At 59.8% G+C, this 41,501-nt stretch carries 31 protein-coding genes and 2 pseudogenes; 12 read left to right on the top strand and 21 right to left on the bottom strand.

The genetic code is table 11. The features are described 5' to 3' along the window. Window positions 1–307: 307 nt before the first annotated feature. Window positions 308–712: pseudogene (locus QCE73_RS27890) on the top strand (integrase core domain-containing protein); the annotation flags it as partial. A gap of 571 nt (window positions 713–1,283) precedes the next feature. Further along, window positions 1,284–1,808: an NADAR family protein gene (locus QCE73_RS27885; protein ID WP_309884495.1), complete on the top strand. Its 525-nt coding sequence runs from the start codon at window positions 1,284–1,286 to the stop codon at window positions 1,806–1,808. On the opposite strand, the gene QCE73_RS27880 is transcribed toward QCE73_RS27885, so the two are convergent. The 6 genes from QCE73_RS27880 to QCE73_RS27855 all read right to left on the bottom strand — a co-directional run bounded on the left by QCE73_RS27880 (window position 1,782) and on the right by QCE73_RS27855 (window position 11,709). Continuing rightward, complete coding sequence (locus QCE73_RS27880) at window positions 1,782–2,882, bottom strand: PfkB family carbohydrate kinase (RefSeq protein ID WP_309884494.1); 1,101 nt, start codon at window positions 2,880–2,882, stop codon at window positions 1,782–1,784. The genes QCE73_RS27885 and QCE73_RS27880 overlap by 27 nt on opposite strands. Further along, window positions 2,857–3,963, bottom strand: a complete 1,107-nt coding sequence (locus QCE73_RS27875; protein ID WP_309884493.1) for a hypothetical protein — start codon at window positions 3,961–3,963, stop codon at window positions 2,857–2,859. Before QCE73_RS27875 ends, QCE73_RS27880 begins: the two co-directional genes overlap by 26 nt. Beyond that, a complete protein-coding gene (locus QCE73_RS27870; protein ID WP_309884492.1) occupies window positions 3,960–5,855 on the bottom strand; it encodes a hypothetical protein in 1,896 nt (631 codons plus the stop codon). The genes QCE73_RS27875 and QCE73_RS27870 overlap by 4 nt, the downstream gene beginning before the upstream one ends. Beyond that, window positions 5,848–6,957, bottom strand: a complete 1,110-nt coding sequence (locus tag QCE73_RS27865) for a hypothetical protein (protein ID WP_309884491.1) — start codon at window positions 6,955–6,957, stop codon at window positions 5,848–5,850. The genes QCE73_RS27870 and QCE73_RS27865 overlap by 8 nt, the downstream gene beginning before the upstream one ends. After that, entirely contained in the window at window positions 6,954–8,897 is a 1,944-nt protein-coding gene (locus tag QCE73_RS27860; protein ID WP_309884490.1) for a hypothetical protein, read from the bottom strand. The genes QCE73_RS27865 and QCE73_RS27860 overlap by 4 nt, the downstream gene beginning before the upstream one ends. A 220-nt stretch (window positions 8,898–9,117) precedes the next feature. Continuing rightward, window positions 9,118–11,709, bottom strand: a complete 2,592-nt coding sequence (locus tag QCE73_RS27855) for a DEAD/DEAH box helicase (RefSeq protein WP_309884489.1) — start codon at window positions 11,707–11,709, stop codon at window positions 9,118–9,120. Window positions 11,710–12,198: 489 nt separating this feature from the next. Between QCE73_RS27855 and QCE73_RS27850 the strand changes: the two genes are divergently transcribed. Further along, window positions 12,199–12,882 (top strand): hypothetical protein, encoded by a 684-nt coding sequence (locus QCE73_RS27850; protein WP_309884488.1) that lies wholly within the window; start codon window positions 12,199–12,201, stop codon window positions 12,880–12,882. Between the two features lie 173 nt (window positions 12,883–13,055). Here QCE73_RS27850 and QCE73_RS27845 read toward each other — a convergent pair whose 3' ends face one another. Both QCE73_RS27845 and QCE73_RS27840 read right to left on the bottom strand, forming a co-directional pair. Next, window positions 13,056–13,661: a hypothetical protein gene (locus QCE73_RS27845; RefSeq protein ID WP_309884487.1), complete on the bottom strand. Its 606-nt coding sequence runs from the start codon at window positions 13,659–13,661 to the stop codon at window positions 13,056–13,058. 117 nt (window positions 13,662–13,778) lie between these two features. Further along, window positions 13,779–14,948: a tyrosine-type recombinase/integrase gene (locus QCE73_RS27840; RefSeq protein ID WP_309884486.1), complete on the bottom strand. Its 1,170-nt coding sequence runs from the start codon at window positions 14,946–14,948 to the stop codon at window positions 13,779–13,781. 176 nt (window positions 14,949–15,124) lie between these two features. Between QCE73_RS27840 and QCE73_RS27835 the strand changes: the two genes are divergently transcribed. Then, a complete protein-coding gene (locus QCE73_RS27835) occupies window positions 15,125–16,078 on the top strand; it encodes a DNA-binding protein (RefSeq protein WP_309884485.1) in 954 nt (317 codons plus the stop codon). Between the two features lie 600 nt (window positions 16,079–16,678). Here the strand turns inward: QCE73_RS27835 and QCE73_RS27830 are convergent. Beyond that, on the bottom strand, window positions 16,679–17,311 hold the full coding sequence (locus tag QCE73_RS27830; RefSeq protein WP_309885270.1) for an AbiEi antitoxin N-terminal domain-containing protein: 633 nt from the start codon (window positions 17,309–17,311) through the stop codon (window positions 16,679–16,681). 78 nt (window positions 17,312–17,389) lie between these two features. After that, on the bottom strand, window positions 17,390–17,830 hold the full coding sequence (locus QCE73_RS27825; protein WP_309884484.1) for a hypothetical protein: 441 nt from the start codon (window positions 17,828–17,830) through the stop codon (window positions 17,390–17,392). A gap of 126 nt (window positions 17,831–17,956) precedes the next feature. On the opposite strand from QCE73_RS27825, the gene QCE73_RS27820 reads away from it, so the two are divergent. Then, window positions 17,957–18,352: a helix-turn-helix domain-containing protein gene (locus tag QCE73_RS27820; RefSeq protein ID WP_309884483.1), complete on the top strand. Its 396-nt coding sequence runs from the start codon at window positions 17,957–17,959 to the stop codon at window positions 18,350–18,352. A 37-nt stretch (window positions 18,353–18,389) separates the two neighbouring features. Here the strand turns inward: QCE73_RS27820 and QCE73_RS27815 are convergent. Further along, window positions 18,390–18,785: pseudogene (locus QCE73_RS27815) on the bottom strand (transposase); the annotation flags it as partial. A gap of 899 nt (window positions 18,786–19,684) precedes the next feature. On the opposite strand from QCE73_RS27815, the gene QCE73_RS27810 reads away from it, so the two are divergent. From QCE73_RS27810 to QCE73_RS27800, 3 genes are all read left to right on the top strand, one after another. Continuing rightward, window positions 19,685–20,272 (top strand): hypothetical protein, encoded by a 588-nt coding sequence (locus QCE73_RS27810; protein WP_309884482.1) that lies wholly within the window; start codon window positions 19,685–19,687, stop codon window positions 20,270–20,272. Next, the gene (locus QCE73_RS27805; protein ID WP_309884481.1) at window positions 20,272–22,563 is read left to right on the top strand and encodes a hypothetical protein; all 2,292 of its coding nucleotides are present in this window, start codon (window positions 20,272–20,274) and stop codon (window positions 22,561–22,563) included. The genes QCE73_RS27810 and QCE73_RS27805 overlap by 1 nt, the downstream gene beginning before the upstream one ends. 465 nt (window positions 22,564–23,028) lie before the next feature. Next, complete coding sequence (locus tag QCE73_RS27800; protein WP_309884480.1) at window positions 23,029–24,612, top strand: AAA family ATPase; 1,584 nt, start codon at window positions 23,029–23,031, stop codon at window positions 24,610–24,612. A gap of 49 nt (window positions 24,613–24,661) precedes the next feature. On the opposite strand, the gene QCE73_RS27795 is transcribed toward QCE73_RS27800, so the two are convergent. After that, window positions 24,662–26,362, bottom strand: a complete 1,701-nt coding sequence (locus QCE73_RS27795; protein ID WP_309884479.1) for a TniQ family protein — start codon at window positions 26,360–26,362, stop codon at window positions 24,662–24,664. A gap of 292 nt (window positions 26,363–26,654) precedes the next feature. On the opposite strand from QCE73_RS27795, the gene QCE73_RS27790 reads away from it, so the two are divergent. Together QCE73_RS27790 and QCE73_RS27785 are read left to right on the top strand one after the other, a co-directional pair. Further along, a complete protein-coding gene (locus tag QCE73_RS27790) occupies window positions 26,655–27,059 on the top strand; it encodes a DUF6232 family protein (RefSeq protein ID WP_309884478.1) in 405 nt (134 codons plus the stop codon). Between the two features lie 110 nt (window positions 27,060–27,169). After that, window positions 27,170–27,490 carry a hypothetical protein gene (locus QCE73_RS27785; protein WP_309884477.1) on the top strand — a complete coding sequence of 107 codons (321 nt, stop codon included), beginning with the start codon at window positions 27,170–27,172 and terminating at the stop codon, window positions 27,488–27,490. 8 nt (window positions 27,491–27,498) lie between these two features. On the opposite strand, the gene QCE73_RS27780 is transcribed toward QCE73_RS27785, so the two are convergent. The 5 genes from QCE73_RS27780 to phnS form a co-directional block, all read right to left on the bottom strand. After that, window positions 27,499–29,952 carry a glycogen/starch/alpha-glucan phosphorylase gene (locus QCE73_RS27780; RefSeq protein WP_035501602.1) on the bottom strand — a complete coding sequence of 818 codons (2,454 nt, stop codon included), beginning with the start codon at window positions 29,950–29,952 and terminating at the stop codon, window positions 27,499–27,501. 253 nt (window positions 29,953–30,205) lie between these two features. Then, window positions 30,206–31,018: a 2-aminoethylphosphonate ABC transport system, membrane component PhnV gene (phnV, locus tag QCE73_RS27775; protein WP_309884476.1), complete on the bottom strand. Its 813-nt coding sequence runs from the start codon at window positions 31,016–31,018 to the stop codon at window positions 30,206–30,208. 1 nt (window position 31,019) lies between these two features. After that, entirely contained in the window at window positions 31,020–31,949 is a 930-nt protein-coding gene (phnU, locus tag QCE73_RS27770) for a 2-aminoethylphosphonate ABC transporter permease subunit (protein ID WP_238217354.1), read from the bottom strand. Next, complete coding sequence (phnT, locus tag QCE73_RS27765; protein ID WP_309884475.1) at window positions 31,927–32,988, bottom strand: 2-aminoethylphosphonate ABC transport system ATP-binding subunit PhnT; 1,062 nt, start codon at window positions 32,986–32,988, stop codon at window positions 31,927–31,929. Before phnT ends, phnU begins: the two co-directional genes overlap by 23 nt. Window position 32,989: 1 nt before the next feature. Then, window positions 32,990–34,063: a 2-aminoethylphosphonate ABC transporter substrate-binding protein gene (gene phnS, locus QCE73_RS27760; RefSeq protein WP_035501408.1), complete on the bottom strand. Its 1,074-nt coding sequence runs from the start codon at window positions 34,061–34,063 to the stop codon at window positions 32,990–32,992. An 827-nt stretch (window positions 34,064–34,890) separates the two neighbouring features. Here phnS and QCE73_RS27755 point away from each other — a divergent pair. Beyond that, a complete protein-coding gene (locus QCE73_RS27755) occupies window positions 34,891–35,076 on the top strand; it encodes a hypothetical protein (protein ID WP_309884474.1) in 186 nt (61 codons plus the stop codon). Between the two features lie 90 nt (window positions 35,077–35,166). Then, window positions 35,167–36,051 carry a DMT family transporter gene (locus QCE73_RS27750; RefSeq protein ID WP_309884473.1) on the top strand — a complete coding sequence of 295 codons (885 nt, stop codon included), beginning with the start codon at window positions 35,167–35,169 and terminating at the stop codon, window positions 36,049–36,051. Window positions 36,052–36,066: 15 nt separating this feature from the next. On the opposite strand, the gene QCE73_RS27745 is transcribed toward QCE73_RS27750, so the two are convergent. The 4 genes from QCE73_RS27745 to katE all read right to left on the bottom strand — a co-directional run bounded on the left by QCE73_RS27745 (window position 36,067) and on the right by katE (window position 40,814). Continuing rightward, entirely contained in the window at window positions 36,067–37,236 is a 1,170-nt protein-coding gene (locus QCE73_RS27745; RefSeq protein ID WP_309885269.1) for a hypothetical protein, read from the bottom strand. Between the two features lie 182 nt (window positions 37,237–37,418). Then, window positions 37,419–37,685: an RNA-binding protein gene (locus QCE73_RS27740; RefSeq protein ID WP_309884472.1), complete on the bottom strand. Its 267-nt coding sequence runs from the start codon at window positions 37,683–37,685 to the stop codon at window positions 37,419–37,421. Between the two features lie 240 nt (window positions 37,686–37,925). Then, window positions 37,926–38,459, bottom strand: coding sequence for a hypothetical protein (locus tag QCE73_RS27735; RefSeq protein WP_051626833.1), 534 nt, complete (start codon window positions 38,457–38,459; stop codon window positions 37,926–37,928). 228 nt (window positions 38,460–38,687) lie between these two features. Further along, window positions 38,688–40,814 carry a catalase HPII gene (katE, locus tag QCE73_RS27730; protein WP_309884471.1) on the bottom strand — a complete coding sequence of 709 codons (2,127 nt, stop codon included), beginning with the start codon at window positions 40,812–40,814 and terminating at the stop codon, window positions 38,688–38,690. Between the last annotated feature and the right edge of the window lie 687 nt (window positions 40,815–41,501).

Here is a 41,501-nt window from a genome sequence, read left to right as displayed (position 1 = left end):
AACAAGGATTCTTGATCCCCGTTCGAGCCCCGAAACAGGCGCCTTTCTCTGGCGCCATTACGCCGAAAACACCCGGCTCCTTTACGGCGAAAGGCAACAGCTGCTGAGCCAGACCGGCGACTGATACTCCGGGACGAAGTGCTGCCTCAATTAAGGCGCGTTTACTTTTTTCGTCATAACGACGACGGCCATCGCTGCTGCGACGCACTACTGCCAACTCTGAGTCCATGCCAGTCATAGGTGTCCACCTCAAGATAGGTGGACACCTATGGTCCTCGCTACTGTCGCTCACTGCCAGACGTCGAAGATGGACCGCTTACGGTCAATTCGCTCTGCACGCGTGATCGAAGTGCTGTCACAGCTGATCAGCCTGCATGGTGCGCCGCGCTACTTGCGCTCGGACAACGGGCCGGAATTCGTTTCGCACGCCATCCTGAAATGGGCGGCACAGAACGGCATCGATATGGCACTGAGCGATCCCGGCAAGCCATGGCAGAACGGCGCCGATGAGAGCTTCAACGGCAAGTTCCGGGACGAATGTCTGAGCCTGGAATGGTTTCGGACGCGGGTCGAAGCCAAGGTCGTAATCGAGCAATGGCGGCGCCACTACAATGCTATCCGACCGCATTCGAGCTTGGCCTACCTGACACCCAACGAATTCAAGAAGCAGCACTGTTCAACTGAAGCAACCGAGGCCGTTCTTCAAGATTGAAACGGTCCGGAGAAATCAGGCAGGTCAGATGGGCGCCAATGGTGCCGACTCTCCTAGATTGGCAACTTGGCGCTCGATCTGTCGCGAATCGACAGATTTCATTGGGTTCTAAGGCATTCAAACGCAATCAGCTCCCAGCGAAACCGAGCAAGGAGGAATTCACGGATGAAGTGAAGACGGTAGAGACGCGTTGCCGGAGCCAGTCCCTTTACATCTCCCGGAGCTACGCGTTGAAGCGCTGACTTTCGTTACCACGAACTTCGCCACCACGACGGTCCGACTTTTGCCGGTCGCACTTATCGTGCTCGACTGAAAGCTCGCCCACGCTCCCCTTGCGCCCCCCAATCCGAGGTCGCACAGCCTTACGGATGACCGACAATGCCTACGGTCAAAGACCTTTTGACCAACGATTTAACGGTGGTCCGAGAATGGTCACGCGGCGCAGGGTTGATACAATACGCGCTTCCTCCGGTCGTTCGAAAGCGGCGGTGCTGCCCCCTCCATATTTGGCCAGCGATGTGACACCGGCAGGGACATCGCATAATCCTAGCCACGAGCGAAAATTGACCTTATGCAAGAGATAGAGTTCTACCGCGCTAGCGAAAAGCCATACGGCGTTTTCAGCAACTTATACAAGCGCGCTATTATTTTTGAAGATGTCGAGTATCCCACCTCAGAGCATGCCTATCAGGCAGGAAAGGCCAGGAAGGATAACGTGCGTGCCTGGCTCATGGCGGCGCCCTCACCTTCATTGTTGGCTATGGCAGCACACGGCCTGTATGTTTGGGACGTCCACCCAGACTGGTCCAAAACCAAGTTCGATCGAATGAAGCGTGTTCTTCACGCAAAGTTCTCGCAGCATCTCGACCTTCAAGAGATCCTGCTGTCGACTGGCGATGCACGACTGGTCGAGGCTGCGACGGTTGACAATGCTGTGAACCGACTATGGGGGGAGGTCAAAGGCGTCGGCAAGAATATGCTCGGGACGCTCCTGATGGAAGTCCGTGAAGAGATCCGGGCGTCCCTGACATTACCCGCAGCGCCAAAAAACAAAGCCTCCCGCAAAAAATCAGACAGCAAGAGGCTCGCAGCATAGTCTCGCGGAATTCTTTTGGAACGGTTCCGACTTGGTACCGTGCCTGCTTGCAACACCGAGGCGCAACGGCGAATCGAAGCAACTGTACCAGTCCCTGTTGTCGAATATCTCCTCCCGCCCCGCCTCCATAATGGTAGCGAGCTGCTCAAGTCCCGACCTCGCTCCTTTTTGCGCCAGTCCCCGAGCGCCAGCGTGCATGCAGTTGAGCGCTGCGAGAGCCTGTCCAAACCGCAAAGCCTTGCAGACGGCGCTTTCAGCGAGCTTCGCAGATGCGCCAGACCGGTTCAAAGAATAGAGGAGACCAGCCGTACACCAGTCTCCTGCTCCGGCTGTGTCCACTACGTGGGGAACATTGAAGGCCGGCAAGGTCCGCCATTGCCCGTCGTGATTGGCCTTGGTGCGGAATCTCAGTCCCTTGGAACCCAATGTCTGAATGACGACATCGACGCTGCCGCAATCGAAGACGCGAAGTTCGTCGATCCGCTCATCTGCATATTTCAAGATGTGAGAGGCGTCAATCGCCCGTTGAAAGGTCTTGGCGTTGACATTGATCACCGAGGGTTCGAAGACAACGAGCGCTCCCCGTTTGCGATAGTTTTCTGCGAGATTCAGCGACCAATCAGTTATCCGGTCGAAGTAGAAGACATCCGATTGCTCGACCAACGCCAGCACGTTATGGCAGTAGCTTTCGTCTGCTTCTGTCGCGGCGAAACCTCGCTTCAGGCCACAAAACGGGCATGTAAAGCTGAACCTGTGTGTGTGCTGTTCGTCGCCCGGCCACTGATAGACTACGGGCGTCCGGGCGTGCCGTTCGAGGCTGATGAACCGCGTGTCAGCACGCAGGCCCTCAAACTCATGACGGATCCTCGCGCCCGCCACATCCTCGCCCAGTTTCGCAACCGGAACGCTCGACCAGCCAAAAAAGGCGAGAATTGCGAGTACATTGCCGGCCGATCCACCCAGCTCGGCCCGCGAACCGGCGTTTTGATCATCGAGCAAGACATCCAAGGCCAACAGGCCTGTGCCCACGACACGTGCGCGGATCGAGTCAGGCGTGGTCTTTGGGGGTTTCATATGGGACTCCAGCAAGCCAGACGTGCCATAAATGGTCGGGCAGATTAACATTCAGCCCGTCAGGTGGTGTTGACTCAGTAGTATACCCGATCGTCTCCACATACAGCATCGGCAGATCCAGTTCGATCGCTGCGAGCAGCATTCCCAGGCTACCCATGCGCCATCCGTTTGGCGAAAGGATGGTCGTCGCTAACTGGTCGGCTGCCCGGAACACCTCCTTCCGGCTAGCTTCCATCCTGGCGATTGAGTGGAAGACGTCCATGGGATCCGACTCGTGCGCATAGATGACATTGAGATGACTGCTTTCCCAGTCACCCAGGAACAGCGCCTCAAACTCAAAGAGCAGATCGTCACCCCGGCGCGGCCGAAGTGAAGGGAACGGCACGATCGGGCAAACTTCGGCGATCGGCGAACTCGCCGACAGTTGCTGAAACATTGTGTTCATCTGCGGCCGCGAATTCTCGGCCAACTGGGGGATCCAGAGTTTCAAAGTATCTGCTGAAACGTCAAGCCCCATCGTTCCCTGAAAGCCGTGCATCCACTCGGCGCGATCATTGGCCTCCGAATGCAGTTTAATGACGGGTTGATGGCTCATTGCCATCAACACATGCACATTTGCGTTTGGTCCGGCGCTACGTTCGATGGCCTGCTTCACAAGCGGGAAGCAGATGCCACGTGACATCCCGCTTGCGTCGATAACGATGTCTGTATATCCGGTTGAATACCATTGGTTCGCTACACGGGCGGCACCTCGTCCTCCAATGGTTGCACCGTCGTCTGCGACAATATTTACGTCCGTGAATTCGAGCTGCCCGGAGGGTATGTGAGCTTCAAGATACGACCTATGTCGCGCTCCCACTTCATTGAGGGTTCTCGAGCTGTCGCGACGTCTTTCGACGATAAACCGGAAGTCGATGTTCGCAAACTTGGCCAGGTGGGTGGCGAAGTAGAGGCTGCTGGTATCAATACCCACGGTTCCGATATACAGAACGCGTTGAGCCGACTTCAGGTGCCCCTCCAAAAAGGAAAGCACGTCGTCGTCCCGCTGTGAGTAACAGGTAGTCGTTGAAAAACGGTTCATTCGCCGATACTCGCAATCAGGTCGGAGAGATGTCCTTCGCAGAATCCGCCGCGGCCAAACGTCAATCCGCCCTTCAGTATCGGGAGGCCACCAAGCTGGAAAAGACACCACGTCTTGCGCTTACATTCGTAATTCTCTGTCAGTGAAATCGCGTTGTACGCGAGCGCGTAGTGCAAAACCTGGATCAGGCGACCGCCCTCCTTTTGAAACCGGTCCATCTCGGACTGCGGTATGCCAAATGCGTTCGCCCCATCGTCGAGCGGAGCGTTAGCCTCGAGTGTGCGTTCCTTGCAGCGCGTTGAGATGAAGGCAATCAACCGTCGTACCGCATCGCTATGCGGAAAATTCCATCGTTCGATCGAAGCGGTAGCCTGCTGAATGAGGACGTCGTTCTGGATCTTCGCATCCAGCTTTGGTTCGCGTCCACGCAGGATCTTCGTTTCAACATTGTCAACAAGCGAACCCGCAAGCTGGATAAATTGTTCAATATTTTCGCCACTCGCATCGACCAGTCGATCAAAACCAAAGTAATACGGTTTACCGTAGTCATGAAACAGCCGAAGATTGGCACCTGATATCAGTGCCGCGTTGACTGTGCGAGGCGTCACTTCCTCTTGCTCGTCTGCTTCGGCAGCGAACAGCTCGGTTTGGGGTGTGCGTCGAGACTCCCGGTTGATCAAGATCCGAAGCAGCGCCTGACGGGTATCTTCCGAAAGTTCGGGAGGAATCCACGACCTGATGGTGTCGATTCGCGTCGAACCAAAACCGCTTTCCTCGATCACTGCACGCACGTTCCTGGCAAGATGCTTCGAGTCCGTCGAGGACAGCGGCGCTTCTTTACCTGACAGACAATCCTCCAGTCGAATCGAGTGTCGGCGTAAGCTCGGCATCTGCTCAATGTACCGTTTCGAGATGTCCCTGACGGTAGTCTTGAAAGCGCGCCTTTCGGCGGGTCCCTTTTGCATCAGCTTGAGAATCCAGTCACGGTCCAGCTTGCTGCCCGCTGCGACCGTTGTGTGTTCTTCCGACTCCGAAGCCAGCGCGTGACGAAATACGTCTGGATTGATTGCGTCGACCCTTGTAACGAGCCACCGCGCGACCTTCAGTTCACGTCCCCTTAGCCATTGCTCGACATCCGCAAACTGATCCGGATGAAGCTCGTGCGCGTCGTCGACAATGCATAGGGGCTTTAGCGTGATCTCGCCACCTTCCACGCCGGCGACGGAAGGAAGGCGTATTGCCTCAATAATTGAGAAGGGTTCGTACGCACTTTGTGGTCCGACCTCGAGCAACTGATCCTCTGACGGGGCGACGAGCGCGGTGACGATCCTGAAGATGCGTTCCTCGACCGAACGGGCGTAGTTGCGAAAGGCGATAGTGTCGTCAGTGTGGATCAGCCGCGACTGGACCTCGAACTGCTCGCGCGCAACGACGCGTATTTTCGCCAGGTCAACACCCACGCCCTCGGCCTTGCGAAGCCACCCGAGAACGGCTCTTGCCTGAATCAAGGATCGGAGTAAGGCCGATCTGACTTTTGCAGAATACGGTAGTTCCCAGATGTCTCGCATGTCCGGCGTCGTGGCGAGCCGGAACGCGAGCACCCGGGGCCGCAGATCATCAATTACAAGGGATTCGGTTAACGCGCGCGTTACGTCCTTGTGATCGGTGCTCGGCAACGACCGCAAGAGGGACACTACCGTATCGAACTCGATCAGCCGCGCAATGGTCGTCTTGCCGCTTCCTGGCGTGCCGACAATGATGGCAAGCCGATCGAAGTAGGATGCCGCGTTACTTTCAAAAAACCGTCTTAGTGGTTCAGGGCTCAGAATTGATAGCAGCGCGCCCGGCGCATCGAAGTACTCTGTTGCGCGCTTTTTGAAGGGATTATCCATGGTCGGCGTGCCGCTTTTTTCGTGCAAACAGGGGGGTCATCCGGTGAGTCGGAGGCTTATGTCTAGAACCTGACGTGGCCCATAGAATCGCAACCGAATTGTTCGGCGTATTGTGATAGAGAACAACCGGCAGCCCACACTGTCGGTAGCCGTACCAAACGTCTGCTCCAAGGTGCTTGTCCTGGATTGACGGGTCATAATAGTCTTTGAGCAGCAGAACCAGGTCAGCCGCGCTGTCGTCGCTCACTACGATTTGCTCACTCAGCACCGCTGAAAAGGTTAGCGCGAAGCGAAACGTATCCACGGCCGCGCGGTATTGCTGCACGGATGCGGTCGCGAGGCCGGTGGCACGGCTGGATGCAAGATAGTGATGCACGTGTATGCAGCAATCGGCCGTGAGAAAGTTTCCAATACGGTCAGCATTTTGACCACAGAATGTTGGAATCTTCCCCTTCCACGGACCATTGTCATCTTTTCGAATCAACGTCGCGCCGGATGCCGTGAAGTCATCTATCAGGCAGACTCGCTCGAAAAGTGCATCCTCCGCAGCGAAGCCGTTCGCGTCAAGACGTTCCCGCAACGCTTCTTTTAGCTTTTGCCACTTTTCATTTGAAATCTCGCTGGCTGCCACCACCTGTTCGGTCGAAACCACGCCCTCGTTGTCTCGGCGGAACACGTCGATCTTCGCGCCATCACTGAGCGCGACATACAGCGTGCGGATTCCCATGATCGCAAGTCGCTTCTCTGCGTCTCGGTCACCCCAGGTTTTATAGATGGGAACGGCAAGACTCTCTGCCAGTTCATTGCGCATTGCCCGTTGAATTGCAGGCATCGACAAGGCCACGAGATGATGCATCTCACTCTGGCTCACGAAAACAAGATGCTTTCTGACGAAGGCATACGCCGCCGCCCGATCGGCCGGACGGAACTGACCAATCCAGGAGATCAGATTTACGTAAAAGCGTGAGCCGGGACTGTAACCTTGGTAGTGGTCATACTTCGCGGTCACCATCAGCCGCAGCCAGGCAAATTCCTCGGTCGCACGCGTTTCATCCCAGTCCATCAGGTCGGCGAGCAGTCGCATTGCAAGATGTGCCTTCACTGAACCTGTTCTCCCCCGGTCATGGATGCGGTGACATGCGCGATGAAGTCGCGGCTGAAGACAACGGCATCGCCGTCCATCTCCAGCGACTGTAGGTAAAATCGCGTGCCAGCAACGCCGGTAAGTCCGACTGGAAGAAAATTCCAGCAACTTCCCTTCGCAATCGATACGCTGTCGACACTAAGGCCAAGGCCGGTCGCCAGAAGCTCAAAGTCGTTGCCGTCAATGTCTCCCGAATCGCCGATTCGAAGTATCGTGCGTTCGCTGTCGCAGCCAATCATTTGTGCGACCGCCGAGACGACTCGTTCTTTGCCCGCCCGCTCGGTAATAATATCGATGGAATGCCCTGAAAAGACCACGCGCCAGCCACTATGGTTCTGGTTGGCAAGCCACTGCCTGGCATACGCGGCGACACGTGCTTTCGAAGAATGGTCGGCTAACCGCAAACTCATCTGGTCACCGCAGATTCTCGGTGATGCGCCCAGTGTATCGATCACGCCGGTCTGGGTGAGCCATTCCCCGAGTGCGAGCAGACGCGGGTCCGGCGCCAACTGAGGCGGTGCCGGTGCGTCGAGTCCTTGGATGATTCCCCCGCTGTAACAGCCGATGATGACGCGACTCCACAATGACTGATCCAGCTTCGCGCGCAGGTCATCATAAAGGGAATCACCGCGTCCCGTTGCGAAGCCAATCAGAACGCCGGCTCGCACGAGACGCTCGATCTCCGCGATCAAACTCGAATCGAGTCCATCGAACCGCATGTCCGTATTGCAGAAGGTTCCGTCGAAATCGCACACGAGCGCTCGGAAACGTGCTCCCCGAAGCCGGCGGCAGAACTCCAGCCCCGCCTGACTAAAAGCATGTTCGCGTTCCGGTGTTGTCACGGCTTCAGGAACCTTTCGCGCGATCGCAGGCGAGGGGCGCGAAGTGACGGGAATATGTTCGCCGAGATCTAGCGCATGTAACAGGCGTCCGAATTCCGGTACATGGGGACGTCCCGGGTCAACGCCCTGTTCGGCCGACAAAATATCTGTGATGAGCATCGCGTCGATGACGCTGACGATTTCTGCTACGACAGGATCTCCAGGCAACTCGATACGGATGACCGGCACGTCCGGGGGGAAAGTAGCAATAGTCGCTTGCGCGAGTCCCGCATCGCGGTCAGATGCCAAAGCCAGAAAGCAGGGAGCCGTTGTCGTGCGAGTGAGCTGCAGGTGACGTCCATGCGCGAATTGCCGGTAGTCGATGGTCTGGGAAGCACCCATTGCCGATTCCGCTAGCTTGGACTCGATATCAGTTGCTCCGATGGCGCCGTCACGGCCGTACAGCACGCACAGCTGCCGCCCTTCCGAAGTCGCTCTCGCCAGCCCTTGATCGGCAATCTGACGCCGGCGCCGAGTGACCCATCGATGGTCGAGTGCCCCGAAATACGAAGGTAACCCGGTCACGTCATAGGCGCGCGCCAGCAGGATCAACGTGGCAAGCAGCGAATTCGTCGCAAGGTAACCATCCTTGCCCCAGGACGGCTCGAAGCTTGCAACAGTCGCACCGGCGTCGCGAAGTCGTAGTGCGAGCGGGCCGTCCGGTGACAGCGTCACAGCGAAACCCGTCGCTTCGATCTCAAGCATGTGCTGCGCGGCCGCCAGCACGTCCCTGTTCTTGCCTTCTGCAGAAATCAGCGCAAACGCGCACGCGTCGGGCCTCACGTCATGCGCGAGCATCCCCACCGGCGTGATCGGGCGGGACACCTTCCTGAACTTGCGCTCGTGCAGCAGTGCCAGAAATGCTGCTGCGGTTGATGAGCCACCTGACCCGACAGATAGCAGGCTACGCCCTGAATGCGAGGCGACGATCCGGCGAAGCAGGTCGATGTCCTGCTCCAGTGCCCACCGAACTGCAGTAGGCAGAAATTCTATTTCCGCTGCAAATTCCTTACCCATCCCCACCGGCCCTCAGCTATTTGTTGTCCATTCCATGCGGCATGTTTGATGCCCCGGACCGCCGCTTAGAGCGTGATTATCACTGAAGTATCGACTTCGCGTCCTTCGCATGCCACTCGCCTCAAAACACAGTTCCAACGCAGCGTTACCCATGATTCCCGCGAGTCGTAAATGCCTTTCTTCGTCTGACGGGCGTATTAACATCGGCGACTCGGTTCTGTTATACGGCTTGCATCCGGCTGAGCAGTTTGCTTTCCGACAGGCGGCTAACGATCGACGCGAAGTCAAACCCCCGCTCGCGTAGCGTGTGGGCGGCCCGCGCCTGCCAGTCGAGGTCGCCTTCATCGAAGAACGTCTCGCGCAGTTCTCGTACCGTAGCGATTGCAGCAGCGGCCCACGCGACAAAATCGTCGTACTCCCAGTACAGCAGTTCGCCGGCGTGCGGGGTAGCCGCATTTCGAATCTTGCGGGCGGGCGTGACGACCGTTGGAAAATAGCTGCAACCGACGGATTGCTCGACGTGTTGCTTCATCCAGTTCGGGTGAGATGCCGCCTGCCGCGTCTTTTTCACATCCAGCTCGGCGGTTGCATCTGTGTCAACGTAGTCTTCGAACACGATGCATCCGTTCCCGGAAATCCACCATGGATCAGGGGACCCCTCTTCTTCCCGTTTGCCCGCGACGAAGCCAAGAAATGAGCCCAACTGCTCCTGGGCACGTTCGAAGGTTTCGGGCCGTTGCAGGCCAGACAGGATCTCCTGCTCCAGCCTTGCAAAATCACGCTCATGAATCGTCCCAAGCCTGGCCAATTGCGCTGACAGACGCTCCACCTGACGCAGCGGCTCATAGAGATCGTTCGCGTCCCGTGCGGCAGCTTCGATATGCTGACTGCGCGCGAAGTCGGCAAGCCAACTGAGGTCTGGTGCGCACTTGTACGCTTCTGCGTAATGTTGCCGGGCTTTTGCCGTCATGGCACCGCTGCCTTTCTGCGCAGCCAGATAGGCAGCTGATCCCGCGAGGTAATTCCAGAGCGCGCGATAACCCTTGAGCAGAGGATGAACAAGACGTGCCAGCACAGCTTCGGCCGCCGCCGCGGCGCCCTGGTAGTCTTGACGCCACATTAACGTCTGGTACTGAATTTCATCACCGACTGCGCCGGCAAGATCCGACTGGGCAGGCAGTGCCTCCTGGACCAGCCGGGCGCGATCGTCAACGATCTGGCGATTGGCATCTTCCCATTCGGGACCGTTCTTCAAGAAGATGTCAATGTTCTCAAGCAGGTTAGCAATGTCCGTGTGCGTCGACTGATTGACGCCGAACGCGATTTCCGCCTGAAGCTCAGGATGCAGATAGCGCCGCCGGTTGATGTCGGCCAGATACTCCGGCAACGCATCGCCCGTGACGACGACGGCCGAATAGTCCTCCAGTGATCGGGTACACCGTCCGATCGCCTGGATTACCCGGGTTTGCACACGTTCGTTATACAGGACGTTTGCGCCCATTCTGGACATCAGGAAGCGCTCTTGCGAATTCACCGCCTTTGGCAGCCCATCGATCAGGAGCAGACGGCATTCATCGCCGGGAAAATCGACCCCATCATAGCGGTTTGCGACAATCGCGACTGCCTTTTCGGAACGCGCAAATGCCGTCTTGGACTGTTCAATGTCGCGAGCTCGAAACACGGGAAATTTGAGCGTTTCATCGATTTTCTTTTCGACCGCGTCGGCCGCGCCGTCCGAGGGAACGAGCACGACGCTGCGACCCGCACGCCGCATCACGTCCTGACGGAATTGTGCGTTTTGTTCGTCCGTGAGAGACAGGCTCGGGAAGACAAAAAACCGCCGCCCGACGCCTTGTCGGTCCCATCCTTCGGGCGCACGGACGCGAACGATCCTGTTGCGGCCGGTCAGCCGTTCGAGGTCGCCGCCTGCGCCGAGCGTTGCGGACATGAAGATCCGCTGCTTTGCCGCAGCGAATGGTCGGTGCGAATACGTCGGCGGCAAAAGCGGACGAATCAGTATGTCCTGCGACGAAACATAGAGGTGGCAGGCGAGCAGATGCCCGCGCAACAACGACCATGGATAGGCGAGTTCCGTGCCGTCCGTGTGTACGTCGAGTACTTCGGTGAGCTGATCCGCGATCTGCGAGAGCACGGGCGTCGGAATCTTGTCAACCCAGGTGCGATCCACCACGTCTTCCCAGACGCCTCGCAGCCGGGTCAGGTCGGTAGTGGAGAGATGCGGTTCAAGTATGCCGGAAATCGCCTGATGCAGCGGTGCCTGCGCCTCATCCAGCCGCGAAATCTTGATCGTCCAATGGCCGGCGATATAGTTCTCGCTGACATGGGCGTCATCGACAAGGATGATGTCCGCGTTATTGAAGAACGTATTCGTGTTGAACATGCCCGCATAGGTGGTGACTGCCATGCGCGACGCTTGCTGGTAGTCGGTCTTGTCGCGCGGCTCGTACTGGGCCTGTCTGCCAACAAAGGTCGCGACTGATAAACCGTATTTTTCGTTCGCTTCCGCGGCGACCTGGTGCACGAGTTGTCGAGTCGGACACAGGTAGACGACCCGCTCCCTGAATTTCCGGCGTCGCCATTCACCGACGAGCAACCCGACAAGCGTCTTGCCACTCCCGGTTGGAAGTTGCAAGGCCACATCCGGCGCGTCAATCGCTTGTGCAGCGTACTGGCGCATGATCTCCGCCTGATGTTGCAGCACATCAGGAAGTCTACGGCGCGTGAGGTCGCGGAAAAGCTTTTCGGGACTGTCTGCTACGGTTGTGTCTGCCGGTGGTGTTTTGAATGCCATGTGCGGGTTCCAGTGATTGCGGACGGACTTGCCGTTACCGACCGGGAAGCGTTGCTTCGCCAGGCTCGCGGGGAGTCAGATGGTGCAAGTCAAGCCATTGTTCATTGCGAGCGCCAGTGGCCCTATATCGCGCGACCCCGTGAGTCTTCGGCGGGACCCGATACCATAGCCGGAACGTCGAACGGCAGCAACATCATGCGGAACGCCTCGCGGCTCACGCGACCGGCAAGATGAGCACATGGCCTTATGCCTGGATAAACGAGGCTTGCACAATGGTCATGCTCAAGACCGTCAGTCACGACCGGCAGCTCCCGCGCCCCCTAAAGTTTCGGCCAGATCGTCCGATATCCGTAGCGGGTAAATCAAAAGGCACATATACAGAAGATGAAACATAAGCTGGCGGGCGTAGTTGCATGTCTGGTGTTGGGACTGGTCGCAGGTTGCGCAACGAAAACTTCTACCCTTGGAACCGAAACCCGAGATCACTCCGTGACTGTTCTCGCAACGTGTGGCGGCGGCCTCGACGAATCCACCGCGGCCAAAGCGAAAGCTCAATTGGGGCATGGCGGGGAAATTAGCGCCGAAACGCTGTCGTCCGTGCGTGCCAGTCTGATCAGCGATGGGACGTTAAAGAGCGAAGACAGGATCAAGGCATTCGACATCTTCACGAAGTGCGCGCTGGAAGTTGACAAGCGCATCCGCGACGGGCAGACCACGGCCTCCCCGGTCGCCGGACTTATCGGCAGGCAGTGGTACCTGCAAGAAGCGCAGTACGAAAGTGCGATCGTTGATCAAAAGAAACATCTGCCGCACACAGTCGAACTGACAAGCAGGATCCTGAAATCGGGCACTGTCCGCACGCAGCGCAGCGACATTAGCGATGCACTCTGGATTCGATTCCGGGAAGATGGCCGTGTGGAAACAAACTTCATGATGGCACCCCACGTACCCGGCGAGGATCCCGATGTGCTTTTCGGCGAAGGCAGCGCTGCCGACTGGACATCGTCGAATGAGCGCAACCTGATCACGGTTCGCAATGGTACGCGGTACCCGCCGACCTTTGTCGCCGAACAGGCGAAGTTTGAAGTCAGTGTGCGTGGAGCAAGCCTCGTGCTGACCAGAGCCGAAGGTGCGCCGCATGTGCTGATCAAAGGTACGTTCATCGCAGAGTAAATCAGCCTGCTGCCGGGGTGCAAGAGGCGGGGTGCAAAGAGGCGCTTCGCGAAACGCGCTTGGTGTGACCGTCTGAAGTTCGCGACGACCGCTCGTGAGGTGCGATTCACCGAGCGAGGGTTTGCGCCCTGTCACGAGGCGGATCACCGCCTCGCCTGACAAAAACCAGCGACTTACAGCGCGGGGATAGCGCTTTGGGCGGTCTTGCCGGTCATGATGCCGTCGAGTTCGCAACGGTTGTCGACCGCTATCAGGGTTCGCGGATCCGCAGGTATCGCGCTAATATTGAAGTCAACGCCATGGCTGAAGCTCACCCGCCGCATCTGGCCGTAGGGCACGGTGACCTTCTTCTTCGAGAAGTTCGCGCTGTCAACAAGGACAGGGATGTCGCCGGGGATCCTATCCGTGATCATGGTGTTGTCCCAGGTCAGCTGCTGCTCGCGGCCGAGATCGTAGACGAGTTCGACCGCCACAGTGGCGCCGTTGTTGTCCGCGCCGACGAGCGTCATACGGCTGGCGACCTTGGCGACGCCCCATGCGCATGAGGTCATCTCAGCATTGCACTTGCGAACCTCCATCAGGGGGCCAATGCTGATGTAGATCGCGCCCGCGTTTCTCACCTGCGTGTCGCCCGCGCCTGTTTCACGCTGATTGGGAAAGAGCGGGCTCTCCGCGCTGATAAACGTGGTGACGCTGGTCGTCTGCTTTGCCGCAGGCGCGATGTTGGCGCACCCGGCGAGAAATGAAGCAGCAAGCAGGGCACAGCGATGTCCGGCCAAACGGCATCTTCAATCTGAATCCTTTATTTTTCAGTTGCCGGTACTTGGATATCGGCAACCACGCAGAAAAGCTGAGGGCGGAACGGCCCAGTGAGCAGCCGGAAATCAGCAACGAACTCAGGAATCGGGTAGCGCTGTTTCGCCCTGTTTCCGCACGGTTTCGGCGTGCCGCCGGTCATCTTCTGCGTGAAGATAGATGCCGGTCGTCTGGATCGAGGCGTGGCGCATATTTTTCTGGATGAAGCGCAGGTCGGTGCCGGCATCGGCCTGATGGGTCGCCGCGCTATGACGAAGCCAGTGTGTCGAAGCGCGGCGCAGTGTCGTGGCACCTGCCGGATCGTTCGGCGCGAGCATCTCGGCGGCCCGTCGGAGCACTTCCTTGACGATCAGATAGACCGCGGCCGGGGTCAGGTGTTTGTGCGGGTCGCCCGCCACACTCATCACCGCCGCCCCCGTCTCGCCGCCCGACGGCGTCGGTGCCAGCCCGTGAAAGAGCCGGTACCGGGCAAGATCGGCCATCAGCGCTACGCTCACGGGTACTTCCCCTTCGGTGCCACCCTTGCCAATCACGTGCAGCCACCACCTGCCGCGGCGCTGGTAGAAATCGGCCATCTTCGCGCTCGCCGCTTCCGACGCCCGTAGCCCTGTGCCATACAGCAGTCGTACCAGCCAGCGGCTGCGCTCATGGTGCTGCAGTTCACGCGCGGTGACCCGCGGCCATTGCTCGATGCTGGCGAGCACGTGCTCCCAGAGCGCGTGATCCAGATATCGTTCGACCCGCTGCGTGCGCCTTGCCGCCGCGCCCGTCCGGCGGCGCAGTGCAAGCGGATTGCCGGCCAGATAGCCGGCACTGACCAGATAGGACAGCAGGCCCGAGACGATGCCGAGCGCCTGATGCCGGCTGCGCTCTGATAGGGGCCCGTCGAACAGCCTGCGGGCGCCTCCCCTTCGCGGACGGGCGGGATCGGCCCAGTCGCCCGTGGGCACCGCGAGAAACTGCTCATACAACAGAAAGTCCTCGCGCGTCAGGCTCGAAAGCGGCTTGCCCAGCGCCTGGGTGGCCCACAGCAGCAGCCGCAGCGCCTCCTTGCGATAGCTGCGCAAGGTATGGGGCGAGCCGGCGTATTCCGCGAGCCACAGCCGCACGGCCTCGACGTCCGTGTCGGCCGCGATCTGCAGGTGACCGCCGCGTGCGCGGTTGGTGCCGTTGCGCCCGTCGAGAGCCGCAGGCAGCGCGATCGACAGCACCGGTTCGGGCGATTCGGAGGCGATGACACTCAGATTCATGGTGTGACGCGTTTTGATTGGGGGTTTCGGCAGCGTACACGATAGGAACTTGCGATTATGGGCGTTATCACAAATGTTTGCCTGGTACCGTTACAGATATAACGTTATACGGCGATATACGGCCTATAATTTTCTACGTAGCACCCTCTTCGACCTTTTCGCGGTGAATTTGCGCCATGAGCCGTATCAGTGACACCCGAATCCGCACCCGGGAAGCCGCCGCACAACTGCTCGCGTCGGGCCGCCTCGCGCATAAACTCACCGTCGACCTGATCTATGCGGAAATCCGCCAGGGCAGCCGCACCACCATCAATGACGAGCTCAAACTGTGGAAAGACGAGCAGACGCGCAACGACGCGCTCTCCGCAGCATTGCCGCCGGATGTCGCCAACGCGATGCTGTCGGTGTGGGCGCTCGCAGTCGTGCATGGCGAACAGGTCTTTGGACAACGCAGCGAAGAACTCGAGGCAGAAGCCGCGGTTGCCACGACGCGCGCGGACGCGCTCGAGGCCGCCCAAGCCGAACTTCAGGCTACCGTTCGCGCCATTCGCGCTCAGCTTGACGATCAGCGGACCCAGCTTGCGGCATTGCTGACCGAACTCGCGCACGCCCAGGCCGAACGGGACAGCGCGCTCCGGCAGGCCGAAGGCGCCGTCACCGAACGAGATGTCGGCCGCGCGCAGTCGCAACAGGCGCTGCATGATGCACGATCCGCTCATGCCCGCGAACTGGAAGCCGTGAGAACCCATCACGCGCAGCATGAGGCCGCCTTGCGGGCCGAGGTCGATCAGGCCACTTTTAGGCTCGAAGGCGTTCAGAAACACGTCATGCTGCAGGCCGAGGAGGCGCGTGAAGCGCAGCGGCGCGCCGAGGCTGAGGTGTCGGAAACCCGGCAGCGTAACGAACTGCTTGTCTCGGAAATCCAGCAGATCTCGGCCGACGCTGCTGAACACAGGCGGCTCGCGACGCGGCATGAGCGGCAATTGGCTAGCGTGACGGGTGAGGTTCGCGATCTGCAGCGCGATCGTGATGCACTGGCTCGCCAGGTTGCGCTGTTGCAGGGCCAGATCAAGGGGCGCGAAGAAGCGTTGCCAGGCAGCAGGACGCGACGTTCGGCTCGAAAAGCCTGATCGTACGTCGTGCGATCCCGGAGCGACGCGAACCTTGCCGACTCGCGGATGGGCTCTCGCGTCAGTGGTTATATGCGCCGCGGCTCAAAGTTCGATTTATGCGATTCCCTGCTCGCCAGGCGAAGCATTCCCTCTTAGGCATAGCTCAACTTGCGCGGCGCGGCGACGACCGACCGTTTGGAATGCTGCGCACGACGCCTCTGTCAGTCTCCGCCGCGTAATCATGCTAGCGTCGGGGCTCTCCTTGATCTGTTTGGGCGAGAGTCTTTTGGATCGTGGATGCAGACGCCTCGAACGTCTTTTTTTGGGCCGCTCCCGGTTGAGCATTGGTCGGCCGCGCTGACTGGCCGCGTCACGCAGCAATCTATTTTTGCTGACGATCGCCTGGCCTAGTCAGCCATCCGCGAACGGGTAACATGTCGCTATAGATCATCAAATCCGGCCTTACACTGCAGATCTACCCGTACCGCATTTTGAATCGTTCGAAGCCTTTGGCCGCTTCCGGTGCAGGGCCTCACATTCATTCAGGCCGCACAGCAGCCGAAGCCGGCCGACTCTTTCAGCACCGCTATCCTTAGAGAACTCAGAGCCGTTAGTGGGTCAGCACTCGAGCTTGGTCGCCCATGCGAAGTTTTCATCTTCACCAAAGAATTTTAATGCCCAGACGACGTCTCGGCGCACACAATGATCGACGAGCTGCTGAAGCACGTTCAACCGAAGGTTACGCATCATGCCAACGAGATTGGCGTTGTCTTCTCGTAACATCTCGTTTTGGACGGAACCGGCAAGGTATTCGAGAACGGCTCGCTCCGGAACGGACACGGGCATTCTTGGATGACGGGCAGGAAGGATCGAAATTGCAAAGCCAGCGCGCAACTGCTCGTCGAAGAGTCGTTCATGCTGATACGTCAAGAGCAGCAGATCGCTAGCCCATGTTGGGAAACGCTGAGGGGTGTCGCCCCACAAGTTAATCCGGACCCGGGCTAGCAGAGAGTAACGTATGCCCTGCATGTCCAACGCCGCCCGGCCGCTGACGTGGAGTCCAGGGGTCTTACGAGCAAAAAAAGCAACCGTACCATCTACGGTCGGCGAGTCGCCCCTGAGAAGATATGCGCCCTGTGAGAGGTATCGCAACCAGCCCTCATCGATGAGCCTGGCCGTGTCGTCCTCGGTCAACCCATATTGGGCGAGAAAGGTCTCATCCATCGGCTCCCCGCGCGGCGCGAAGTCCATTAGGAGCTGGGCCATTCGGACCGTATCAGCCACGATCAGTTATTTTCTTAAGCGCGAACCGGACCGCCGTCGCAGTGTTTAATTACGCCCGCCTGCATAAACGAGCTCCAGAGGCGCGTGATTGGGCAAGAACTGCTGGACTCGCGAACAAGGGCGCACCTCGTCTTCCTCAGTTCTGTACCAATACTCTCGTCCCGTCGTGTTAGCCCCCGCCCCTTTCTGGCACCACAGTTCGGCCAACCTTAGCAACGCAGCCGGGCTTTCCTGCGTGCCGCTTCTCATCACATACACAGAGAAGGAGTTGGGCGACAGTTGATCAATGACAGAGACCAGCATCTCTGGGCCAACGACGAGCAAACCGTCGGGCAGGCTTCCACGGAGATTCGAGTCATGGACCTGAAAAATCCAGAAGGTCATCACCTCGTCCGTCCAGCCCACACATCGCCACGGCACGTAGGGTTGAGCAATCGCCTTTCGAAACGCATTCGCTTCGGCCCAGGTTGCATCTGTGAACAACATTCAATTTCTCAAGTAATGGCGTTTCGCTGAGTCGCTAGACAACATTATATGTTGCGTCCCAACATTTCGTGATGTTACCAGATGACGCGGATACGGTGACCATTGAATGTTGTTAGACAACATTGGATGATGACCTTGACTGCCGGGAACGAGCGGAAGACCGCAAAATACTTGGGACGCGCGCTTTCGGTAGCCCGCACCGATGCCAAGCTTACGCAAGAGCAAGTGGCGGAGCATTTGGGCGTATTTGTGGAGACGATCAGTCGGTTCGAGCGCGGGACGAACTGGCCGACGGTTCCCCGTTTGCTTGCTCTCGCTGACTTGTACAAAATTCCGGTGTCAACGCTACTTCGTCGTGGTTCTGACCGGGCAGTCGATCTCGGCTTAGAACTCGCAGAACAACTGGAACGACTCAACAATGACGATCGCGCCTGGGTTAGCGGTCTGGTGAAGGACATTTGCTCTCGTCTCCATACCTCCGACCAGCTTGCGAACGTCACCAAGGCAAAGGAACGCCGCTAGCTACGGAGCAATCTTCGATTCCCCAAGGTCGACTGCGTCATTGATTTGGCACTGGGCGGATCCGACGCGAAGGATCGTCATACTTCCATTTGATCGGTTTCAGGTTTTCGTTATGCTCGCGGATGTAATGCATGAGTTTGCGATCCAGATCTTTTACTGAAGTGAAGATGCCACGGGCAATCACATCACGCTGGATGCGGGAGAAACAGTTCTCCACTTGGTTGAGCCACGACGAGTAGGTCGGGGTGAAGTGCGAGCTCACGTTGCGATGCGCGTCGAGGGACGCGGCGAGTTGCTCCGTCTTATGGCTACTCACGCTGTCAGAGATGACATGGATTTCTCTGCGTTTGGGCTGGCTAGCGACGACGTCGGTCAGGACCTCCGCGAATTGTTCGCTGGTGTGGCGCGCCGCCGTTTTGCCCAGCACCGTGCCGCGCTTGAGCTGCGTCACGAGCTTCACGATGGCCTCGGGCGTGTTCGCGATTTCGCCCATATACCCCACCTCGCCTGCCGTGTCGGCGAGCGCCACGGCAATCGTTTCCTGATGGACGTCCAGGCCCACGTACTTGCCTAGCGCCATAAGTGACGCGTATAGCGCCCGAGAGCTCCTAATCAATGAGTCGGGAACTCGCTCCGACGGCGCGCATCACTTCAAAATGGGCCCTCTGTTTTAAACAGTACAACGTATTGATTGTTTGATAAGCATTCCGCTTGCATCTGATTGCGTTCAGCGTATGCGCCCTCCGCCAAGGACAGCTTTTTAAGCACTTTGGATTCGTAACGCGTACGTATAATATCTTACAAATCAAGTACTTATGCTTTACACCCAGCGAAATTGGGAGCACGATTGACACACTTGGCAAAGGCCGCCGTCGTGCGCGAAGACCAGTCTGCTCGTCCGCACATCCTTGCGCGTGCAACTTTCCGCATCCCCGTCGGCGATACCGGCGATCGACGGTAGTCTGAAGCGTCCGCATACAGTTTTGCCACGCGATTACCCTATTAACGCTGCCGTTTCAGCGTTAGGAGGCAAAAATGCGTCTACGCACCGTGACGGATTGGATCGGCGGCGGCTGTGGCCAAGGCCACTTGGACAGATATCGCCCCCTGCATCGTCTGACTCGCCGAAATATCTCCCGTCGACATAATCAGGTTACCTGCGTTCTGCCCGGTTACAGGCGGTCCGCTCATTTCAGGCGCGCCGAGCTGGGCAAACTAGCGCTACTGGCATTGTGGGCCGGAGCGCTAGATGTACGCGAACACTACCCTCTCTGGCCTTTCCGCCACATGCATCCCCTATATGATTGGCCATTCGCTGATCTGGATCTGGGGATGTGCTCAGGAACTCTCGAGGTCGCAGAGGCTGCCGGCAACCTGAGGCTGGCAATCGGCGGTGACCTCCCTGCCCCAGTCGAACTTGACCTGATGGTGACTGTGGGCACCACGGACCGTCCGGAGAGCCTCCTTTTGATGTGCGACGCCCGGCCTCACAACACCTCAAAGTCCGAATACGACTTCACTCGGGAAGAGACAAGCCGGCGTTATGCTTTGGCCAACGGCATGCGCTTCACGATCATCGACCCTTCCGTATTGCCGGTATCGTTTGTCGCGAATTTGGACAGCCTTTCGTATTCCGTCAACGCAGTGCGCAGGATCGAAGACCCCGCACGCTTTGCTGTCTTAAGCGACCAACTCGCACGACAACTCGAAGTCGACACCATCACGTCCGCTGTCGGCGCGATTGCAAGCCGATTCGCCGTTGACGAGCAAATGGTGTGGCTAGCCTTCGACCATCTTGCTTGGACGCAGGGTATCGACATCGATATTTGCCGACCGATCTCCCGAATCGACGCTGTCGTCCCCGGGGGATTCGAACGACAACGACGAATACAAGAGTTTCTGGTTGGAGCGTTACGTTGATGTGGCTGCGTGAAAACGATATCGTCGAGTCGACTGATGTTGGTGCGCCTCTGCCTTCTCCGATGCGCGTACTCAGTATCGACGATGAAAACGTTTGGCTCATCGCACTACAAGTGCCGCAGCGGTCTCGCTACGCCAGTGGACCGCGCTCAATCCGCTGTGCTGATCTGATAGCCTGGCTGCGGGACGGCAAAATCCGTGTTTGCGACCAACCCGTACCTCCGCTTTGGCTACTGACTGATGCACAACTCAACGTACGTTACGGCGCGGGCCGGACCGGAGCATGCGCAATCCTGCGCGTCAGGGACCGGGCATGGACGATCATCGAACCGTTCGTCTGTGCCTTCACGGTAGCGGAAGCGATGTGCAACTCACGGTTGCGACACTGGGTGGAAGCCACCAGCGTTGAGCAGCAATGTTCAAAAACATGGCTTTACCATAACATTCACTTGTACTGGGCCGGGGGCAACGAGAGAAACGCACTCTTGCCCTCCTTTCCGAACTGCGGGGCCAAGGGAAAAACGAGATTTCAAACCAGAAAGCTCGGTCGGCCTAATGCGGCCACGCTCAGCGGGGAAGCGGACGCCGAAGGGTTTGTCATGAATTGTGATGCGATTGAGAAAATCCAATTCGGCTGGCATTCATACCTCTTCGGCCGTTCCATCAGAGAAGCATACCTGGAGACGTGTGCCGTTTTCTGGAGAGCCGGGTTCAAGAAGGATGACGAGGGAATCGATCAGCCCATCTTGCTCCCCGCGCTGGAACGCCCTTCAGAGCGCCAATTTGCCTATTGGGGCCCCAAAGGTGACCCTTCGTTGCAGGCCTCTCGCGTGCTAATGGGTGAGGCGAAATGGAATCAAACTCACAGAGCCTTGCCCGGAACGGCCACTCAGGACATCGTTAAAATCGGCCAACGTGGGTGGATGGACTCCTCCCCCTGTGACGTTCACCTCTGTTCCATCGCCTCGAGGCTTGTTTCGGTGGGTCCCGCCACTTGCCTCTACATCATCGATGCCAGAAGCGAGATGATCGCAGGCTTCTATGTCGGTTTCGAAGCGCCGTCGGCAAGAACGGCCCTGCTTGCAGCCGCCCACGCCGCCATGCCGAAGGGCGCGTGGTGCCAACGCTACGGATTCGACAGTGTTTCATCTGACGCGATTCCCGCGATCAGATTCGATGGAATTCTGACCGACAATGGCGAATTCCGAAATGCCCTGGCCATCTCGGTTCACACGAGAGCGTGGGAAGGAAAGATTGAGTTCGCACGTAGCCGCGACGGTGCAGCGAAGGGCACCATTGAGTCTGACCACCATACTCGCCACACGATCTTGGACCATCGCCTCGCTGGTACGACACACGGCAGAAGAGCCGAACCAGGAGAAAAAGATCCAGCCACACAAGCCGCGCTGACCTGCTACGAGTATGTGCGACAGTTTATTCGGTTGGTTCTGTATCACAATACCAAACAGCGGGTGCCGCATCTCGTGAGCAGCGAAATGCGAGACGAGTTGGACGTGAATGCAACGCGCATCGATGTCTATCGGTGGCTCGTTCGACACGGCTACTCGAACGGCGCCCCTCCGGCGCAAGACCTGATTCGAGCTCGTATGCTGCCGCAATGGTCCGCCGTAATCACCGAGCGCGGTCTTTTCATCGAACGCCCGGACCGCGGAAAAAAGCGAGAACTCATCGAGCGATGTCGGTTCGTGAGCAAGTATTTGCTTCAATCAGGGTTGATGGCCAAGGCACGCAAGGGACCGATTCCGACCAGCGTCACACTCGATCCAAACGATCCGAGCGTTGCGTGGCTTGCGACCGAAGACGGCCTTCAACCACTCGAGAACGTTCACCCGGATTTTCGATTGCTGGCTCAGGCAACGGTCCAAGATCTCTTGTCAATCCAAGACAACGACAATCTCGTCAAGTTTCACAGCCAAGGTGCCCGCGATCAAGATGACATCGAGTTCATCAACGCCCGAGAGACGGAAAATAACGCCGCGAAAGCCGCTAAGCAACAAGCAATCGATGACTATACGGTGCTGCATGGCCAACCACCATCGAAACAAAAGCTGAAAGCGGGAGTACGCGACAACCGACAACGGGAGATAGAACTTCTCTCTCACAATGATGCGCAATCTCGGCGTGCACCAATGGACGAAAATCAGGAGCCCAGCGTCATCGAACCGACCGACGAATACCCCGAGTTCGCTCGACGGAGCCAAAAAAACACCGCTCTGTTCGACGACAACTTAGCCGCACTACGCACCTCAAGGCGAAGGAGAAGCCAATGAAGCCAAGCATACCCCATGTCGCGTCATATGGGTCATCCGAAGTCAACGGTCCCAACCCATTGCTTGCCCCGCTCGGACCGAAGCTCATTCCGAATGCGCCGCATGAGCACTGCCGCGATTATCTGCCTCTCACTGAAAGCCATTTCGTCCCGACACCAGCGGTCCTTAATGCCATCAGACACATTCACCAGTTGCTGCAAAGTGGAGACTTCGAACATCATCCGGGCGGGGACTCGTGCATGGTGCAAATGCATGAGATCCCATCCCTGCCGGCAAGGGGAGTGCCCAACCTGCTAGGGTGGGCGACCAACGCTAAACGCACGGAGACATGGAGTATGACAAGAGTAGGAAAGAGTGCGACGTGGATGCGAACCCTCAGCCTTCTTCGGCGAGACATCAATCACGGGCACAACGAGTTCGACGATAGCTTAGCCGCACTGCGGGCTTCAAGGGGATAGGGGAGCCATGAGATCCAGTGACCGCCGAACGGCGTCCGACGTACTCTGTGAAGCTTTTGGTCCCAACCCGTTGCTCGATGCGCTCGGGTCAAAGCTTGCTCCGCACGAGCTTGCCGAACGCCTCTGCTATCGTCCGTTGGACAAGCTTGCTTGGTCCGAGGTGCCGCTTGAGCATCGCGAAGATTTCCTGCCTCTAATCGAGAGTCATTTTGTCCCAACGCCGACGGCCCTGGATGTCGCAAGACGCATTCAGCAGTTGCTACGAAGTGGGTACATTGAGCGCCATCCCGGAGTGGCCTCATGCAGAAAACGAATGCATGAAATCGCGGCCTTGCCGGGCGCACTCATGTGTGACCTGCCATGGTTCGCGACCAACGCAAAAGGCATGGCGATACGGGGTATCACAGGAGTCGGAAAGAGTGCAACCTGGACGCGAACCCTGAGCCTGTTTCCACAAGTCGTCGATCATGGCCCCAACGAAAATGCGCGCTGGCTGCGCGCCAAGCAGCTCGTCTATGTAGTCGCCCAGATGAGCGCCGACACATCACGTGCCGGCTTCCTTGCGAATATCCTGAAGTCGGTCGATCGTGCATTGAACACGAATTATCACGATAACTACATCGTCAGGAACAGACCAAGCATCGAGAAGCTCATGGTCATCGTTGCGGCGGTACTCAGCGATCACTACTGTGGCGTTCTCATCATCGAAGAGATTCAGGAACGCAACTTCGCAGCCAGTCCAGAGAGAAAAAATATCCTTTTGTTCTTTTTACGTCTGCTCAATTTTGGCATACCGGTCGTGCTGGTCGGCAATCCGCTTGGATTTTCCGATTTCGATGAGTTTGCCCAGGATATCCGGCGACTATATAAGGCCGGTGCGATCGACCTGTGGCCCGCATCGAATATCGACGACATCGAGTGGAATGAGTTCTTTATCCCGGGAAAGATTCAATTCAATGTCGTCAATGCCGGATTTGAGCTCACGCCAGAATTGAAGAGCGTGTTCTTCCAATGCTCAGCTGGCGTTCACGGTTATTTCGAAGATCTGTGGCGGATCACGCAAGCCCACATGATTCGCCGAAAAGAGAGAAAGGTCACTGCACAGCGTGTCTTGATGGCTTATCAAAGCGACGACATGAAGGAACAACGGCCTGTCATCCGAGCCCTCTATCGCCGTGACTTGCAAGCGATGAGCAATTTCAAGGACATTCCGACTGAGCATTTCGCGGCGCACTGGAGCCTGACGCCAACAAACAACATCGAAAAAGTGCACGCTGGAACGCCCGCAGTCGATCGCCTTCCTTCCAGTGCGCCCGCAAGCGCCCATTTGACGGTGCCGCGGTTTGTTAAGGCCGAGCAAAAGTTTCAACGGCAAAAGAAAAATCAAAAAATCGAGGAGGAACGCGTAAGGAGACTGTCGGAACTGCTTGACCCTCAAGATCTTCGGTCGAGCCAGGCACGAGAACTACTGCAGCAAGAAGCGGAGGCGCTTCATCGGGCCCTGCACTCGCCGACGTCAAGCAGCAGGCCCGACAAACATCGAACAGCAAAAAGTGTCCGAAAAACACGCGCGAAATCAGATTCTGATTGACTGGTCCCAGAGACAACAAAACGCCATATTTTATCCGTTTATGTTGACTTCACCGAAAAGAATGCTTGGGAAGAGATCGATAATACTCAATGGATCGAGACATATGGTGTACGATTGGCAATAGCTTTTGCCGATTACCCCTCGGGGCAGGCACATAAATGATAACCGTATCGAGCCAAAGACGATCGTTGTCGCGTGCCCAGTTCAATGCACGTGTTGCCGATTCCTCAGCTTCATCATGATTGCGATCAGACAAGGCCGTACATATTGCCGATCTATTGGCCAACCGTCCGCGCAACCTGTATCGCGATCGCAATCGAACTGGCAGTATTGCCAGCAGCCACTCGCAATCGTTTTGGTACATCCACTCGATGTGTCGCGGCATCGCCCTTTGCCATTGGTCTAAAAAGAAGAGGCTGTGATCCCCGTCGATGGCTTGCATCAACACATCGCGATGCCAATGCTTGAGGTTTTCTACAGGCCCGCAAGGCTGCGCATCCCTACGGAGCTGCCGTCGATCCCCCCATCTGGACATCATTCTTTCAAAGGCGATCGCCCGAGTGTATGCGTCGAACCAAGGCACAATGTCGTGCACCCTACCTCTGGGTTCGTCCAGTAAACCATGGTCTGTACGCACTTGACGCCAGCATATACCCGCATACAAATCCAACAGCATCGAGACAGGATATCCTTTGCTAGACAGAGCGTGTTTGATTTCCGCATCTTTGTCAGGAGGTAGTCGAAACGGCATTTGAACCGGCCGCATCAAGTCTTCAGGCTCTCGCCGACTCGAAATCGGTGCATTCGAATCACACAAGAGAAGCCCCGCCCAAACTTCACCGTTCTTCTGGCAGAGCGCGATATGGCTCATGAGCAATAGGTGCAGCAACGGAGGCGCCTCATAGCTCCTGTTTTCGAGGGCCCTCGCTACTATTGGAGCGGAAAATTGAACCTTCAGCTGATCGCCAAGTGCCTGGCCGGAATCGAGCCTCCAGTTGGACAGAACTGACTCGACCAGACCTGCAGCGCGCCGCAGGGCTACCGTCTCACCGTCCATATAATTTTTATACAATCCGCTGCGACGCTCTGGCATCAGTATCGACCAATCACCGCTGAACGCAGTCGCAAGAACGTTCAATAGAGACGAATAGCCTGGTGAAATGTCCGATTTTTGGACTATTAGCGGTTTTCCACATTGTGAGCATAACGGCAAAGGAAGTCGCGTCTTCCACGAGCATCCCAGCCTACGGCCACAGTTTTGACATGCCCCTATGAGTTCATCGCGGTGAATGATGCAATGATCCACTCCAGGAATTTGATGAAACGTGCGCCAATGTGCGACGCCCGTCAACGACAAATCATCGTCGACGCATTTCAGACAGAGATGCAAATTCTTCTTGGCGATTGGAGTATTGTGATGCCCCGCCAGAAAGCCCGTCCATCGCCCGCTCGCGCCTATCTTCATGACGGTGTCTCGCCATGTCTGTCGGATGCTTCGAGGTAATGGATACGCGTACAGCGGCCAGAGTGTGTGATTATGCAGAATACTGTCAACGTCGCTGAAGGTTCCGCTACCGATCTGGCTTGCGCAGAGCGCCGCTCCGATGCCCAGCGCGCTTTCAGGTCTCACCGATTTCGTCCCAAATAGCGTCATCATGGTGTGACACTGCGAAGAATCGCAATTCAAGCGATTGACGAGTATCGCGAAGGAACTCAGCGTTGTGCCCATCGGCACCCACGGAATGTTCACGAACATGACTCAGCAATAAAGTTGAAAACGATGGCCATTCCGATTGCGTCCTCGCTGAAGGCAGTTGCCAAACCTGTCAGAAGCTGCCTTTTCTTATCACGCAGAGAGGCATCCTCGCAAGGGTAACAGGAGGATTTCGCCGACCTTTTACTTTTGTTCTCGTTCTCAACTTCTTTGTTCCATGACAAAATATTGTCCGAAGTCGCCCGTTGCACTTTCAGGAATCTGCCGCCGATACACCCGGTCTGGTACGCTCCCCGGTTTCATCGGCTGCAAAAAACACGAAATACTTATGGACACTCCTTTCAACGAACGCGGCGTCACGCTCTCGCGCGCCGGCCTGTCGGCGTCGGGGCAGATGATTCCGCTGCGCGACTTGCGCACGGCGCGCGTCGTGAAGATCCCGCGTCAGAAGCCGCTGCCCGTCATCATCGCTGTGATCGGGCTCGTCGCGCTCGTCGCGGGCATCTTCACGGGCTCCGGCCCGGCGCTCGTGCTCGGCGTGATGACCATCGTGGTGGGTTATCTCACGTGGATCACGCAGGACGTGATCTTTCAGTTGATGGTCGTGACGCCCGATGGCGAGCGCGAAGTGCTCATCACGAAGGATCAGGAATTCGCGGATAAAGTGGCGACGCTAGTCGGCGAAGCCGTCGCGAAACATGCGGCGAGCGCGCCCGCCAAGCCGCAAGCGTGAATTTGATGCGGCGTTTATACGGCGGCGCGTTTCTTTAGCCCGGTCTTTAGGCGCGCGGCGCTAGAGTTCAAGCGTTGCCACTACGAGCCGTCGCTGGACGGCTTACATCGATGGACCTCCGCACTTCTTCCGATTCATCCACCGTCGCCCATACGCTCGGCGGCGGCTCGCCGCGCCGCCGCGAAGCGCGTCACTGCGTCGCGTTCGATCTGACCGTTCCGGGCCTCGACTCGTCGCCCGCGCGCGAAGTGCTCGCGTATGCGTTCGGCGCGCTCGCGCAGGCGTACGTCGTCGAGACGAGCCGCCTCCACGACTGCACGACGCTCTATGTCGAGACCGACAGCGAAGACATCAACGACGTCATCGGCACGCTCACCGCGCATTTCCCCAACGCGACGCTCGGCCGCGTGATCCGTGTCACGCGGCACTGAACGCGTCGTCAGGTCACCTGTAGCGGCTCCACGTGCCAGATATCGCGCGCATACTCCGCGATCGTGCGATCCGACGAGAAGATGCCCATGCCCGCGACATTCTCGATCGCGCTCTTCGTCCAGGCGTCCTTGTCGCGGAACTTGAGATCGACTTCGGTCTGCGTCTTGTCGAAGCTGTCGAAGTCGGCGAGCACCATGTAATGATCGCCCCAGTCCACGAGCGTGTGGAAGATATCGTAGAAACGATGTGGCTCTTCCGGCGAGAAATGCCCGAGGCGGATCTGGTCGAGCGCGAGTTTCAGTTCCGCGTTCTCCTCGTAAATCTGCCGCGGCCGATAACCCGCCGCGCGCAAAGACTCGATCTCATCGGTCGTGTTGCCGAAGATGAAGATGTTCTCGCGCCCGACCGCATCGCAGATTTCGATGTTCGCGCCATCGAGCGTGCCGATGGTCAGCGCACCGTTCAACGCGAGCTTCATGTTACCGGTACCCGAAGCCTCGGTGCCGGCCATCGAAATCTGCTCGGACAGATCGGCCGCCGGAATGATGAGTTCGGCCACGCTCACGCCGTAGTTCGGAATGAAGCCGACCTTCAGCCGGTCGCCGATGAGCGGGTCCGCGTTGATTCGCTTCGCGACATCGTTGATGAGCTTGATGATGTTCTTCGCCATCTTGTACGCGGACGCCGCCTTGCCCGCGAACATCACGACGCGCGGCGTCCAGTCCTGCTCCGGATTCTCGCGGATGCGGTTGTAGCGCACGATCACGTACAGGATGTTGAGCAGTTGCCGCTTGTACTCGTGGATGCGCTTCACCTGCAGGTCGAACAACGCTTCCGGATTGATGATCGCGTTGGCGTCGCGTTTGGCGCGTTCCACCAGGCGAAGCTTGCTCGCGAACTTCGCGTCGTGAAAGGCCTTGCAGAACTCGGGATCGTCGCGCCATTCGCGCAGACGGCCGAGCTCAAAGAGATCGGTGCGCCAGCGCGGTCCGAGCCGCTTGTCGATCAGCGCGGACAGCGACGGACTCGCCTGCGCGAGCCAGCGTCGCGGCGTGACGCCGTTCGTCACGTTCGTGAAGCGCTCCGGATACATGCGCGCGAAATCGGAGAAGATGTTCTGCACCATCAGTTGCGAGTGCAGCTTCGATACGCCGTTCACCTTGTGGCTCGCGACGATCGCGAGATGCGCCATGCGCACGCGCCGCTGACCGTATTCGTCGACGAGCGAGATACGGCGGATCAGTTCGACATCGCGCCCGAACTTCTCGGTGACCTGCTTGAGGAACTGCGCGTTGATCTCGAAGATGATCTCCAGATGCCGCGGCAACAGACGCGCGAGCATCTCGACGTCCCACGTTTCGAGCGCCTCGGGCATCAGCGTGTGGTTTGTGTAGGAGAACATCTGCTGGATGAGCTTCCACGCCTTGTCCCACGGCAGATGATGCCTGTCGACGAGAAGACGCATCAGCTCCGGAATCGCGAGCACCGGGTGCGTGTCGTTCAGATGCACCGCGACCTTTTCCGCGAGCCGCCCGAAATGCGTGTGCGTGCGCTGATAGCGGCGAATCAGATCCTGCATCGTCGCGGAGACGAAGAAGTATTCCTGACGCAGACGCAGTTCGCGGCCGGCCTGCGTCGAGTCGTCCGGATACAGCAGCCGCGACACGTGCTCGGACGTGTTCTTCGCCTCCACCGCGCGGCGATAGTCGCCCTGATTGAACGCGGACAGGTCGAACTCGTCGGTCGCGCGCGCGGACCACAGGCGCAGCGTGTTCGTTGCCGTCGTGGCGAAGCCGGGGATGACCGTGTCGTAGGCCATCGCGTTGACGTGCTCGGTGTCGATCCAGTCGGTGCGATCTTCGTGCTGCACGGTGCGGCCGCCGAAGTGCACCGTGTACACGACCTCGGGCCGCGGAAACTCCCACGGATTGCCCGCGCGCAGCCAGTAATCGGGCATCTCGACCTGATTGCCGTCGACGATCGTCTGCCGGAACATCCCGTATTCGTAGCGGATGCCGTAGCCGAAGCCCGGCACGCCGACGGTCGCCATCGAATCGAGGAAGCAGGCCGCGAGTCGCCCGAGGCCGCCATTGCCGAGCGCGGCGTCCGGCTCCAGGTCTTCGAGCGTCGCGAGATCGACGCCGAGGCCGGCCAGCGCGTCGCGCACCTCGTCATAGATGCCGAGCGCGAGCAGCGCATTGCTGAAAGTTCTGCCGATGAGAAACTCCATCGACAGGTAGTAGACGCGCTTCACGTCCTGCTCGTACTGCAGCCGCGTGGTGCGCATCCAGCGTGCGACGAGACGATCGCGCACCGCCAGTTCGGCGGCATGGAGCCAGTCGCGCGGCTGCGCGGTGACTGCATCTTTGCCGACGCCGTACATCAGGCGGTTCGAGATGGAGCGCCTGAGCGCATCGACAGTGCTGTTGAGCTGGTCGAATTCCAGGTCGACGGATGTCATCGGAACCTCCGGTTTTTGCGACATATGCAACGACCGCGAAAGCATGACGGGAGTTCACACCGGTTGCCCCATATTGGCGCGCTGATCCGGTCAAGCGGGTGCGGACGTGCCTGAACGTGCAGGTTACGCCAGTTTTATTTATTTTGGTATGACACGCCGAAACCGCGACGAGGCCCGCGGATTGCTTCCGGCAACCGCACGGGCCCCTCGAGAAGAGGAAATTTGATTCGGAATCCGTATGTTTTCGATGCGATCAGCGGCGCGGCGCGCGGGCGGCGATCAGCAGAAGCGCCGCGAGCGAGACGGCCAGCAGGATCAGCGAGAGCGCCGATGCCGGCAGATAGTAGCCGCGATTGACCTGCCCCACGACAACGATCGGCACCGTCGCGAAACCGGGCGGATAGACGGTCAGCGTCGCGCCCAGCTCGCCGAGCGAAAGCGCGAAGCCGAGCGCGAGGCTCGCGCGGATCGCGGGCACGAGTTGCGGCAATACCACGCGCGCGAGCACCATCCGCGGCGGCGCGCCGAGACTCGCGGCGGCCTCGCGCAGGATCGTGAGCTCGGGACGCAGCGCGGCGGCCGCGCAGCGATAGCAGAACGGCAGCACGAGCGCGAGCTGCACCAGCACGACGATCGCGGCCGATCCGGACAGATCGAGCGGACGCTTGTGATACGCGATCAACACCGCGAGCCCGAGCACGACGCTCGGCACGCCGCTGCCCATCATCGCGACGGCATCGACGAGCGCGCCGAGACCGCGCCGGTCGCGCCCTTCCAGCGCGAGCGCGAGCCACAGACCGAGCGCCGTGCCGATGAACGCGACGCCGAGACCGACTTCGAGGCTCGTGATCACCGCATCGAGATCGCTCGACGAAAGCCGCGCGAACCAGCGCGTGCTGAAGCCATCCGGCAGGATCGTTCCCGACCAGTGCGACGCGACGCTCGACAAGGCGACGACGACCACCGGCAGCACGAACAGCCAGAAGCACAAGAGCGCGACGAAGCCCGTGAACGCGAAGCGCAGGAACGCGCCGGGCGTGAATCGCGACGAAACCGAAAGCTGCATGTCAGCGGACTCCCGCGCGACGATTGACGCGCCTGTATAGCGCATAGAGCGACAGCGACATCAGCAGCATCACGACCGAGCCGGCAGCCGCGGTGGGCAGATCGAGATCGACGGTCGCCGCGCTGTAGATCGCGATCGGCAAGGTGATCAGATGCGCGCTGCCGAGCACGAGCAGAATGCCGAATTCGTTCAGCGTGAGCAGGAAGCAGAGAATCGTTCCCGCGGCGATGCCCGGCCACGCGAGCGGCAACACGACCTTCGTCGCGACCATCCAGCCATCGGCGCCGAGACTTTTCGCTGCTTCGACGAGCCGCATGTCGAGCGTTGCATACGATGCAAGCGTCGGACGGACGACGAACGGCGCATAGAACACGACTTCCGCGAGGATCACGCCGCCGATGCCGAAGAGGAAATCGAGCGGCGTCGCATCGAGCGAAAAGATCCGCTGCAAGCCGATGCTGACGGACCCTTGCGAGCCGTAGAGAAAGATCAGCGTGAACGCGACCAGAAACGACGGAAACGCGACGAACAATTCGAGGAAGCGCGTGAGCAGACGCGCGCCCGCGAACGGCCTGAAGAACAACATCGACGCGATCGCGACGCCGAGCAACGAAGCGATGCTCGCGCTCGCGACGAGAATGCCGAGCGTCGTGCCGATCATGCCGCGCGTTTCCGGGTTGCCGAAGAACGCGGTGTACGCATGCAGCGTGAAGCCATTCGCGCCGGTCACGCTGAGCATCACGAGCCGCGCGAGCGGATAGACGACGAGCGGCCCGAGCACGAACACGAGTATGAAGAGCAGATGCCATTGCCCTTTGCGCTCGCGGCGCTTCGCTTCTTCGGCATGGGCGGCGAATTGCGCGGAAAGATCCGCGTCGCTGATGCCGCCTTCGTTGCGCGCGACGCTGTCAGGAACGAACAAGGACGACATCGTCAGCCTCGAAGCGAAGGGACACGCGCGTGCCTTTCTCGGGCATGCGCGAATGGCCGCGTTGCGTCGTCACGAGCACGGGCTCGTCGGGCGACGCATCGAGCGCGACGGTAATGGACAGCGCCGCGCCATACCATTCGACGGACGCGATGGTGCCGTGCAACGGACCTTCGCCCAGCGGCACGATCGTGAAGCGCTCGGGACGGATGCACGCGAGACGTTCGCGCTCGTCGTGCCGCGCATCGCCGACGGGATACACCACGCGCGGCGGCAACAGATTCGCCGCGCCGAGATAGCGCGCGACGAAGGCATCGTTGGGCGCGTCGTACAACTCGCGCGGCGCGCCGAGTTGCGCGATGCGGCCATCGCGCATCAGGAGCGTGCGATCGGAGAGCACGAGCGCATCGTCCTGATCGTGCGTCACGCAGACGATCGTCAGATTCGGCAGGCGCTCATGCAATGCCTTCAACTCGCTGCGCACCGACGCGCGCAGGTTGGCATCGAGCGCGGAGAGCGGTTCGTCGAGCAGCAGCACATCCGGTTCGATGACGAGCGCACGCGCCAGCGCGACGCGCTGCTGCATGCCGCCGGAAAGCTGCGCGGGCATCACGTGACCGGCATCGGAAAGCTGCACGAGCTTGAGCGCATCGGCGACGCGCCTCGCGACCTCGCCCGCCTTCAGCTTGCGCGCACGCAGCCCGAACGCGACGTTGTCGAATACGGACAGATGCGGAAAGAGCGCATAGCTCTGGAACAGCAGCCCGAGATTGCGCTGATGCGGTAGCACGTGCGTAAGATCGCGGCCCGCTACGGTGAGCGTGCCCGCGAGCGCATCGGCCTTGACGAAGCCCGCGATGAAGCGCAACAGCGTGGTCTTGCCGCAGCCGCTTCGGCCGAGCACGGTGAGAAATTCGCCGCGACCGATGCGAAGCGAGAGATCGTCGAGCACGGTGCGCGTACCGAAGCGCACCGTCAGACGATCGATATGCACGCCCGGCGTCGAGTGGACGCCGGGCGCTTCTTTGGGAAGCGCGCTCACGTTACGACTTCGGCTTGACGACGTCGGTTTGCTTGCCCGTATTGCCGATGACTTCGGTCTTCCAGCGCTCGGTCCAGCCCGCCTTCTTCTGCATGACTTCGTTCCAGTCGACGGGAATGAGCTTCACGCCGGAGATCGCCTGCTTGACGGCTTCGCCGTTCTTGCCGGCGAGCGGCACGTCGGTGCGGCCCGGAATGCCGTAGATATCGGGCACTTTCGACTGCACCTCCGACGACATCAGATAGTCGATCAGCTTCTTGCCCGCCGCCTGATTCGGACCGCTCTTGATGAGGCCGATCGCATAGGGCAACTGGAACGTGGTCGGCGCTTCGCCCGCCTTGTGCGACAGGAAGAGCGGCTTGATCGAGAGACCGCCGTTCGCGGCATCGTCGAGGTCCATTTGCAGATCGCCGTTGGCGAACGCGATCTCGTTACGCGAGAGCAGCACGTCGAGATAGCCCGTGCCCTTCGTATGGAACTTGGCGCTTTGCTCGAGCGACTTGAGGTAATCGAATGCCTTGTCCTCGCCCATCAGTGCCGAGGTCAGGATGATGACGGCCATGCCGTCGCCTGCCGTCGCCGGATTCGAATACGCGATCTTGCCGGAGTAGTTCGGATGCAGCAGATCGGCGAAGGTCTTCGGCGCGGTCTTCGTGACTTCCGGATTGATCGCGAACGAGAAGTAGTTGTTGACGAACGTGGCCCATGCGCCGTCCTGCGCCTTGGCGATGGCGGGCACGTTCTTGTAGTTCACGCTCTGATAGGGTTGCAGGAGGCCGCCCTGCTGCGCCTGCTGGATGAAAGGCGGCAGCGTGACGAGCACGTCGGCCTTGGGCGAATCCTTCTCGACGGTCGCGCGATTCACCACTTCGCCGCTGCCCGCCGTGACGATGTTGACCTTCACGCCTTCCTTCTTTTCGAATGCGGGAAGCACGTCCTTGTAGAGATTCTCGAGGCCGTCGGCGGTGTACAGGACGACAGCGTCGGCGGCGTGGACGGGCATCGCGGCAAGCAGGGTGAAGGCGGCGGCGAACGCCGGCAGCACGGTGCGCGCGAGGCGGAAATCGCGGGTCATTTTTGGGTGTCTCGTGTAGAGGTGATGGATGGGTGGGGTGACCTTCAACCCCCAAGCATTGCAGAGGTCTGTGACATCGATGTGAAGGTTTTTTTGCTGGGCTTTCGGGGAATCCTGATTTCGTGTCGGTCTATTGGCACTGCCCCTGTGCGGGGCGGCAGTCACTTTCTTTGCTGCTGCAAAGAAAGTAACCAAAGAAACAGCTCATTTAGGCCCGCGGTCACACGCACGTTGGCCATGCTTGCCAGCCGCAGGCGGCACTCGCCTAAGTGTCGCCCTCACAGGCCCAGTCGGGCTTGGATCGCGCACGGTCTGCCGCCCGAAACGTTTCAGCGTGCTGGTTCAGCACGAAAGAGCTTCGGCACAGCGCTACGCGCTGCCGTCGGGTACGCGAGGGAAACCGTCGAAGAAGAAGCACGCGCAGACCCGATTGACTCATCGGCCGCGAAGCGGGCCGGAGCTATTTGGTGCTGAACCAGTTTCTTGTGTGATGCGATGAGTCAGACCGTGCGCGGTCCAAGTCTTTGTCTGCTTGCGGGGGCACTCGCTACTGCCGGGCCATTCAGCCAATCGCCTGTGCCGCGGCCGGTGTGAAGTGCTTAGGCTGGGGATAGCTGTTTCTTTGGTTACTTTCTTTGCAGCAGCAAAGAAAGTGACTGCCGCCCCGCATAGGGGCAACGCTAATAGACCACTAAGAAACCGGGATCCGGCGAACCAAACCCGACCATGCCGAAAGCAATGCATTCTTTCCGCAGGTAAAGCAATCCCCGAACACTCATCCGCTAGACTATCCCGCTTCGCAAGAAGCTCCAAACGAGGCATCAAGAATGTACAAAAAAGGCGTGGTAATCGAAATCCAGTTCCCTCCAGGCCGCTTGAACGACGCAGCCGGCGATCCCTACTGGATCGATCTCACGCTCGACGAAGCCAGGCGCTTGCACGCGCAACTATCGCGACGTTTCGAGCGCGACCCACGCGCCAACCAACCGCTCGACACCTTCACCATCGAATAACGGACCCGCACCGACGAGTGCACGGTTAGACAAGACGCCCGCAACCCATCGATCGCATACTGCGGCATCTCGTCTTGCCGCATGCCTCACATGGTTTCGATTCTCGCCGCTCCCGTCTTCGTGTTTCTCTGGTCGACGGGCTTCATCGTCGCACGGGCGATCACGCCTTACGTCGATCCGAATCTGTATCTGCTCGCGCGCTTCGCCGGCACGACGCTCCTGTTTCTCGCGATCGCCACCATCACGCGCGCGCCCTGGCCGAAAGGCCGCGACATCGCCCGGCACCTGTTCGCCGGCGCACTGCTGCAAGGGGTCTATCTCGGCGCGGGCTACTGGGCCGTCGCGCAAGGGCTCGGTGCGGGCATCATGGCGCTGCTCGGCGCGCTGCAGCCGCTTCTGACGGCCGCCGTCGCCGCGCGGCTCTTCGGCGAACGGCTCTCGCCCCGCGCATGGAGCGGGCTCGCGCTCGGCCTCGTCGGTGTCGCGCTCGTGCTCGCGCCGAAAATCGCGGCGAGCGGCGCGCACGTCGAACATGCAGCAGGCGGCCACCCGTCGCAATCGATCGTCGTGATGATCGCGCTGCTGTCCATCGTCGCGATCACCGCGGGCACGCTATATCAGAAGACCTCGCTCGCACGCGCCGATATCCGCAGCGCCAGCGCGTTGCAGAACGCGGGCGCGGCGATCGTCGCGCTCGTGCTCGCGATGGCGCTCGGCGAGCATCGCTTCATTGCGTCGATGACGACGTGGCTCTCACTCGCATGGGGCATCGTGATGCTCTCGGGCGTCGCGACGACACTGCTCGTGTGGATGGTCCGGCGCGGTGACGCATCGCGCGCGACCGCCCTGCTCTTTCTCGCGCCGCCGCTCGCCGCACTCGAAAGCTTTCTCGCGTTCGGCGAGACGCTCAACGCCGTGCAACTCGCGGGCTTCGGCGTCGCGCTCGCGGGCGTGCTGCTCGCGCGCGCGAAATAGCGCTTCGGGCGCGGTTCAATCGACCGTATCCGCGCCCGCCGGAATGTGCGCGCGCACCGCCTTGCCCGGACCCGGCGACCACGCCGGCCGCGTCTTCCGGCCCGTATCGACGACGACGAGATAGTGGCCCGCCCACGGCGTCGTCTTGCGCGTAGCCTTCAGAACCCACATCGACTCGCCTTCGGATGCGCGCGCCTCGTATTGCGCATCGAGAATGCCGTGATGATCGAAGAACGTGTTGAGCGTCGAAGGAATGCGCACACAGCCCTTCGAGTGGCGCATGCCGAGCAGCGGCTCCAGTTTCTCGGGATCGGTCGCGTGCATCTGGAAGCGCATCGGCGACTTGCCGCCACGGCCCCAGCCGCGTTCGCCGTCGGCCCAGCCGAAATCGTAGATGCGCATGTCGCGCGCGCCGTAGCCGCGGATCTTGAACTCGTTCAGCGTGCCCTCGGCGCGAAAGTCCATGTTGCCCGGCACGTGCTGAAACACGCCCAGCGGCGTGACGAAGTGATCGTAGGTGCCGGGCCGGCCCGTCGATACCGGCGACGCGCCGATCATCGACCATGCATCGCCCGCCTTGCCGCGGAAGTAGACGAAGATCGCCTGCACGTTCGCACTGCGATCGACTAGCACGACGAACTCGTTGGCGAGATCGCCGTGGCCGTCTTCGTCAAGCGTATGTTGCAGCAGACGGCCGTAGGCCTGCTGATCCGCGACGGGCACGGTGAGCCGCCGATCGACCTGCTGCGCGAAGTCCTGCCGCATCGCATAGGCGCCCGCTGGCGGCATGTCGGTGCGCTGCGCGAGATTGGGTTCGGGCGGCTCCGCGGGCAAGGGTACTTCAGGCGCCTGCGCTTCGGATGCCGCGCTCGCGGCGCTGGCCGCCGACGCCTCGGCCGCCGCCGACGCTTCCGGCGACGCTTGCGCGGGCATCGGCACGGGCATCGCCGGAAGCGCGCGCTCGGGCGCGCTCGCGACGTGCGGGATGCTGGCGCCTTGGGGCATCGGCGGTGTGGGCGCGACGGGCATCGCCGTTACGCGTCCCTGCGCGATCGTCCCCGATGCGCCCAATGCCGCCTGAGCCTGCGCATGAACCGCTGTCGCCATCGAAACGAGCGCGCCCGCTACCGCGCCCACGAAAATCCTTGCGCCGAACGGCGTCTTGTTCTTTCCTGCCTGCTGCATCGATATGAATGATCCGCTTTGCGTTCTGACAACGAGCGGCTCGTGCGCGAGACTGCGCGCATCGACAAAAAAGCCGGTGCGCACGAGCACCGGCTTCGCCGCTACATGACGTTCGTCAGAGGAGCTTCAGCAAAGTTCATTCCGGCCGCGTGCGCGCAATCAGCGCGCACCGCGCACCCGAATCAATGCAGACGGATGGACGCGTCGCCGGAAGGCGATGCCCGGGCGCGCAAGGGTTCGTCGAGAAAACGCTGGTGACACAGCTTTTGCGCGATCGCCTCGCCGATGTAGGGCACATCGGTGGCTAGCCTCGCGACCGCGTAGGCTTGAGCGGTGCCTGCGCCGTGGACTTCGATATCGCTCGCATAACCGCCGAGCTCGTGCTCCAGAAAGCGCCGCACTTCGCGGGCGGCGCAGCGTTGCGGAAGGTCCCAGACGATCAGGTTCATCGGCGTCACCTTCTTGCGCGCACCCGCACGGGCTGCGGGCGCTGCTTCAGGATCACGCGCACCGCAAGCGTGCCGACGACGAAAAGGGACACATACGCGAACATCATGGCAGCTCCACGGCGAATTTCGAGATAGCTCCATACTAATCCCGTAAGCCAGTCGCGTGCTGCGACATTCCGCCTTTTTCAATAGATGTTCTAAATCGGACGGATGGCTGGAATCAATTGCCGGAATCGATGGTCAGAAGCCGCTGCACGTCATGCTGGAAAGATTCGGATAGCGATTGGGCCAGTCGCCCACCATCGCGGTCTGCGCGTCTTTCAGCGTGATGTCCCCGGTGCAGACGCAGCGCTTCAGATAGACGGCGAGCCGTTCCTTTCGCCGCTGACCCGCGCGCCCTTCCCAGCGGCGCAGGTCGAGATTCGCGGGCGAATTCGGCGAGCCGCCGAGCAGCACCGGCATACGGTGATCGAGCGCATATTCCGACGCGAACGACGCATCGATGCTGCGCTGCTTAAGGAGCCGCTCCTTCTGCCGCATCTGAAGCTCGAACGACGGCAGCACGCGGTCAACATAACCGGGCACGCAGATCGTATCCACGATGGTCGCCTGTGTGACGCGCGTATCGAGCCAGTCGGCGCGCTGGGCGCGCGGCGTGCCGGGCATCAGCGCGAGCATCGCGCAGCACCACGCCAGTGCCACGCGCGCGCGCCGGCTCGTGCGGCCCGCGCCTGGCTTCGTTTTCTCGGTGAACCGGGTATCCCTTCGACTCATGCCTCTGTGCGCCATCCATCGCGGCCACGGATCGCCGCGCATTTTTTTGAGATGATCGGAGGTTCAATTAAAACACACGAAACGCGCGGTGCACGCGAAGAGTTGATCGCGGCCCCGAAACGCGCAACATGTCGATGAGCCGGATGTGGGAAAAACACAGGGAAGCGCACCTGCGACGGCATGGTGGCCCATGCCGTCGCAGGCGGCGAAACGCGACTAGCGCGCGTATCAGGCCGGAACCGACTCCGCCTTCTGGGCGCGCGACCATACGCGATGCTTGCTCATTGCTTCGATGAAGCTCTTCAGCACCTGCTTTGCATCGCTCCCGACCGCCACGCCTTCCTCGCCGTTCGGCAAATGCGCGGCCGCGAGCAAGTCCTCTCCGTCGCCGATCGCGCCGATCGCCTTCAGATGCTTGAACGCTTCCAGCACGAAATGACGCGCGTCGCCGGACTGCGAGAGCGTCTTCGCGCTGTCCTTGCCGCCCGCGACGATCACGCCGTCGAACATGATCGACGGCATGCCGAGAATGGTCGCGTCGGCCTCGATGCCTTGTGCCGGCGAGCCGAGCGTCGGCGAGATGACCTTCGCGTGCGCGCCTTCCGCCTTGAGCGCGTCCTGCACGGCCTTGATGCTCGCGGCGTCGGCGCCCGGCGCGGCGAGAATCGCGACCTTGCGCGTTTTGACGGATGGCTTCGCCTTAGCGACGATCGACAGCGCAGGCGACTCCGTCACCGACGACTTGCCGAGTTCGTCGGCGTCGGCGCTTTTCTTGGGCGCGGGCAGGCCGAGATTGGCGGCGACGCGCGCGGTGAGCGTCTCGTCGATATTCGCCAGGATGCCGAGTTGGCGCTCGCGGATGGGCTTGCGCTCGACCTTCGAGAGTTCGAACGAATAAGCGCCGACGATGTGATCCTTCTCGGGATCGGTCATGCTGTTCCAGAAGAGCGTCGCCTGCGAGTAGTGATCCTTGAACGACGGGCTGCGCACGCGGATCTTCGACCCTTCGACGCGCTCCGTGTAACTCTCGAAGCCGCCGCCCGCCGCGGCCGGCGCGGTTTCCTTCGGCCATCCGCCGTCGATCGAATTCGGCTCGTAGGATGCCTGTCCCTTGTCGATCGTCTGGCGATGCATCGCGTCGCGTTGACCGTTATGCAGCGGCGCGAGCGGCCGGTTGATCGGAATCTCGTGGAAATTCGGACCGCCGAGCCGGCTGATCTGCGTATCGGTGTAGGAGAAGAGACGGCCTTGCAGCAGCGGATCGTTCGTGAAGTCGATGCCCGGCACGATATGTCCCGGACAAAACGCGACCTGCTCGGTCTCGGCGAAAAAGTTATCCGGATTGCGATTCAGCGTGAGCTTGCCGATCATCTTCAGCGGCACGAGCTCCTCGGGAATGATCTTGGTGGGATCGAGCAGATCGAAGTCGAACTTGTGCTCGTCCGCTTCCTCGACGATCTGCACGCCGAGCTCCCACTCGGGATAGTCGCCGTTGTCGATCGCTTCCCACAGATCCCGGCGATGGAAGTCCGCGTCCTTGCCTGCGAGCTTCTGCGCTTCGTCCCACAGCAGCGACGCCGAGCCGATCGTCGGGCGCCAGTGGAACTTCACGAACCTGCCTTTTCCCTGGGCGTCGATGAAGCGGAAGGTATGGATGCCGAAGCCTTCCATCGTGCGCAGACTGCGGGGGATCGCGCGATCGGACATCGTCCAGAGGACCATGTGCGCGGATTCGGGCACGAGCGAGACGAAATCCCAGAAGGTGTCGTGCGCGGACCCGCCTTGCGGCATTTCGTTATGCGGCTCCGGTTTGACGGCGTGGACGAAATCGGGAAACTTGATCGCGTCCTGGATGAAGAACACCGGCATGTTATTGCCGACGAGATCGAAGTTGCCTTCTTCCGTGTAGAACTTGACGGCGAAGCCGCGCACGTCGCGCACGGTATCGGCGGAGCCGCGCGAGCCTTGCACGGTCGAAAAGCGCACATAGACGGGCGTTTCCTTCGACGGGTCTTGCAGAAACGCGGCTTTGGTGAGTCCGGCCTGCGATTCGTACACCTTGAAGACGCCGTGCGCCGCCGATCCGCGGGCATGGACGATACGTTCGGGAATGCGCTCGTGGTCGAAGTGCGTGATTTTTTCACGCATGATGAAGTCTTCGAGCAGCGAAGGGCCGCGCTCGCCGACGCGCAAGGTATTCTGGTTATCGGCGACCTTGACGCCCTGGTTCGTCGTCAGGGCCTGATTCGTGGCGTCGCTGCGGAAGGTTTCTAGGGCTTCGACTTTGCTGTTGGTGTTGCTTTGCGACGGCGTGCGCGCGACGCCGCTCGCGGGCGCCTGTTTCTTTGTTGCCATTGTGGGGACTCCTCCGGGGGTTTTGGGTGAGGTTTTGCTCTCACTTCGAGCGCAAGTGGTGTTCCTAGTCGGTTTTGTCGCTCGGTCCCGTGGTCGCGTCGGTCTATTAGCACTGCCCCTGTGCGGGGCGGCAGTCACTTTCTTTGCTGCTGCAAAGAAAGTAACCAAAGAAACAGCTCGTTTAAGCCCGCGGTCACACGCAGTTTGGCCATGCTTGCCAGCCCGCGGTGGCACTCGCCTAAGTGTCGCCCTCACAGGCCCAATCGGGCTTGGCTCGCGCACGGTCTGCCGCCCGAGACGATTCAGCGCGCTGGTTCAGCACGAAAGAGCTTCGGCACAGCGCTACGCGCTGCCGTTGGGTCTGCGAGGGAAACCATCGAAGAAGGAGCGCGCGCGCCCGATTGACCCATCGGCCGCGAAGCGGGCCGGAGCCATTTCGTGCTGAACCAGTCAGTGAAGGGGTGCGATGTGTCAGACCGTGCGCGAGCCAAGCCCGGTCAGTCCTTTGGGGGCGACACTTAGGCGAGGGCCACCGGCGGCTGGCAAGCATGGCCAAACTGCGTGTGACCGCGGGCGGTGAGAAGCTGCTTTCTTTGGTTACTTTCTTTGCAGCAGTGTATGGACCGGAGACATGGGTAACAGGTGTGTCAGGACATGGGTAACACATTTAGCTCCTTTCGCCGCGTT

Origin of the sequence: Caballeronia sp. LZ029 (assembly GCF_031451275.1) — a bacterium.
GTDB classification, from domain to species: Bacteria; Pseudomonadota; Gammaproteobacteria; order Burkholderiales; family Burkholderiaceae; genus Caballeronia; species Caballeronia jiangsuensis.
The sequence above is the reverse complement of the archived record's forward strand: the minus strand, read 5'-3'. Positions and strand labels throughout refer to the sequence as shown.

Coding starts and splice junctions, on each gene's coding strand:
- QCE73_RS27885 (WP_309884495.1), top strand. CDS start 1,284: ATGCAAGAGATAGAGTTCTACCGCGCTAGCGAAAAGCCATACGGCGTT.
- QCE73_RS27880 (WP_309884494.1), bottom strand. CDS start 2,882: ATGAAACCCCCAAAGACCACGCCTGACTCGATCCGCGCACGTGTCGTG.
- QCE73_RS27875 (WP_309884493.1), bottom strand. CDS start 3,963: ATGAACCGTTTTTCAACGACTACCTGTTACTCACAGCGGGACGACGAC.
- QCE73_RS27870 (WP_309884492.1), bottom strand. CDS start 5,855: ATGGATAATCCCTTCAAAAAGCGCGCAACAGAGTACTTCGATGCGCCG.
- QCE73_RS27860 (WP_309884490.1), bottom strand. CDS start 8,897: ATGGGTAAGGAATTTGCAGCGGAAATAGAATTTCTGCCTACTGCAGTT.
- QCE73_RS27855 (WP_309884489.1), bottom strand. CDS start 11,709: ATGGCATTCAAAACACCACCGGCAGACACAACCGTAGCAGACAGTCCC.
- QCE73_RS27840 (WP_309884486.1), bottom strand. CDS start 14,948: ATGAATCTGAGTGTCATCGCCTCCGAATCGCCCGAACCGGTGCTGTCG.
- QCE73_RS27835 (WP_309884485.1), top strand. CDS start 15,125: ATGAGCCGTATCAGTGACACCCGAATCCGCACCCGGGAAGCCGCCGCA.
- QCE73_RS27830 (WP_309885270.1), bottom strand. CDS start 17,311: ATGGACTTCGCGCCGCGCGGGGAGCCGATGGATGAGACCTTTCTCGCC.
- QCE73_RS27825 (WP_309884484.1), bottom strand. CDS start 17,830: ATGTTGTTCACAGATGCAACCTGGGCCGAAGCGAATGCGTTTCGAAAG.
- QCE73_RS27820 (WP_309884483.1), top strand. CDS start 17,957: ATGATGACCTTGACTGCCGGGAACGAGCGGAAGACCGCAAAATACTTG.
- QCE73_RS27810 (WP_309884482.1), top strand. CDS start 19,685: ATGTGCTCAGGAACTCTCGAGGTCGCAGAGGCTGCCGGCAACCTGAGG.
- QCE73_RS27805 (WP_309884481.1), top strand. CDS start 20,272: ATGTGGCTGCGTGAAAACGATATCGTCGAGTCGACTGATGTTGGTGCG.
- QCE73_RS27800 (WP_309884480.1), top strand. CDS start 23,029: ATGAGATCCAGTGACCGCCGAACGGCGTCCGACGTACTCTGTGAAGCT.
- QCE73_RS27790 (WP_309884478.1), top strand. CDS start 26,655: ATGGACACTCCTTTCAACGAACGCGGCGTCACGCTCTCGCGCGCCGGC.
- QCE73_RS27785 (WP_309884477.1), top strand. CDS start 27,170: ATGGACCTCCGCACTTCTTCCGATTCATCCACCGTCGCCCATACGCTC.
- QCE73_RS27780 (WP_035501602.1), bottom strand. CDS start 29,952: ATGACATCCGTCGACCTGGAATTCGACCAGCTCAACAGCACTGTCGAT.
- phnV (WP_309884476.1), bottom strand. CDS start 31,018: ATGCAGCTTTCGGTTTCGTCGCGATTCACGCCCGGCGCGTTCCTGCGC.
- phnU (WP_238217354.1), bottom strand. CDS start 31,949: ATGTCGTCCTTGTTCGTTCCTGACAGCGTCGCGCGCAACGAAGGCGGC.
- phnS (WP_035501408.1), bottom strand. CDS start 34,063: ATGACCCGCGATTTCCGCCTCGCGCGCACCGTGCTGCCGGCGTTCGCC.
- QCE73_RS27755 (WP_309884474.1), top strand. CDS start 34,891: ATGTACAAAAAAGGCGTGGTAATCGAAATCCAGTTCCCTCCAGGCCGC.
- QCE73_RS27750 (WP_309884473.1), top strand. CDS start 35,167: ATGGTTTCGATTCTCGCCGCTCCCGTCTTCGTGTTTCTCTGGTCGACG.
- QCE73_RS27745 (WP_309885269.1), bottom strand. CDS start 37,236: ATGCAGCAGGCAGGAAAGAACAAGACGCCGTTCGGCGCAAGGATTTTC.
- QCE73_RS27740 (WP_309884472.1), bottom strand. CDS start 37,685: ATGAACCTGATCGTCTGGGACCTTCCGCAACGCTGCGCCGCCCGCGAA.
- QCE73_RS27735 (WP_051626833.1), bottom strand. CDS start 38,459: ATGAGTCGAAGGGATACCCGGTTCACCGAGAAAACGAAGCCAGGCGCG.
- katE (WP_309884471.1), bottom strand. CDS start 40,814: ATGGCAACAAAGAAACAGGCGCCCGCGAGCGGCGTCGCGCGCACGCCG.